This window comes from Archangium sp. (assembly GCF_036277355.1).
GTDB lineage: Bacteria > Myxococcota > Myxococcia > Myxococcales > Myxococcaceae > Archangium.
In genome coordinates, this window is the sequence record NZ_DASUNC010000099.1 from 1 (window position 1) to 57018 (window position 57018).

General features: G+C 70.5%; 45 protein-coding genes (1 of these 45 only partly in view). 23 read left to right on the top strand and 22 right to left on the bottom strand.

Annotated elements, in window-relative coordinates; all coding sequences use genetic code 11:
* Positions 1-191: 191 nt before the first annotated feature.
* Positions 192-1193 (bottom strand): asparaginase, encoded by a 1002-nt coding sequence (locus VFZ09_RS25285; protein ID WP_329730219.1) that lies wholly within the window; start codon positions 1191-1193, stop codon positions 192-194.
* A 165-nt stretch (positions 1194-1358) separates the two neighbouring features.
* Between VFZ09_RS25285 and VFZ09_RS25290 the strand changes: the two genes are divergently transcribed.
* The 7 genes from VFZ09_RS25290 to VFZ09_RS25320 all read left to right on the top strand — a co-directional run bounded on the left by VFZ09_RS25290 (position 1359) and on the right by VFZ09_RS25320 (position 9880).
* Complete coding sequence (locus VFZ09_RS25290; protein WP_329730220.1) at positions 1359-1664, top strand: hypothetical protein; 306 nt, start codon at positions 1359-1361, stop codon at positions 1662-1664.
* Between the two features lie 22 nt (positions 1665-1686).
* Positions 1687-2928: an endonuclease/exonuclease/phosphatase family protein gene (locus VFZ09_RS25295; protein ID WP_329730221.1), complete on the top strand. Its 1242-nt coding sequence runs from the start codon at positions 1687-1689 to the stop codon at positions 2926-2928.
* Between the two features lie 50 nt (positions 2929-2978).
* Positions 2979-3713, top strand: coding sequence for a 16S rRNA (uracil(1498)-N(3))-methyltransferase (locus VFZ09_RS25300; RefSeq protein ID WP_329730222.1), 735 nt, complete (start codon positions 2979-2981; stop codon positions 3711-3713).
* 125 nt (positions 3714-3838) lie between these two features.
* Positions 3839-4105, top strand: a complete 267-nt coding sequence (locus VFZ09_RS25305; protein WP_329730223.1) for a hypothetical protein — start codon at positions 3839-3841, stop codon at positions 4103-4105.
* 113 nt (positions 4106-4218) lie between these two features.
* Positions 4219-5523, top strand: a complete 1305-nt coding sequence (locus tag VFZ09_RS25310) for an RDD family protein (protein WP_329730224.1) — start codon at positions 4219-4221, stop codon at positions 5521-5523.
* A gap of 68 nt (positions 5524-5591) precedes the next feature.
* Entirely contained in the window at positions 5592-8312 is a 2721-nt protein-coding gene (locus VFZ09_RS25315) for a FrgA protein (protein WP_329730225.1), read from the top strand.
* Between the two features lie 29 nt (positions 8313-8341).
* Positions 8342-9880, top strand: a complete 1539-nt coding sequence (locus tag VFZ09_RS25320; RefSeq protein WP_329730226.1) for a sensor histidine kinase — start codon at positions 8342-8344, stop codon at positions 9878-9880.
* 136 nt (positions 9881-10016) lie between these two features.
* Here the strand turns inward: VFZ09_RS25320 and VFZ09_RS25325 are convergent, their stop codons facing one another.
* Entirely contained in the window at positions 10017-10568 is a 552-nt protein-coding gene (locus tag VFZ09_RS25325) for a hypothetical protein (protein ID WP_329730227.1), read from the bottom strand.
* Positions 10569-10756: 188 nt separating this feature from the next.
* On the opposite strand from VFZ09_RS25325, the gene VFZ09_RS25330 reads away from it, so the two are divergent.
* On the top strand, positions 10757-13957 hold the full coding sequence (locus tag VFZ09_RS25330) for a protein kinase domain-containing protein (protein ID WP_329730228.1): 3201 nt from the start codon (positions 10757-10759) through the stop codon (positions 13955-13957).
* Here the strand turns inward: VFZ09_RS25330 and VFZ09_RS25335 are convergent.
* Positions 13943-15199 carry an ADYC domain-containing protein gene (locus tag VFZ09_RS25335; protein ID WP_329730229.1) on the bottom strand — a complete coding sequence of 419 codons (1257 nt, stop codon included), beginning with the start codon at positions 15197-15199 and terminating at the stop codon, positions 13943-13945. The two genes, VFZ09_RS25330 and VFZ09_RS25335, sit on opposite strands and share 15 nt — an antisense overlap.
* Positions 15200-15506: 307 nt before the next feature.
* Between VFZ09_RS25335 and VFZ09_RS25340 the strand changes: the two genes are divergently transcribed.
* Complete coding sequence (locus VFZ09_RS25340; protein ID WP_329730230.1) at positions 15507-16850, top strand: sigma 54-interacting transcriptional regulator; 1344 nt, start codon at positions 15507-15509, stop codon at positions 16848-16850.
* A 107-nt stretch (positions 16851-16957) separates the two neighbouring features.
* Here the strand turns inward: VFZ09_RS25340 and VFZ09_RS25345 are convergent, their stop codons facing one another.
* Entirely contained in the window at positions 16958-17650 is a 693-nt protein-coding gene (locus VFZ09_RS25345) for a TetR/AcrR family transcriptional regulator (RefSeq protein ID WP_329730231.1), read from the bottom strand.
* 83 nt (positions 17651-17733) lie between these two features.
* Between VFZ09_RS25345 and VFZ09_RS25350 the strand changes: the two genes are divergently transcribed.
* Positions 17734-18183 (top strand): VOC family protein, encoded by a 450-nt coding sequence (locus tag VFZ09_RS25350; protein WP_329730232.1) that lies wholly within the window; start codon positions 17734-17736, stop codon positions 18181-18183.
* 43 nt (positions 18184-18226) lie between these two features.
* Here VFZ09_RS25350 and VFZ09_RS25355 read toward each other — a convergent pair whose 3' ends face one another.
* Both VFZ09_RS25355 and VFZ09_RS25360 read right to left on the bottom strand, forming a co-directional pair.
* Positions 18227-19672 carry a heavy metal sensor histidine kinase gene (locus VFZ09_RS25355; RefSeq protein ID WP_329730233.1) on the bottom strand — a complete coding sequence of 482 codons (1446 nt, stop codon included), beginning with the start codon at positions 19670-19672 and terminating at the stop codon, positions 18227-18229.
* A complete protein-coding gene (locus VFZ09_RS25360) occupies positions 19669-20349 on the bottom strand; it encodes a heavy metal response regulator transcription factor (RefSeq protein ID WP_329730234.1) in 681 nt (226 codons plus the stop codon). Before VFZ09_RS25360 ends, VFZ09_RS25355 begins: the two co-directional genes overlap by 4 nt.
* Before the next feature lie 116 nt (positions 20350-20465).
* Here VFZ09_RS25360 and VFZ09_RS25365 point away from each other — a divergent pair, with 116 nt between their 5' ends.
* The 4 genes from VFZ09_RS25365 to VFZ09_RS25380 all read left to right on the top strand — a co-directional run bounded on the left by VFZ09_RS25365 (position 20466) and on the right by VFZ09_RS25380 (position 24451).
* Positions 20466-20945 carry a heme-binding protein gene (locus VFZ09_RS25365; protein ID WP_329730235.1) on the top strand — a complete coding sequence of 160 codons (480 nt, stop codon included), beginning with the start codon at positions 20466-20468 and terminating at the stop codon, positions 20943-20945.
* Between the two features lie 42 nt (positions 20946-20987).
* On the top strand, positions 20988-21425 hold the full coding sequence (gene uraH, locus VFZ09_RS25370; RefSeq protein WP_329730236.1) for a hydroxyisourate hydrolase: 438 nt from the start codon (positions 20988-20990) through the stop codon (positions 21423-21425).
* Between the two features lie 253 nt (positions 21426-21678).
* Positions 21679-23208: a transporter substrate-binding domain-containing protein gene (locus VFZ09_RS25375; protein WP_329730237.1), complete on the top strand. Its 1530-nt coding sequence runs from the start codon at positions 21679-21681 to the stop codon at positions 23206-23208.
* A 16-nt stretch (positions 23209-23224) separates the two neighbouring features.
* Positions 23225-24451, top strand: coding sequence for a cytochrome P450 (locus VFZ09_RS25380; protein ID WP_329730238.1), 1227 nt, complete (start codon positions 23225-23227; stop codon positions 24449-24451).
* Position 24452: 1 nt separating this feature from the next.
* On the opposite strand, the gene VFZ09_RS25385 is transcribed toward VFZ09_RS25380, so the two are convergent.
* On the bottom strand, positions 24453-25187 hold the full coding sequence (locus tag VFZ09_RS25385) for a hypothetical protein (protein WP_329730239.1): 735 nt from the start codon (positions 25185-25187) through the stop codon (positions 24453-24455).
* Positions 25188-25630: 443 nt separating this feature from the next.
* On the opposite strand from VFZ09_RS25385, the gene VFZ09_RS25390 reads away from it, so the two are divergent.
* On the top strand, positions 25631-27139 hold the full coding sequence (locus VFZ09_RS25390) for a hypothetical protein (RefSeq protein ID WP_329730240.1): 1509 nt from the start codon (positions 25631-25633) through the stop codon (positions 27137-27139).
* A 111-nt stretch (positions 27140-27250) separates the two neighbouring features.
* Positions 27251-28666 (top strand): sigma-54 dependent transcriptional regulator, encoded by a 1416-nt coding sequence (locus VFZ09_RS25395; RefSeq protein WP_329730241.1) that lies wholly within the window; start codon positions 27251-27253, stop codon positions 28664-28666.
* A gap of 91 nt (positions 28667-28757) precedes the next feature.
* On the opposite strand, the gene VFZ09_RS25400 is transcribed toward VFZ09_RS25395, so the two are convergent.
* Positions 28758-29801: an AbrB family transcriptional regulator gene (locus VFZ09_RS25400; RefSeq protein WP_329730242.1), complete on the bottom strand. Its 1044-nt coding sequence runs from the start codon at positions 29799-29801 to the stop codon at positions 28758-28760.
* A 74-nt stretch (positions 29802-29875) separates the two neighbouring features.
* Between VFZ09_RS25400 and rsgA the strand changes: the two genes are divergently transcribed.
* Positions 29876-30874 carry a ribosome small subunit-dependent GTPase A gene (gene rsgA, locus VFZ09_RS25405; protein ID WP_329730243.1) on the top strand — a complete coding sequence of 333 codons (999 nt, stop codon included), beginning with the start codon at positions 29876-29878 and terminating at the stop codon, positions 30872-30874.
* 22 nt (positions 30875-30896) lie between these two features.
* Here the strand turns inward: rsgA and VFZ09_RS25410 are convergent, their stop codons facing one another.
* The 7 genes from VFZ09_RS25410 to VFZ09_RS25440 all read right to left on the bottom strand — a co-directional run bounded on the left by VFZ09_RS25410 (position 30897) and on the right by VFZ09_RS25440 (position 40377).
* A complete protein-coding gene (locus VFZ09_RS25410; protein ID WP_329730244.1) occupies positions 30897-31256 on the bottom strand; it encodes a hypothetical protein in 360 nt (119 codons plus the stop codon).
* Positions 31257-31761: 505 nt separating this feature from the next.
* Positions 31762-32544 (bottom strand): hypothetical protein, encoded by a 783-nt coding sequence (locus VFZ09_RS25415; protein WP_329730245.1) that lies wholly within the window; start codon positions 32542-32544, stop codon positions 31762-31764.
* Complete coding sequence (locus VFZ09_RS25420) at positions 32541-36335, bottom strand: hypothetical protein (protein WP_329730246.1); 3795 nt, start codon at positions 36333-36335, stop codon at positions 32541-32543. The genes VFZ09_RS25415 and VFZ09_RS25420 overlap by 4 nt, the downstream gene beginning before the upstream one ends.
* Before the next feature lie 123 nt (positions 36336-36458).
* Positions 36459-37862 carry a wax ester/triacylglycerol synthase family O-acyltransferase gene (locus tag VFZ09_RS25425; RefSeq protein ID WP_329730247.1) on the bottom strand — a complete coding sequence of 468 codons (1404 nt, stop codon included), beginning with the start codon at positions 37860-37862 and terminating at the stop codon, positions 36459-36461.
* Positions 37863-37868: 6 nt separating this feature from the next.
* A complete protein-coding gene (locus VFZ09_RS25430; protein WP_329730248.1) occupies positions 37869-38552 on the bottom strand; it encodes a hypothetical protein in 684 nt (227 codons plus the stop codon).
* Positions 38553-38697: 145 nt separating this feature from the next.
* Entirely contained in the window at positions 38698-39690 is a 993-nt protein-coding gene (locus VFZ09_RS25435) for a methyltransferase domain-containing protein (protein ID WP_329730249.1), read from the bottom strand.
* Between the two features lie 195 nt (positions 39691-39885).
* On the bottom strand, positions 39886-40377 hold the full coding sequence (locus VFZ09_RS25440) for a hypothetical protein (RefSeq protein ID WP_329730250.1): 492 nt from the start codon (positions 40375-40377) through the stop codon (positions 39886-39888).
* Between the two features lie 300 nt (positions 40378-40677).
* Here VFZ09_RS25440 and VFZ09_RS25445 point away from each other — a divergent pair, with 300 nt between their 5' ends.
* Entirely contained in the window at positions 40678-41343 is a 666-nt protein-coding gene (locus tag VFZ09_RS25445; RefSeq protein WP_329730251.1) for a hypothetical protein, read from the top strand.
* Between the two features lie 10 nt (positions 41344-41353).
* Here the strand turns inward: VFZ09_RS25445 and VFZ09_RS25450 are convergent, their stop codons facing one another.
* Entirely contained in the window at positions 41354-41908 is a 555-nt protein-coding gene (locus VFZ09_RS25450) for a VUT family protein (protein ID WP_329730252.1), read from the bottom strand.
* Positions 41909-41997: 89 nt separating this feature from the next.
* Entirely contained in the window at positions 41998-44130 is a 2133-nt protein-coding gene (locus VFZ09_RS25455; protein WP_329730253.1) for a M3 family metallopeptidase, read from the bottom strand.
* 182 nt (positions 44131-44312) lie between these two features.
* On the opposite strand from VFZ09_RS25455, the gene VFZ09_RS25460 reads away from it, so the two are divergent.
* Entirely contained in the window at positions 44313-45722 is a 1410-nt protein-coding gene (locus VFZ09_RS25460; protein ID WP_329730254.1) for a hypothetical protein, read from the top strand.
* 1 nt (position 45723) lies between these two features.
* Here the strand turns inward: VFZ09_RS25460 and VFZ09_RS25465 are convergent, their stop codons facing one another.
* A complete protein-coding gene (locus VFZ09_RS25465; protein ID WP_329730255.1) occupies positions 45724-46095 on the bottom strand; it encodes a DUF2019 domain-containing protein in 372 nt (123 codons plus the stop codon).
* Complete coding sequence (locus VFZ09_RS25470; protein WP_329730256.1) at positions 46092-47420, bottom strand: hypothetical protein; 1329 nt, start codon at positions 47418-47420, stop codon at positions 46092-46094. The genes VFZ09_RS25465 and VFZ09_RS25470 overlap by 4 nt, the downstream gene beginning before the upstream one ends.
* Positions 47421-47630: 210 nt before the next feature.
* Here VFZ09_RS25470 and VFZ09_RS25475 point away from each other — a divergent pair, with 210 nt between their 5' ends.
* The 4 genes from VFZ09_RS25475 (at position 47631) to VFZ09_RS25490 (ending at position 52013) form a co-directional block, all read left to right on the top strand.
* A complete protein-coding gene (locus VFZ09_RS25475; RefSeq protein WP_329730257.1) occupies positions 47631-49193 on the top strand; it encodes an acyl-CoA carboxylase subunit beta in 1563 nt (520 codons plus the stop codon).
* A 111-nt stretch (positions 49194-49304) separates the two neighbouring features.
* Complete coding sequence (locus VFZ09_RS25480; protein WP_329730258.1) at positions 49305-49928, top strand: hypothetical protein; 624 nt, start codon at positions 49305-49307, stop codon at positions 49926-49928.
* 39 nt (positions 49929-49967) lie between these two features.
* Positions 49968-51482 carry an acetyl-CoA carboxylase biotin carboxylase subunit gene (gene accC, locus VFZ09_RS25485; protein ID WP_329730259.1) on the top strand — a complete coding sequence of 505 codons (1515 nt, stop codon included), beginning with the start codon at positions 49968-49970 and terminating at the stop codon, positions 51480-51482.
* 21 nt (positions 51483-51503) lie between these two features.
* On the top strand, positions 51504-52013 hold the full coding sequence (locus tag VFZ09_RS25490; protein ID WP_329730260.1) for a biotin/lipoyl-containing protein: 510 nt from the start codon (positions 51504-51506) through the stop codon (positions 52011-52013).
* A 40-nt stretch (positions 52014-52053) separates the two neighbouring features.
* Here VFZ09_RS25490 and meaB read toward each other — a convergent pair whose 3' ends face one another.
* The 3 genes in view from meaB to VFZ09_RS25505 are tightly spaced (each overlapping or abutting the next) and all read right to left on the bottom strand, a layout consistent with a single transcriptional unit that may run on beyond the window.
* On the bottom strand, positions 52054-53037 hold the full coding sequence (gene meaB, locus VFZ09_RS25495) for a methylmalonyl Co-A mutase-associated GTPase MeaB (RefSeq protein ID WP_329730261.1): 984 nt from the start codon (positions 53035-53037) through the stop codon (positions 52054-52056).
* Positions 53034-55223, bottom strand: coding sequence for a methylmalonyl-CoA mutase (gene scpA / locus VFZ09_RS25500; RefSeq protein ID WP_329730262.1), 2190 nt, complete (start codon positions 55221-55223; stop codon positions 53034-53036). The genes meaB and scpA overlap by 4 nt, the downstream gene beginning before the upstream one ends.
* On the bottom strand, positions 55223-57018 hold the 3' portion of the coding sequence (locus VFZ09_RS25505) for a methylmalonyl-CoA mutase family protein (protein ID WP_329730263.1). The gene runs 112 nt beyond the window's last position; only the last 1796 of its 1908 coding nucleotides appear in the window; its start codon lies beyond the right edge, outside the window — the gene reads right to left on this strand; the stop codon is at positions 55223-55225. Before VFZ09_RS25505 ends, scpA begins: the two co-directional genes overlap by 1 nt.

The following is a 57018-nucleotide window of genomic DNA, read 5'->3' on the forward strand; positions in this document are numbered from 1 at the left end:
CCGTGCCTTGTGGCCCAGGCCGGAGCCTGCCAGCTCCCTCTCCAGTACTCCCTCCAGCTGCTGTCCACTCTCCATCATGGCCCAACAGCCTACTTCTCCCGTCCTATCCCCTGCCCTATTTTTTGGGTAAGTATGAGCCCAGAGGGAGAGGGAGGAGTGGAGGCGCATTCAGTGGGAGGCAGTCGTCTCCCTCATGAGAAGCGCAGCCGCCCCACCGCGCGCAAGCTGCCCGTCACCACTCCCCGAGTGTTGCGCTGCAGCGGCTCCACGTGGTGCCCCAGTTCCTCCATCGGCACCGACACGCGCCGCTCGTACCGCTCGAAGAGCTGACGCAGCACCTCCAGCAACGCTGGCGGCGAGCACCGCATGTCCCCGTCCTCCACCTTCAGCGAGATGCCCAGCCCCAGCGCCGGCACCGCCGCGCTGTAGATGCCCTCCGCCCCCACCTTCGCCAGCACCCCCCCGCGCCCCGCCGCCATCAGCTCCGTGCACAGCCGCCCCGTGCCCGCCACCAGCTCCGGGTGCGCCCACATGGCCTCGCGCAGCCGCTTCGCCGCCTCCAGCTCCGCCACGCCGAAGCGCGCGTACGCCGCCGCCATGGCCCTCAGCGGCAGCCCGAAACACACCGCCGTGCACCCATCCACCGCCTGCAGCAGCGAGCCCGCCGGCAGCCCCGTCCAGTGCGCCACCTCCTCGAGAATGCGCGCCTGCACCGGGTGCCCCGCGCGCTCGTACCCCTCCGTGGGCCAGCCGTGGTGCTTCGCCAACGCCAGCATCCCCGCGTGCTTCCCCGAGCAGTTGCTCCACCTCGGCGTGATGACCGTCCCCGTGCGCAGCGCCTCGTCCGCCACCGCCTGCGACAACGGCGGATGCGGCCCGCATGCCAGCTGCGACTCCTCACAGCCCGCGGCCCTCAACATGCCCGCGCATACCTCGCGGTGCAACGGCTCGCTCGAGTGCGAGGCACACGCCAGCGCCAGCTCCCTCGGGCCGAAGCCGAAGCGGTCCGCCGCCCCGTCCCGCACCAGCGGCAACGCCTGGAAGGCCTTCGCCGCCGAACGCCACAGGGAGACCCGCTCGGGGTTGCCCGCCGACGCCACCAGCTCGCCCCGCGCGTCCACCACCGCCACGGACACATGGTGCACGGACTCGACGTAGCCGGAGCGCGTCGATTCGATCTGAAGAGAGGACATGTCGCCCCGCGCATAGCAGGTGTCCCGCCTCTTTGCCTCGCTCCCGATGGCTCGCTCCCCCGCCTCCCCTCCCCCAGGGGCGAAGGGATGGGTTGGCGGGTGCCACCGGCCGCCCGACATTGAGGGAAGGCACACCCCCTCATGAGCCCACCTCAGGAGCCCATCATGGCAGGCAAGTTCAGCAAGACCACGACACCCGGCAGGGGCTACACGGACGCCGTCACCCAGTCCCGGCCCCCCACCGACTCCTCCGGACGCGGCGTCCCCGACGAGCGGCGCGCCTTCTCGGAGCAGCGCGAGGGCCTCTTCGCGGGCAACGCGGATGACGACACCGTCACGGGCCGCAAGGCCGGTGACGGAGCCGACCCCACCCACACGCCTCCCGGTCTGTCCGCCGAGGGAGCGGGCGGCCCCGAGGATGCTGGCACGGAGAGCGACGAAGCACCCAGTGGCCGCGTGCAGGGCGGGTAGTCCACCAACACATAGAGAACTCATGCCAGGACAGGCCCTCTCGCGATTACTGGACCGCCTCCCCTTCGGGAGGAATGTCATCGACGGCGTCCCCGCCGCACCACCCCAGCACCTGCCGCACCGGGAGCCCACCCAGGTCCACCAGGGCTTCGAGTCGCTGCCGGCCGCCGATGGGCCGCGGCTACTCGGCAACGGGACCACGCTGCTGGTGCACCATCCCCGGCCGCGCCCGCCCCGGGACCACGTGCTCCGCGTGATGACGTACAACATCCTCCTGGGCGGCGAGCGCCGGGCCCTGCTCGAGGCCTACTTCGCCTCGATGGAGGAGCTCGGCCGGATGCCGGACGTCATCGCGCTCCAGGAGGCCAGTCAGCCCACCGCCATGGAGCTCGCGCGCGACTACGGCTTCCACCTCGTCTACCAGGGCCGCGACGTGGCCGGGCCCGTCATCAACGGCAAGGCCATCCTCAGCCGCCACCCCATCCTCGAGGCCGCGCACTACACCTATGCCTTCCCCGAGGACGCCCGCGCCGCCGCCATCGCCCGCCAGGGCTTCGTCGGCGAGCTGGACGAGGACCGCGGCGCCCTCTTCGCCCTCATCGACGTGCCCGGCACCCACGTGGCCCTCTACAACGTGCACCACACGCTGGGCGACAGCGGCATCAACGCCGGCCAGCTCTGGCAGCTCCAGGCCACCCTGCACGCCCGCGATGGCATCCCCTCCATCGCCCTCGGCGACTTCAACGCCAACATCAACGTCAAGCACCACTACTCGCTCCTGCCTGGCCCCATCCGCAAGCACGAGCCCACCGAGACCGTGAAGGACTACGAGTCGCGCTACGGCAACGTGCACCCCAGCGTGGGCGACTGGGGCGTGGGCAACATCGGCGACGTGCGCGTGCGCCGCGCCCTCCACGCCCTCGAGCACGAGCTGCCCGACCCGCTCCGCCGCGCCCGCGAGCTGCGCGTGCGCCTGCCGGATGGTTCCTTCATCAAGCCCGACGAGGCCCGCGCGAAGCTCGTCGCCGGCTGCTGCGCGAAGAACTCCGAGCAGTGGCTGCGCCTCCAGGACGTGGCCGACATGTCCACCCTCAACTCGCTCCCCAATGGCCAGGGCGTGGTGCCCGCCACCGGCAAGCGCTTCGACACCTTCTTCGCCTCCCGCCAGCTCGAGCCCCTCCTGCTCGAGGTGGACCACTCCACCGACGCGTCCGACCACCTGCCCTCCGTCGCCGACTTCCAGCTGCGCGGCCTCCGCCACTGAGCCGGCCCTGGTAGAAAGGGAGGCCCACCCTCCCGGAGGACAGCCCACCCGTGGTCCGACTCTTCGTCCCGCTCCCCGAGCCCGCTCCCCCCGAGGTGACGCTCTCGGGCGAGCGGCGCCACTACCTCGTCCACGTCCTGCGGCTCGCCGAGGGCTCCTCGCTCGAGGTCTTCGACGGCGCGGGCCGGGCCTTCGAGGCGCGCGTGGCCTCGCTGGACGCGGAAGCGGTGCGCCTGGTGCTCGGCGAGGCCCGGCTCACCCCTCCGCCCCGCCCGCTCCACATCCTCCAGGGGCTCCCCAAGGGCGACAAGCTGGAGTGGGTGCTGCAGAAGGGCACCGAGCTGGGCGCCACCGCCTTCCACCCCGTGGCCACCGCCCGCAGCGTGGTGAAGCTCGAGCCCAAACGCGCCGAGGAGCGCACCACCCGCTGGACCAGAATCGTCGAGGAGGCCGCCCGCCAGTGCCGGCGCAACGACGTGCCCGTCGTCCATGTCCCCTGCCCCCTCGTGGACGCGGCACGCTCGCTCGCCCCCGGCACCACCCTGCTCGTGCTCGACGAGGAGGAGTCCGCCGTGCCGCTCGGCGAGGCCTTCCGCTCCTGCGCGCCCGGCGCGCCCGTGGCCCTCGTGGTGGGCCCCGAGGGCGGCCTGGCCCGCGAGGAGGTCTCCGCGCTCCGGGCCCTCGGCGCCCGGCCCGTCACGCTCGGCCGCCGCATCCTGCGCACCGAGACGGCCGCCCTCGCCGCGCTCGCCGTCATGGGCTTCCTGGACGGAGAGCTCGGTTAGCACTCGGCCAGGAGCCGGGAGGACGGGCCCCCGCCGCCCGGCGTCTGCCCACCGCGTGACGCCGTCCCTATGTTTGCTCCGCAACGGCGCCCTCATCCCGAGGGGCCACAGAGGGAGCGGCTTCCATGGCCATCTACGCCTACGCGCTCATCGGAATCATCGTGGGCATCCTCGCGCGGATCGCCCTGCCCCCCACACGCACCGTAGGGTTCGTGGGCAGCGCACTGCTCGGCGGAGTGGGCGGCATCATCGGCGCCCTCCTCAGCTCCATCTTCGCGCCCGTGAGCATCACCCGCGGCATCCACCCCGTGGGCGTCGTGGTGGCCATCCTCTTCTCGGCCCTGGTGTCCATCGGGGTCATCGTCGGCACCCGGAACCGGAACTTCGCCTGAGCGGACGTCCAACGGTGTCCAGGCAGGGAACCCCGGCTTCCGGCGGTTTTCTTGCTCCCGGCTCCAGGACGGCGTTTCATGGTGCTACAGCCTTCTCCATCCGGGAGGAACCGTTGTCCAAGTGCCTGAAGTGCGGAGCTCCGCTGCCGCCTGTAGGGGACTGCCCCACCTGCGCCGCCGCGTCCCAGCCCGCGGCCCGGGCCGTCCCGAGTTTTCTGGACAAGGAGATCCAGATCGACCGCCGCCGCCCGGATCGTGACGCGCCGGCGATACCCGGCCCCGCCGCGCCTCCCGCCACCCCGCCCGGGATGACCGCCCGCGCGCCGACGCCCCCCGGCATGAACCCGGCGGCCCCGCGTCCCCAGGCTCCGGCCCCCCAGGCCGCGCCTCGCGCTCCGGGTCTGCCCGTCATGCCTCCGCGCGCGCAGGCTCCGGCTCCCGCCATGGCCGCGGCCCCCGCGCCCCGGCCCCAGGCTCCCGCCGCTCCGGTGCCCCAAGCCCAGGCCGCCGCGCCCCGTCCTCCGGCTCCCGCCCAGGCCGCCGCGCCTCGTCCCATGGCGCCTCCGGCTCCCGCCGTTCCGGTGGCCCAGGCCGCCGCGCCCCGTCCTCCGGCGGCGCCCCCGCAGGCCCCCTCCTTCCACCTGCCCGGCGTCGCGGCCCCGGCCCCCGCCCCGCGCGCGAACACCCCGGCCTTCGGTGTGGCCCAGGCGTCCGCCCCGGGTCTCCCCGTGATGCCTCCGCGTCCGCAGCAGGCCACCCCGGCTCCGCAGAACATGCCCGTGGCGAAGGCGGCCGCTCCGCTGGACCTCTCCCTCGAGGAGGACTCCTTCCCCGTCGACATGGAGGAGTCCGAGCCCGCCGCCCCGCCGCCGCCCGTGGCCGCCGCTCCCGTCCGGAGCCCGGCGCCTCCCGCTCCCAAGCTGGCGGGCCCGGTGTCCAAGGAGACGGAGATCCACGCCCGCCCGGCCTCGCTCTGGCGCCGGTTGCTGGCCCTGGGCATCGACACCGGCGCCATCGCCGGAGTGGCCGCGCTCTACCTCATGCTCGCCTCCTCCGTGGCCGGCGTGCAGGCGCCCCAGACGAGCCTCTCGGGGCTCGACGCCATCGTCGTGCAGATCCGCGCCCTCCAGTCCGTGCTGCTGCCCGGCGCCGCCCTCCTCCTGGTGCTGTCGCTCGTCTACTGCGCCGTGTCCGCCTTCCTCTGGAATGGCCGCACGCTGGGCCGTCGGCTGCTCGGGCTGAGGCTCGTGGACACCCACGGCCTGGCCCCCGCGCCCGGCCGCGCCATCGTCCGCGCCATGCTCGCCACACTGTCCTTCGGGCTCTTCCTGGCGGGCTTCTGGATGGCCCTCTTCGACCGCCGCGGCCAGACGCTCCACGACAAGCTCACCTCCACGTACGTCGTCCAGCCGAGCTAGTGCACCCCCGAGCCGATGCAGGGATTCGTTGTGCCTGCCGGCCGCGGCCGTAAGATGCCGCGTCCCCCATGCCTTCCCATCTTGCCCACACCCTGATCGCGCAAGGCCTCCTCCCCCAGGACAAGGCCGAGGAAGCCTTGCGTCATCAGACGGCGCAAGGTGGCTCCATCGACACCGCGCTGATGGAGCGCCGGCTCCTCCCCGAGCCCCAGGTGCTGCACGCGCTCGGCGAGGCCTCCGGGCTGCGCCCCGTCAACCTGGCCGACTTCGAGCCCAACGCGGACGTCGCCTCCTTCATCCCTCCGAAGATCGCCGAACGCCTGTGCGTGGTGCCGCTGTCGCTCGATGGCACCACCCTGCACGTGGCCTGCGGCTATCCGGTCCCCAAGAAGGAGCTGGAGGAGGTGGGCTTCCTCCTCGGCAGACCCCTGGAGCTGTGGGTGGCCACCGAGGTGCGCGTCCGCGAGTGGATCTCCGTCATCTACCGGCAGCCCCTCTCCCCGCGCTACACCGCCCTGCTCACCGCGCTCGACCCCGAGCGCATGGGCGCGGCGGCTCCTCCGGCGCCCCAGCCCGTTCAGCCCGCGCAGCCCGCCGCCGTCGCGGCTCCGGCCCCCGCTCCGGCACCGAAGCCCGCCCCCGCGCCCGCTCCGCCCCCCAAGCCCCCGGACGACGCGGCCCTCACGTTGGAGATGGTGGAACGTCTGGCGCGCTCCGTCGCCGCCGAGCCCTTCCCGATCGCTCCTCCGCAAATGCAGCCGCAGCAGCCGCCACAGCCGCAGCAGCGGCCCAGCGGCGCGCCTCCTGCCCCGGCTCCGGCCGCCGCCGCTCAGCCCGCGCGCCCGGCGGCTCCCCCCGCGCCTCCCGCCTCCGCACCGCCCGGCCCCGCCACGACGAACCCGGCCGCCATCCGCGAGCCGCTGCGCCTGAACATGCCCGAGCCCGCGCGTCCCGCGGCTCCGCCTCCGCAGGCCCAGCCCGCTCCCGCCGCGCGCCCCGCCGCCGCGCCTCCGCAGGCCCAGCCCGCTCCCGCCGCGCGTCCCGCGGCTCCGCCTCCACAGGCCCAGCCCGCTCCCGCCGCCGCGCGTCCCGCGGCGCAGCCTCCGCCCCAGGCCCCGCCCGTTGCCGCGCCTCCCGCGCCGCAGCCCGCCGCTCCCGTGGCGGTCCAGCCGCGCCCGCAGCTCGAGCCGCGTGCTCCCGCGCCCGCCGCGCCGCAGTCCGCCCGCGACGACGTGCCCGAGTGGACGCTCGCCCAGGCCCGCGCCGCCCTCAAGGAGTCCACGCGCGACCGCGATCGCCTCATCGACACCGCCCTGCGCTTCGGCCGCCGCACCTTCGACTACGTGGCCGCCTTCGCCGTGCTGCGCGGCGCGGCCGTGGGCTGGGACGCGCGCGGTGACGGACTCGCCAGCGAGCAGCTCTCCCTGGTGTCCATCCCGCTCGACGCCTCCAGCGTCTTCCGCACCGTGGCCATCACCCGCGGCAGCTACGCGGGCCCCATGCCGCCGGACAGCCTGACGAAGCACTACCTGGAGCTGTTCGGCCGCCAGCCTCCGCGCACCCTCTTCCTCTACCCGGTGGAAGTGCGCGGCCGGCTCGTGGCCGTCCTCTACGGTGACTGCGGCCAGAAGCCCATCAGCCAGCGCCGCCTGTCCGACTTCATCCTCTTCTGCCAGGACCTGCCCGCCGCCTTCCAGGAGCTCATCCTCTTCCGCAAGCAGCGCCTGGGCGAGCTGCGCAACGCGCTGGACTTCGACGTGGACGTGGACGTGCAGCCCGCCGCCAGCACGCCCACGGCCCCGAGCGCTCCGGCACCCGCCATGGCCGCGGGCCTGGGGTGGAGCCCCTTCGTCAACCGCACCGCCAACGCGCTGGGCCGCGCCGCCTCCATGGCGCCGCTCGTCATGTCCCAGGAGGAGCGCCCGCCTCCGGACTTCGGCCCGCTGCTCAAGCGCCTCACCGGCCCGGACGCCAACCAGCGCGCGAGCGCCATGGCCGAGCTGGCGCGCTCGCCCGAGGCCAGCGCCAAGGTGCTCGCCACGCACTTCCCCGGCCCCACCGCGTGGAGCCGCCTGCCCGTGGTGGAGCTGCCCGAGGCCGATGAGCTCGGCCCCATCCCCGGTGCCCTGTCCCGGCTCGGCCGGCCCGCGGCCCAGGCGCTGGCGCCGCTGTTGGACTCGAGCGACGCGGACACGCGCTACTTCGCGCTCCTCACCGCCGGCAGCCTCCCATACGTGGAGCTGGTGGACGGCGTGCTGCGCGGCCTCTTCGACTACGAGCCGGACATCTCCAGCGCCGCGCGCGTGGCCGCCGCCGCCCTCAAGCACCTGCCCCGCCTGGACGCCGCCCGCAAGGAGCTGCGCCAGGAGCTCACCAGCCGGGACGCGCTGCGGCGCTCGCTGGCGGCGCGCGCCCTGGGCACGCTGCACGACCGCGAGTCCATCGAAGGCCTCATCCACCTCACCGGCAGCGACGACGAGATGTGCGCCCAGGCCGCCGCCGAGGCGCTGCGCGAGGTGACGCGTGTCACGCTCGGCCTGGACACGCGCGCGTGGACGGCGTGGTGGGCGGAGAACCGCGGCCGCCGCCGCGCCGACTGGCTCGTGGCCTCGCTGCGCCACCCGGAGCTGGACGTGCGCCTGGCCGCCATCGAGGAGCTCAGCCGGGGCCTCAATGACACGCTGGGCTACTACGCCGATGCGCCCGACGCCGAGCGCGAGGCGGCCGTGCGCCGGTGGGAGGCCGCGGTGGCGGACCCCGCCCGGGCGCGCCGGTTGTCCCTGCTGTAGTTCGCGAGTGACGTGACGGAGAGGACCCGATGACACAGGCGTGGATCAGCCTCGGGGCCTGCGCGGGGCTGCTGGCGCTGGCGGGCCTGGCCCTGGTGCGCGTGGGGCGCAGTGTGCTGGCACTGCCGCTGTCGGTGCTGTGCATCGCCCTGTCCACGTGGAACTTCGCGGACTTCGCGCTGGCGCACTCGGGCGGACCGGGCTGGCGCTTCATCGCCACGGCGGCGGCGCTGATGAGCGCTCCGTCCGCGCTGCACTTCATCCTCTCCTTCGTGGGCGAGCGGCGCCGGCTGGCGGCGGCGATGTTCTCCGCGTACGCCGTCTTCGGGGTGCTGGCGGCCACGGCCGTGGCGGGCCTGGGCTCGACGCGCGTGGCCGAGGCGGTGGGCTCGCGGGGCTTCGTCCTGACGGTGCTGGCCTTCACGGCGCCACTGCTGCTCGGGGGCTTCACCCTGCTCACCCAGCACCTGCGCCGCGAGGTGCGCGCCACCGAGCGCACCCGGGCGAGCCTGATGCTCGCGGGGCTGGCGCTGCTGGTGACGCTGCTGGGCACGGACCTGGTGGCGGTGCTGGGCCAGGAGGTGCCGCGCCTGGGCAACCTGGGCACGCTGCTGGGCCTGCCGGCCATCGCGGTGGTGGCCCTGCGCCTGCGCCTCTTCGGACAGGAGTTGTCCAACGTCCACGCGATGTACGCGCTGCTGCTGGCGCTCGTGGGCGTGCTGGCCTACCTCGCCATCTTCCAGCTCTTCGCCGCGCAGTACGGCGCGCTGGTGGTGGGGACGGCGGCCGTGACCCTGACCCTGCTGGCCATCATGCGCCGGGGCGTCATCGCCTTCGTGGCCCAGCGCGAGCGGCTGGAGCAGATGGCCACCCTGGGCCGCTTCTCCGCGCAGATGGCGCATGACCTGAAGAACCCCATCGCCGCGCTCAAGGGGGCCGCGCAGTACCTGAAGGTGGAGCACTCGCGGGGGCAGCCCTGGGACGACAAGGGCGAGTTCCTGGACCTGCTGCTGGAGCAGGTGGAGCGGCTGGACCGGGTGGTGAGCACCTACCAGCGCCTGGGCCGGGTGGAGCCACTGAAGCAGCCGCTGGACCTGAACCAGCTGGCGGCGAGCGTGCTGTCCCTGCAGACCTTCACCGGACGCCCCGAGGTGGAGATCCACCGCGAGTTGGCGGCGGACCTGCCGCGCTGCACGGGGGACTGGGACCTGCTGGCCAACGCGGTGGAGAACCTGGTGCGCAACGCCTTCGAGGCCATGCCACGCGGGGGCACGCTGACGCTGCGGACGAAGCTCGACGGAACGGGCGTGGCGCTCGGCGTGGAGGACACGGGCGAGGGCATGAACGCGCGCACGCGGGAGCGGGCCTTCGATGACTTCTACACCACCAAGGCCACGGGGAGCGGGCTGGGGCTGGCCTTCGTACGGCGGGTGGTGGAGGCCCACGGCGGCGAGGTGACGCTGACGAGCCACGAGGGACGCGGCACCACCGTGACGCTGCGCCTGCCGGTCTCCGACTCGCCCGCTGGAGAGCCCGTGCCGGGAGAAGCGGAACCCTGGCCGGGTTAGTCCCCCTGTGCCGGCAGCAGGAGAGCCGCCGGAGCAACGAAGTGCCCCCCATCCGCCTTGGCGCTGAACCGGAGGACCCGGGGGACCCGACCTCCCGGGCCTCACGACATGCCCGCGAGGAGCTCGGGGCGCCGGGCTACGGCGCCAGACACTGCGGCGCCTGCCCGAAGAACTCCTCCGGACCGGCGAGCATGACGGCGGTAACATTCGTCAGGCTCATGAGCTGGAGCGCCAGGGCCACCGGCTCCTTGGACTGAGCCACCGGCGTCTCCTGGCCGGGCAGATAAGCGGCGAACAAGTCCGGCGCGAGGGCCGCGACCGTGCCCAACGGCGCCTGGTCCATGACCGGAATCACGCCCCATACGCCGAAGGGCTCTGCGTGCGGCCACTTGTTCTCGAGGCAGAACCTGAAGCACGCGGAGTCCGCCCATCTCCTCGCATCCTCCCACGACAGATCGGAGTAGGCGATCACTTCCGTGGAGGCACCTCCACACATGCACTGCAGCCTGGCCTCATACTGCTTCTTCGCCCAGACAGGAGGCTCCTTGCCTGCTGGGTTATAGACGGCGATGGTCCCCGCCCCACCAATGTTGGCGGCCTTCGCGACCGGGGTTCCCACCCAGCTCACGAGCAATCCCAGGGTCATGAAAAGACGCGCCACCCAGGTCCACTGACTCCGCTGATGCATGGTCCGCTCCCACAATAAGAGTCAAGAGAACTACACTCCCATTGTGACATGAAAGCCGCGCCGTTGGGCCGGGGGAGGAGGAGAACGACCGCGCGCCGTCGGCGCACACGTTGCTGTTGTTCTGGCTGTCGATGACCATCGCGTAGGCCCGCCCCTCCAGCAGATGCGGGCCACAGGCGGGGCCGCCCATGTCGAATCCCGGTAAGGAAGAGCGGACGCTCGAACCGACGCTCGCGCCAGAACCCACCGCTCCACCCGCTCTGGACGGCACGCTCCCGGGCGAGGAGTTCCCGGTCCCTCACTGGGACCGTTACGAGTTCCTCGCGCCACTGGGCAGCGGAGGCATGGGCGAGGTCTACAAGGCGAGGGATCGGCGCCTGGGCCGCGTCGTCGCGCTCAAGTTCATCCGGGGGGCGGACCCCGACAAGGTGATGCGCTTCCTCCAGGAGGCCCGCGCCCAGGCGCGCATCGACCATCCCCACGTGTGCAAGGTGTACGAGGTCGGCGACGTGGCCGGGAAGGCCTATATCGCCATGCAGCTCATCGGGGGCGAGCGGCTCGACAAGGCGGCCCAGGGCATGTCCCTGCCCGAGAAGGTGCAGGTGATGAAGGAGGCCGCCGAGGCCATCCACGAGGCGCACCGGCTCGGCGTCATCCACCGGGACCTCAAGCCCTCCAACATCATGGTCGAGCGCGGCGAGGACGGGCGCTGCTTCCCCGTCGTGATGGACTTCGGCCTCGCGTACGACATCGGCCAGGGGCACGGCCTCACGCAGACGGGCGCGCTCATGGGCACGCCCTCGTACATGGCACCCGAGCAGGCCCGCGGCGACGTGCGCGGCATCGACCGCCGCTCGGACGTCTACAGCCTGGGCGCGACGCTCTACGAGCTGCTCACCGGCGTGGTGCCCTTCACCGGCGACTCCATCCTGGGCACGCTGCAGAAGGTGCTCCACGAGGAGCCCCCCGCCCCGCGCACGCACGTGCCCCAGCTCCCGGGCGACCTGGAGACCATCGCCCTCAAGTGCCTCAACAAGGAGCCCGAGCAGCGCTACGCCTCGGCCCGCGCGCTCGCCGAGGACCTCGGACGCTACATCGATGGCGAGCCCATCCTCGGGCAGCGGCCGAGCCTCGTGTACCGGCTGCGGCGGCGGGCGCGGAAGCACCGGGCCCTGGTGGCCGTCTCGGCGGTGTCCCTGGCGAGCATCCTCGTCCTCTCCGCCTTCGGTGCGCGCTCGTGGCTGGAGGCCCGCACCACCCGGCAACGCTCCGAGGAGCGCGCACGGCTGGCCGGGCAGCTCGGGCAGCAGGTGAAGGAGATCGAATGGTTCCTGCGCGCGGCCTACACGCTGCCCCTGCACGACACCAGCCGCGAGCAGCAGCTCGTGCGCGAGCGCATGGAGCGCATCCGCTCACAGCCCCATGAGCTGGGCGGCCTCGGCGAGGGGCTCGTGCACTACGCGCTGGGGCGCGGCTACCTGGCCATGCACGAGCTGGAGCTCGCCCACGAGGAGCTGACGCGTGCGCAGGAGAAGGGCGTGGACTCCCCCGAGCTGCACTACGCAAGAGGCCGCGTGCTCGGCGAGCTGTACCACCAGGCCCTGGAGGACGCGCGCAACAGCGGCGGCAAGGAGTGGGTGGCCCAACGGCAGCGCAGCCTGGAGAAGCAATACCTGGAGCCCGCGCTCCAGTCGCTCGAGCGCAGCAGGGACCTGGACCTGGAGTCGCCCCGCTACCTGGAGGGGCTCATCGCCTTCTACCGCCGGGACTACGACGCGGCGGCGCGGCTCGCGGCCCAGGCGGCGGCGGAGACGCCCTGGGTGTACGAGGCCCGGAAGCTCGCCGGAGACGTGGCCTACACCCGGGCCATGGAGCACCTGGAGAAGGGCGAGTACGACCCGGCGCGCACCGGACTCGAGGAGTCGGGCCACCTGTATGAGCAGGCCATCGAGTCCGGCCGGAGCGATGCGCGCAACTACGAGGCACTCGCGGAGGTGTGGCTGCAGCAGTCGGTGATCGACTCGCGGCGGGGACTCTCGCGCAAGGCCTCGCTGGAGCGAGCGCTGGAGGCGGGTGACAAGGGCCTCCACGCCTCTCCGCTGCGCGCCTCGGGGTACACGAAGAAGGCCCAGGTGCTGATGCAGTGGTACCGGCTGATGAACTTCGAGAAGGGCGGGCTGGACCCCGAGCCCATCCTCACCGAGTGGACCGCCACCGCCGCGCGCGCCGTGAAGCTGGACCCTCGGGACGTGTACGCCTACGACATGCTGGGCTACAGCCACTTCATGCGCGCGCTCCGGCTGGCGCGGGAGGGCGCGGCGCCGGATGCCTCGTGGGACGCGGCCATCTCCTGGCTCGGCAAGGCGCTGGAGCTCCAGCCCGAGTACCCGTGGGGACACAACGACCTCGCGCAGGTCTACCGCTGGAAGGGCAATCACGAACGGGAGCACGGCGCGGATCCACGCGAGTCGTACGCCCGGGCCGAGCACCACTTGAACCAGGCGGCGCACAGCGACCCCGCGTACCTGCTGGCGCACACGAACCTGATCGAGCTGTACAGCGCGAAGGCGGCGTACGAGCTGTCGCGCGGGCTCAACCCCCAGGAGGACGTGGACAAGGCGCTCCAGGCGGGTGAGCGGGCCCTCGCGCTCGACGGCAACTACTACCTGGCGCTGAACGGGGTGGCGCTCACGGAGCTGACGCTCGCGCGCTACCTCGTCGCCAGCGGCGGAGACCCGCGCCCGAGGCTCGAGCGGGCATTCCAGTACCTGGAGCGCTCCGCGGCCATCAACGCCACCTACGGGCGCACCCCGCTCTACCGCGCCATGGGACACCTCGTGGAGGTGGAGCACACGATGCGGGACGGCCGGGAGCCCACGGCGTCGCTCGAGGCGGGGCGGCGGGCCCTCGCCGAGGCCTACAGCCATGACTCCGGTTGGGTCGAGTGCCGGCTGGTGGGCTCGAGGCTGGCGCTCGCGGAGGCGGCGTGGGCGAAGCGGCGGGGACTGACGGAGCTGCCGCTGCTGCAACAAGCGCTCGCGGAGGCCCGGCGCGCCGTGGAGATGTATCCCTATTACGAGACCCACCAGCAGCTGGCGCGCGTCTACTGGCGGCTGGCGGAGGCGCTGCCCGCGAGCAGGTCGCCCGACGCCATCTTCGAGGGCCTGGCGCAGGTGGACCTGGCACTCCGGCTCAACCCGAACCTGGCGCACGCCCAGGCCCTGCGCGGAGGCCTGCTGCTGGCCCGGGCGCGGACGATGCGCGAGGCGGAGCGCCCCGGCACCGTCCGCGAGGCCCGGGCCGCGCTCGCCCGGGCCCTCGAGCTCAACCCGCTGCTGTGGCGGGAGTACGAGGAGCCGCTGCGCGAGGCGGAGTCAGGGCAGCGTTGACGGATCCTCCACGGGGCCGGTGAAGATCTTCCCCTGCAGGGTGAAGTCCTCGGGCGTGCACGGGCCCACACCGTAGGTCTTCAGGTTGTTGGGGTTCTGCCCCAGCCAGGGCTCGGCCGTCGGACGGCGGCGGTTCTTCGTGTTGAGGCACACCGCGCCGAGCGGGCTCCAGAGGGCCTCGACGCGATCGATCGAGTCCTGCGGTCTGGCGAAGCCGTACTGGTCCCGCCTGAAGATCTTCGTGCCCCGCTTCGTGTAGCTGCGCCAGTCCCCCTTGCCGACGAAATAGGCGGCACGCTTCGCCTGCAGACAGGACTGGAAGACGTAGTTGCGAGTCTCGTCCAGTACGCCCGTGGCGGGAGCCCAGGGCGTGTAACCCCAGGCCAGACACGTGACGATGGAGCCCTGCTCGCAGCCCATGGTGGTCACGGTGGCATCGTCCTTGACGTAGCCCGTCCTGCCACTGACGCGCAGCCTGGGGAGGAAGGAGACGACGGTCTCGTCATCCCCCGCGCAGTGCCGTTGCCAGGTGCTGCCCGGGCGGAGCTCGCGGTACTTGAGCGTGTAGCGGTGCACCCCATCCTTCGCGGTCTTTTCCTTCTGGTCGGTGAAGAACCGCATGTCGTAGGAGATGAGCTGGGTCGCATCTCCATGTCCCATCGGCATGGAGCTGAGGCTGAGGATCACCTTGCTCACGTCGTCCCCCGTCAAGGTGTACGCCACATCGTTCAGCCGGTACTTGATGGTGAGCTGGGTCCGGTCTCCCTCGACCGCGAGCAGATACACGGGCGAGGAGTCGGCGGCGAGCCTGGCCGAGACCGGATACTCGATGACGCTGAACGCACCGTTCAGATAGCGGATGGCGAGCATGAGCCCCTTGGGCCTGTGGATGAAGGCTTCCGGGCAGAAGAGCCGCTGGTCGCCGGCCATGAAGCAGTAGTTGCCGCCCTCGGCGGTGTAGAGGCCCTTGGCGTTGCCATTACCGCCCGGGTCACAGTTCCCCGTGGGGCACTCGTCGGTGACAGTGATGCCCGCGAGCAGGGCCTTGTCGATGCCGCAGGTGGGCCCACCGGGGCAGGCCGAGACCGGGCCCGTGCCGGGGTCCGTCGGCCGGATCACCTGCTGGCACGCACCGCATCCGCTCGCCACGGTCACCAGGGCCATGCAGATGAACCATGCCGTCCACCGCCCGCCGGCCTCGCGGGTACCCACTCGCCGTGTCTTCGTCGTCTCCATATCCATGATGAGCTCCCCCTCGTGCGGCGGCAGGGGCGGGCTTCCCCCCGACCGCGAACCCACCCACGCCGCCGCGAACACTGGTTGGCGGGCGGCTTAGCCAAAGGCATGCCAGCACGTCAAAGCATGGGGGGCCGAGCAATCCCGGGCACCTACCGCGCCCGGTGAACTGGAAGACGCGTGGCTGCGCGCGGGTGGCACGGCACGTGGCACAGGTACTGGCACACCGAGCCGTGCCAGACACACCGGCCTATAATGCCCGCGCATGGAACAGGACGGGTCGACCCTCAAGCCGAGCGGAATTTTGAATGACATGAGTCCCGCCGTGCCGCGCGTCCCGGGTCTGATGCGGCTGTTCGCCGCGGGAACGACAATGGCGGTGGCCCTGCCGCTGAAGGGGGGCGAGTTGGAGCTGGGACGGGGCTCTCCGGCGCTGGGCGAGGCGCAGGACCCGCGGATGTCCCGCCGCCATGCGCGAATCCACTTCGACGGGCGGCGCTTCTGGGTCACCGACCTGGGCAGCCAGAATGGCACCTTCGTGGATGGCGAGCCCGTGCCCGCCAACACGCCCCGCGAGGTGCAACGGGTCATCCGCATGGGGGACTCGCTCTTCGTTCCCAGCGCGGATGTGTACCCGCTGGAGCAGCGTGGCGTGGTGAAGCGGGAGGGCTTCATCCGAGGCCCGGCGCTCCAGGCGCTGCTCGACGAAGTTTCTCGCGCGGCCCGGCTCGGCTTCCCGCTGCACATCCACGGCGAGAGCGGCACGGGCAAGGAGGGCGTGGCCCGTGCGTTCCACGAGAACGGGCCGCGCGGCACGGGCCCCTTCGTGGCGGTCAACTGCGCGGCGATTCCCCAGAGCATCGCCGAGCGGCTGCTCTTCGGAGCCAAACGCGGCGCCTACTCGGGAGCAGACGCCGACGCCCCGGGCTACCTCCAGACGGCGGACGGCGGGACGCTCTTCCTCGACGAGGTGGTGGAGCTGGACCTGGCGGTGCAGGCGAAGCTGCTGCGGGCACTGGAGACCAAGGAAGTCCTCTCGCTGGGAGCGGCGAAGCCGAAGGTGGTGGACATCCATATCTGCTCCGCGAGCAACCGGGATCTGCGCGCGCTGGTGGCGGCGGGGAAGCTGCGCGAGGACCTGTACTTCCGCATCGGCCGGCCGGAGGTGGCGCTGCCACCCCTGCGCCAGCGGCCCGAGGAGATTCCCCTCCTGCTCCACCGCGAGGTGCGGCAGGTAGAGCCCCAGCTGACGCTGCACTCGTCCTTCGTGGAGGCGTGCCTGATGCGGCCCTGGCCGGGCAACGTCCGGGAGCTGCTCGTGGAGGCCCGCAGCGCCATCCAGGCGGCGCTCATGCAGGAGGCCCCGCGCGTGGAGGCCCGCCACCTGAGCCCGAGCGCCGGCACCGCGTTCGGCGCCGCGGTGCCGGCCCCTGCCCCACCCTCTCCACCGCCAGAGCACCGGGAGCCACCCAAGGAAGCATCGTCGCGGGCGAAGCCGCTCGACACGGACGAGCGGACGCGCATCGAGGAAGCACTGCGGCAGAACGGAGGCAATGTGGCCGCCACGGCCCGGGCGCTCGGCATGCACCGCACGCAGCTGCGGCGGTTGCTCGAGCGCCACGCCCTCTCCGCTCCCGACGACAACGAGCAGGAGTAGGCGGGTCGCTGTCCCTGCGCACCAGTCCGCGCTCGGCGACGTGCTGGAGGTGCGGCTGGGAGCCGGGGTGCAGCGCCCTGACACCTCGGGGTGCTCGAGAGGTCAGGCTACACACGGCCCGCTCGTTTGCCTCGGGGGCGGCCCGCGCCGGGCGGAGCCGTCCGTTGCGCGGGTGCGGTCTCCGGCGCCACGGCGCGCAGCACGAGGTCCACCACGTCGCCCGCGGTCCGCCCCTGAATCGGCGCGTGCCCGAAGAGCACCCGGTAGTAGAGCGGCGCCGCCAGCAGGTCGAGGACGAGCTCGACGTCGATGTCCCCGCGGATGTCTCCGCGCGCGACCCCGCGGGCCAGCGCGGCCGCCATGGACGCTCGCCGCGTGGCGAAGACCCGCTCCCGAAACGCTTGCGCCAGTGCCGGCTCCACGGCCAGGTCCGCCACGAGCCCGGGCAGCGCCCGCCCCACGGCCCCGGCGAACGCCGCCGTGAGCGTGGACAGCCCGGACACCAGATCCTCCCGCGTGTCTCCCGTGTCCGCCGCCGGCGCCTCCCCCATCGACCGCACGAGCGTGTCCACCACGAGCTGCGGCTTGCCCGCCCAACGGCGGTAGAGGGTGGGCCGCCCCACCCCGGCCCGCTCCGCCACCGCCTCGAGCGACAACGCGCCATAGCCTCCCTCCCGCAGCAGCGCCAACGTCGCCGCGCGCACCTCCTCGTCGATGCGCTCGTCCCGAGGCCGTCCCGGCGCTCGCCGGGGCCCGGGCCCGGCCGCCGCCCCCCGTGCTTTCGTGTTTCGGCGTTCCATGGCCATCCAGTCTACGACCTCCTCCACTTCTCCTTGATTTCGTTACAGCGTGTAACTTAATCAAGGAGCAGGAGGTTTTGACCATGCAGCAATCCCCGATGCACGAGGAGACGGCGCGGCCTTCACCGGGTTGGCCGGTGGCTCAAATCCGTATCGCGCGCCCGACCGACAAGCTCGACGAGGTCGTCCATTTCTACCGGGAAGGGCTCGGCTTGAAGGTGCTCGGCTCGTTCACCGGGCATGCGGGCTATGACGGCGTGATGCTCGGCCTGCCCGGCGCCGGAGTCCATCTGGAGTTCACGCGCCATGCGCAGGGCAGCCCCGGACAGGCGCCGTCGCGCGACAACCTGCTCGTGCTCTACATCCCCGAGCGCGAGGCCGCCGCGCGAATCATCGCGCGCCTGGCGGCGATGGGCTACCCGGAGGTGGAGCCCGAGAATCCCTACTGGAAGGGACGGAGCACGACGATCGCCGATCCCGACGGCTGGCGCGTCGTGCTCTTCGACGGCGTCTGGGCTCCATCCCCCGAATGAGCCGGGTGAGTGGGCACGCCGAACACAGGCGTGAGCAGACTGTTCACGTCACGGAACCCGCGGGTGCGGTGCCGGCGGCTGCTGGCACCGGGCCGGGCAGCGTCAGCCTGAACCCGATGCGCCCCGCGGTCTGCCACACCTCGGCCTCCCCACCGTGCCGGACCATGATGGCGCGCACGATGGACAGGCCCAGGCCGTTGCCTTCGCCCGAGCGAGCCGGATCGGCGCGGTAGAAGCGGTCGAACAGGCGGGGCAGGCTCTCGGGCGGCACCGGCTCGCCTTCGTTGACCACCTCCAGCACCGCGCCCGCTGCATTGGCGCCGGCTGCGGCCCTCAGCTCGACCACGCTGCCCGGCCGGGCATGGCGCACGGCGTTGGACAGCAGGTTGGCCAGGGCGCGGCGCAGCAGCTGGGGTTCGGCCCACACCGGGGCGTCGCCGTGGCACACGATGCGAACGCCGCGTTCCTCGGCGAGGTCGGTGAAGTAATCGGCCTGCCGGGCCAATTCCTCCGTCCCCGACAGGTGCTGGCACCGCAAGGGCTCGTTCTGCGCCTGGTGTTCGCCGCGGGCCAGGAACAGCAGGCTATCGACCATGCGGTTGAGCCGCTCGAGCTCCAGCAGTTGCGACTCCAGCAACCGCGCGTGTTCGGCCTCGGTGCGCGGGCGGCTGAGCATGACCTGGCTCTGTCCGGTCAGCGTGGCCAGGGGGGTGCGCAGCTCGTGGGCCAGGTCGGCCGCGAACTGGTTGAGCCGGGCATAGCCGCTCTCCAGGCGGGCCAGCATGGCATTGAGGCCATGCACCAGCGCGTGCAGTTCGGCCGGGGTGTCCGAGGCATCGAGCCGCAGGGCCAGGCTCTGCGGTCCGATGACAGCGGTCTGGGCCTGCAGGCGGCGCAAGGGCGCCATCCCGCGCCAGATGAGCCACAGCACCAGCACCGCCGCCAGGCCACCGGCGCCCAGGCTGGCGGCCACGATGTGTCGCCGGTAACCGGCCAGCAGGGCTTCGCGCTCCGGGTACAGGCGGGCCAGCCGGATCTCGACCGTGGCGTCGCCCAGCCGGGCCCAGGCGTTCACCGCTGCCGCCGGCGCGCCAGCGGGTGACGACCAGTGCCGGATGTCGGCCACGGTCGCCTCGCGCTGTACCGCCACCGGCGGCAGCTGGGGCAGGGCCAGCCCCACCGGGTTGATGGCCAGCAGCAGGCCACCGCCGTCGGCCGGGGCGGCATGGATCTCGATGAGGGCATTGCTCTCACCGCTCATGGTGTCGCGCAGGTACTCGGTCTGGCTGCGCAGCATGGCCTGCGTGCCGCTGTGGCCCAGCAGCTGGCGCAGCTGCCGCAGCTTGCCCAGCAGTTGCACGTCGTCGCGCTGGCGCAGCTGCTGCTCGAACGAGCGGTACAGGTAGGCGCCGAGCACGGCGCTGGCCACCGCCGCGATCAGGGCGCACCACAGGCCCAGCCGCACACCCAGGGACAGGGGCCGCTTCATTCGCGCAGCTCGCAGATGTAGCCCATGCCGCGCACCGCATGGATCAGCCGGCCGGGCACCGGGTCGTCGATGCGCAGCCGCAGGCGCCGCACGGCCACATCCACCACGTTGGTGTCGCTGTCGAAGTTCATGTCCCAGACCTGGGAGGCGATCTCGGGGCGCGACAGCACCTGGCCCTGGCGGCGCATGAGCAGGTGCAGCAGGTTGAACTCGCGGGCACTGAGGTGAATGCGCCGCCCTGCCCGCGTGACGGTGCGCGCCGGCACGTTCATGCGCAGGTCGTCCACCTCCAGCAGTTCCTCCTCGCGCAGCGGACCGCGCCGCAGCAGGGTACGGATGCGGGCCAGCAATTCGGCAAAGGCGAACGGCTTGACCAGGTAGTCGTCGGCGCCGAGCTCCAGGCCGCGCACCCGATCGGCCAGCGCGTCGCGGGCGCTGAGAAACAGCACCGGCGTCTGGCGGCCCGAGGCGGTCTCGCGCAGGCGCCGCAGCACGTTCCAGCCGTCCATGCCGGGCAGCATGACGTCGAGCACGATCAGCGCGTAGGCCTGCTCGGTGGCCAGGTGCAGACCGGTGTGGCCATCGCGCGCCACGTCCACCACGAAGCCGGCCTCGCCCAGGCCCTGCTTGAGGTAGTCGCCCGCACGGGGCTCGTCTTCCACCACCAGGATGCGCAATGGTTTCTCCTTGCTCCGAGGACGCCCAACATGCCGCAAACGCGCCCGGTGGTGGATGACAAAGCTGTCATCGACCGGTCAGCGTCCGGGCAGCGCCCGCTTTCTACAGTGAGCGCATGAACACACGACACCTCTCCCTCCTGGGCCAGACGGCACTGCTGGCCCTGCTGGCCGGCAGCGCACACAGCGCGAGTCCGGCCCTGGATCTGCCCACGGCCGAACGCCTGGCCAGCACCGCCCGCGCCCGCTGCGCGGCCCTCGGCAAGGACATTGCCGTGGCGGTGGTGGACGCCGGCGGGCAAGCCCTGCTGCAAAGCCGCGGCGCCAGCGTGGGACCGCACAACCTGGAAGCGGCCCGGCGCAAGGCCTTCACCTCGCTGTCCACCCGCCAGCCCACGCTGCAGCTGGGCCGCCAGGCCCGCAGCCAGCCAGACACCGCCGGCCTGCAGTACCTGCCCGAATTGCTGCTGCTCGGCGGCGGCCAGCCGCTGCGGCAGGACGACAGGGTGATCGGCGCCATCGGCGTGGCCGGCGGCGGCGGTCCGGAAAACGACGACGCCTGCGCCCTGGCCGCGGCGCGAAGCCTTCAACCCTGAGCCTCTTCGCGGCTCGCCATTTCTTCAACCTGGAGTCACACCATGCGTCTGCATCTTGCTGCCCCTCTTGTGATGTCTGCCTCTCTGCTGGCCACCGCACCGGCGGTGCTCGCCGCTGGCAACGCACCGGCCACCAATCCCCTGAGCGTGCATGTGCTCGATCTGCGGACCGGCCAGCCCAGTCCTGGCGTACGGGTGGAACTGGAGCAGCGCCTGCCCTCGGGCTGGCAGCCGCTGGGCAGCGCCGTCACCGACGAGCAGGGGCGCATCCGTGCCCTGGTGCCCGATGCAAAGCTCGCCAGCTGGGGCGCCGGCGAATACCGCGTGATCTTCCGCACCGGGGAGTTCTATGCGCGCCAGAACCAGACCACCTTCTTCCCCGAAATCCCGGTGGTCTTCCGGGTGGACAGCGCCCGCCAGCACTACCACGTGCCGTTGCTGCTCAGCCCCTTCGGCTTCTCGACCTACCGCGGCAACTGAGGCCTTCAGGCGGCCGGGTTCTCCACCAGCAGGGCGATGCCTTGGCCGCCGCCCACGCAGGCCGAGGCCACGCTGGCCTTGCCCGAGAGGCGCAACTGGCGCGGGCGGTGGCCTTCCAAACAGGGGGAGAGGCTCCGCCAAGGCCCGGAGTCTCAGCGGCCTCCACTGTGCGGCCCTCGACGCGAGGAAGGGCTTCATGAAGCCGCGCCCATTGCGGTAGCGTTCCCCCCACTCATCCAGAGGGGGGGAGTCCATGAAGAATCATCTGCGCGGGTGGCTCGCGCTGGGAGCGATGGCCGCCTGTGTCTCCACGAGCGCGGGCTGCCGCCGCGGCGAACCGGCGCCAGCACCCGAGAAGCCCGTCACCGTCGCACCACCCACACCACCCAAACCGCTGCGCGTGGCGCTGACCGGTTCCTATGTGCCGCTGCACTTCCCGCGCGCGGGACAGATGGAGGGCTTCGAGGCGGACCTCGCACAGTTGATCGGCCAGCGGCTCGGGCGGCCGGTGGAGTTCGTCAACCCGCGCACCATGTCCCTGGACAGCGTGAGCGCCCTCGCCCAGGGCAAGGTGGACCTGGGGCTCAACTCCATCTCTCCCACCGAGAGCCGGCGGCAGCAGGTCGACTTCACGCAACCCTACGTGATGATCTCCTACCGCTTCGCCGGGGCGGAGTCCTGCGATGAGCTGGTGCCGGATGACGCCGCGGCGCTCGCCGGGATGACGGGGCGGGTGGCGGTCCCCAAAGGCCCCGCGCTCGAGGCCGCGCAACGCGTCCTGCCCCAGGCGACGCTCATTCCCACGGCCTCGCCCAAGCTGGCGGTGGCGGCGGTCCAGGCGGACGAGGCCGACTGCGCCCTCGATGAGGACGTGGGCCTCCTGCAGGCCCTCCAGGGCACCTCCCTGCGCATCGTCGGGGTCGAGGTGGATCAATCCCCGCTGGCCATTGCCGTCCCCAAGGGACAGGCCGCCACCTACGACGCGATGTTGCGCGACCTCCAGCCCCAGCTCGCCGAGCTGATGTTCAAATGGCAGCCGGGCCAGATGAAGGCGCCCATCCCCGGACTGGCGGAGTCCGAGAATCTCGGCGTGCTGTGCAACGTCCAGGCTCAAGAGGTGGAGCTGCGCGCGGCCCCCGAGTGGTCCGCGCCGGTCCGCGAATCCTGGCCCTGCGGGACGGTGGTGGAAGTCCTGCGGGAGAGCGAGAGCCGCACGCCGGCCCGACAGGACGACGGCGAGCTCTTTGGCGGCCTGTGGTACCAGGTGCGAATCGCCGCCCATGGCAAGCGCGGGTGGGCCTACAGCCACGATCTCTTCAAATGGCTCCGCGCGGACGATGCGGACTTCCCGACGACCACGGAGATCGACCGGGCGCTGATGGGCCGCAAGGTGGCGGGCCGGTATGTCTTCGGGCTCGCGGTCGACCAGTACTCGCCGAGCAGCGAGGACGATGGCCCCGAGATGGATGAGGACCTCGCCCTGCCCTTCCTCTACATGAAGGGCGCTCCGTTCGTCGCGCCGCTCCACCTTCCCGCCCGCCACGACACCCAGTGGGCCCACCTCCCCGATTCCGCCCGGTGGATGTACCTGGTGCTCAACTCCGCGGGGGGCTCGAGCAGTCCCAAGTCCATCTCCTCCAGTCCCATGGGGTTGGTCAGCTACAAGATCCACATGAAGGTGGGCATCGGCTACCAGGAGGGTGGAGCCAGGGCGACGCTCACCGGGGAATTCGCCGAGAACACGCCCCAGGTGAGCCTGACTTCCATTTCCAGAGACGAGTGAACACGAGGTCCCCGCCATGGATGACATCTCCACCCACTTCAACCCGATGGCTCCCGATCAGATCCGCGATCCGTATCCGCTCTATGCGCGGATGCGGCGGGAGCGGCCCGTCTTCCACAGTCCCATGTTCGACCTGTGGGTCGTCAGCCGTTACGCGGACATCGCCGAGGTGGAGCGGGACACCGCGCGCTTCTCCTCGGTGGGAGCGCTCGATGCCAGGGCCGAGCCGCACCCCGAGGTGCGCGCCGTGCTCGCGCAGGCGTATCCCCGGTTCCTCTCCCTCGTGCAGAGCGATCCCCCGGACCACGCCCGCGTCCGTGCCGTGTTCGGCAGGGCCTTGAGCGCCCAGCGCATCGCGGCGATGGAGCCCACCATCCGAGCAACGGCGGACGCGCTCATCGACGGCTTCATCCGCGACGGCAAGACGGACCTCATCCAACGGTTCGCCTACGCGCTGCCGGGCTTCATCATCTGTGACCTGCTCGGGGTGCCGCGCTCCGACATGGAGCAGCTCAAGCGCTGGTCCGATGACAAGACGCTGCTGATGTCGGCGACCGCGCCCCTCGAGCAGCAGGTCCAGAGCGCGCACGGCTTCATCGCGATGGAGCGCTACTTCCGGGAGCGGATCCACGAGCGGCGGAGCCAGCCGCGCGAGGATCTGCTGACGCTGCTCGTGCCGCAGTCGTTGGGCGGCACCGCGCCGCTGAGCGAGCAGGAGGCGGTGTGCAACGCCATGGACCTGTTCGCCGCCGGCCACGAGACGACGACCGGACTCATCGGCAACGGCCTGTGGCTGCTGCTCAATGCTCCGGAGCAATGGAAGGCCGTGCGGGAGGACCCCGGCCTCCTGCCCAACGCCCTGGAGGAGGTGCTGCGCATGGAGTCCCCCATCCGCGGCTTCTTCCGGACGGTGATGGCCGACACCGAGCTGAGTGGAGTCACCCTCCCGAAGGGCTCTCGGGCGTTCATCCTGTACGCGTCCGGCAACCGCGACGAGACCCAGTTCACCGAGCCGGACCGCTTCGACATCCGCCGCACCGAGGCGAGGAAGCACCTGGCGTTCGGCAAGGGCATCCACTTCTGCGTGGGTGCCCCGCTGGCGAAGCTGGAAGGGCGGATCGCCTTCGAGCAGTTGCTGCGGCGGCTGCACGGCCTGCGGCTGCGGACGGACGAAGCCCCGGTGTTCCGGCCCTACTTCATGCTGCGCGGCTTCGAGCACCTGCCCATCGCCTGGGACGTCTGACTCACCCAGCCCGGCAGATATAGGTGGCGCTGGAGCTGACGGCCGACTCGGTTCCCGCGCTGTCGCTCACCTTGAACTGCTGCCGGACCTGCTTGGTGGGCATCCCCGCCACGGGCTCCTCGCAGATGAGCTTCCTCGTCCAAAAGCTGCTCTGTTGCCAGCCCGAGGGAACTCCGTCGGTCTCCAGCTGCCAGTAGGGAGTCAGGGTGCCGTCTCCACCGCTGGCACTGCCAACGCACTGCGTGAACGGCGAGGGCGTGCCGCAGGAGACGGACGCAATGGGGACGCAGGCCTCGCTGACGGAGTAGGAGAACGACCTCGCGCCGTCGGCGCACACGGTGCTGTTGTTCTGGCTGTCGATGACCATCGCGTAGGCACGCACTTCCAGGAGATGCGTGCCACAGGCGATGTCCCCCGCGCTGAAGTACCAGGTCCCGGAGGTGCCGGTACGCGTCTCATAGCTGCGCAGGCGCCCATCGACGTAGTACTCCATCCGCACCGCGTTGGCGGAAGAGGACACGGTCCAATTTCCGCTCGCGGCCATCACCCCCTCGTACGTGCTCGCGCCCTGGAGGCTCAGCGAGGTGACGCTCAACCCGGCACAGAGCGCCCCCTCCATGCGCGCCACGTGCTCGGCGTCCGCTGGCGGCCCGGCCTCCAGGGGACCTCCACAGCCCACCAGCAGCCACAAACCAGAGCAACCAAGGGAAAGAGTTCGGCGAAGCGTCTCGGACATGATCAGCCTTCCATGAAAGGAGTTGGGTTGAAGCGTCAGCATTGGAAAGGAGGGAGATGCACTCACGGAGAGCACATGCCGCCGTCCTGACAGGCGCCGGTGGGATCGCAGCACGAGCCATCCGAGCACGTGCCATTGGGACACCCGCACCAGGCGCACATACAGCCACCGGTGGCGGCACCACCGCACTTCCCCTCACAGCTATCCCTGGGGCACAGCTCGGGCAGGAGCAGCCCGGACAGCAGAAGGCGGAGAGGGGAGTGCATCAAATCCCTGGGCACCGGTGTTCCTCCACGTCAGAATCAGCAAAACGGTAAAAATGCGTTATAGCCATAAAACGAGGAAAATGAAATAGAGCACGCGACACCTCGTGCGCCCGACGTGCCCGGGGGCAGCAGGCTCTGGAGACAACTCGGCTTTTCAAGGTAAAGGATGAATTTCCAATGAGGCTTGATTCGGTTCGCATGCGGGTCCTGGGCTGGGTACTCGGGCCGTTGCTGATGGCGGCGTGTGGCGGCAACTCCGGCATTGGATTGAGCGCGGAGGAGGAAACGCTCGGCACCGTCCAGGCGGCGCTCTGCGATGACTCGAGCGTCACCCACCTGACCCTTTCGGGCATCAGCACGTACCAGGGCGATACGGCGGGCAGTGGAAGCTGGCAGGTGACCTACCCCGCCAACGCGGTGCGGCTGGAGTACTACATTGATGGGGTCTTGCAGTCTTCCGAGGAGCGCCCCGGAACAACCGGCACCTGGTACTTCAGCAAGGGAGGCGTTGCCTGCGGTTGGCGCACCTTCCAGGTGAAGACCTATCCCATGGTCATCGACAGTGGTGGCAACCGCACCACGTGCTGGAGCAACCCCTCCCAATCAATCACCCAGCCCGTCATCGAGCCCTGCCCCACCACCGAGGCGGGCTACAAACACACGGTGGCGCTGAAGCGGGACGGCACCGTCTGGGCCTGGGGCGAGAACATCCACGGCCAGCTGGGGGATGGAACGACCACCCAGCGCCTGACGCCGGCGCAGGTGACCGGCATCGGCGAGGTGGTTGGCATTGCCGCTGGCTTCAATCACACGGTGGCGGTGAAACGGGATGGCACCGTCTGGTCCTGGGGTGAGAATGCCTACGGTCAGCACGGAGATGGCACGACGGCCAACAGGCTGACGCCGGTGCAGGTCGCGGGGCTCAGCAACGTGAAGGCCGTGGCCGCTGGCTTCGGTTACACCGTGGCGCTGAAGCATGACGGCACCGTCTGGTCCCTGGGCTACAACGAGAGTGGCCAGCTCGGAGACGGCTCGCTCAGCCACAGCTCGGTGCCGGTGCAGGCGGAAGGCCTTGGCAACATCAGGGCCATCGACGTCCGGATCGCCCACACGCTGGCGCTGAGGCAGGACGGTACCGTCTGGGCCTGGGGCGAGAACGGCGACGGCCAGCTCGGGGATGGAACGACCCTCCACCGCTCGACGCCGGTGCAGGCGGCCTCTATCAACAACGTCGTCTCCATGGCCGCCGGCGCCTGGTTCACGGTGGTGCTGAAGCAGGACGGTACGGTCTGGGCATGGGGCCGCAACTGGCAGGGTCAGCTCGGGGATGGAACGACCAGTACCCGCTTGAGGCCCGTTCAGGCCGTGGGCCTGAGCAATGTCATCGCCGTCAGCGCCGGCAGCCCTCACACGGTGGCGCTGAAGCAGGATGGGACCGTCTGGACCTGGGGCCAGAACACCTATGGCCAGCTCGGGGACGGCACGCAGACCGACCGTTGGTCGCCGGTCCAGGTGGCCGGGCTCAATGGTGTGACCGCCATCGACGCGGGGGCCTGGCACACGCTCGCGGTGAAGCAGGATGGAACAGCCCGGGCCTGGGGTTCCAATTTCTATACCCAGCTTGGGGATGGAACGCAGACCGACCGCCTGACGCCGGTCCAGGTGGTGGGCCTTTCCCTGTTGTGACGCCGAGTCCCCTCACGCCGGGTACGACCCGGTGTGTCGGCGCTGACGCAACAGGACGGGCGCGGTAGCATCCGCCCCGGTGCGCCCCCCCGTCCCAGGAGAAGAAGCGCCGTGGCCGAGCCGCTGAAGGGAAACGTATTGCTGGTGGACGACGATCCCGCCGTGGCCAAGGTGCTCGGTGCGCTGCTGGGCCAGGCGGGACTCACCGTGCATACGGCGTCCAATGGCCAGGAGGCGCTCACCCTGCTGGGCCGCAAGCCCATCGACGTGGTGGTGAGCGACGTGCGCATGCCCGGCATGAGCGGCATGGAGCTGCTGGCCGAGGTGGGGCGCTCCTGGCCGGACGTCCCCGTCATCCTCCTCACCGCGCACGGCACCGTGCCGCTGGCCGTGGAGGCCATGAAGGCCGGCGCGGCGGACTTCGCCCTCAAGCCCTTCGACCGGGAGGAAATCCTCTTCAGCATCCGCAAGGCGCTGCTGCATGCCCAGCAGCAGGAGGGGGCGCGCCCGATGGCCAGGGAGGCCAGCGCCTTCATCGGTGGCAGCACCGCCATGGCCGAGGTGCAGGCCATGTTGACGCGGGCCGCCTCGGGCACGGCCACGGTGCTGCTGCGCGGCGAGTCCGGCACCGGCAAGGAGCTGGCGGCCAAGGCGGTGCACGACGCCAGCCCCCGGCGCGGCGGGCCCTTCGTGAAGCTGCACTGCGCGGCCCTGCCGGACACGCTGCTGGAGAGCGAGCTGTTCGGCTACGAGAAGGGCGCCTTCACCGGCGCGGCCACCCGCAAGCCCGGCCGCGTGGAGCTGGCCAACGGCGGCACCCTCTTCCTGGATGAGATTGGCGACATCACCCCGCAGGTGCAGGTGAAGCTGCTGCGGCTGCTGCAGGAGCGCGAGTTCGAGCGGCTCGGCGGCACGCAGACGCTGAAGGTGGACGTGCGCTTCGTGGCGGCCACGCACCGCAACCTCGAGGAGATGGTGCGCAAGGGCGAGTTCCGCGAGGACCTCTTCTACCGGCTCAACGTGGTGCCGGTGTGGCTGCCCCCGCTGCGCGCCCGGCCCGAGGACATCGAGCCGCTCGTGCGCCACTTCCTCGACGTGCACGCGAAGGCCAACGGCCGGCCGCCCTTCACGCTGACGCCGGACGGGCTCGAGGCCCTGCGCGCCCAGCCGTGGCCCGGCAACGTGCGCCAGCTGCAGAACTTCATCGAGCGCCTGGTGGTGCTCTCCGATGGCCCCATCCTCACCGGGGACGAGGTGCGGCGCGAGGTGGCACGGCAGCCGGGCATCGTCCCCGTGGCTCCGGCCCCCACGCCCACGAGCCCCCTCCCGATCGCCCCGGCCATGCCCGCGCCGGGTGGCACCGGGAACGAGGGACGCACCCTGGAGTCACAGCGCAAGGAGATGGAGCGGCAGGCGCTGGTGGACGCGCTCAACCGGGCCGGGGACAACCGCACGCTGGCGGCGCGCCTGCTCGGCATCAGCCGGCGCACCCTCTACAACAAGCTCGAGGAGCACGGGCTGGTGTAAGGGTTTCCCACCGCCGGAACGTCATCCCCATCCACCGGTGCAACGCCGTCCTGTTCCAGGGTGGGCACGACGAGCCGTAGCGCGCCGGGGCCTACCGGCGCGCGGCCAGCCGGCGCATGAAGACGGGGGCGACGAGGAAGATGAGCAGGAGCCGCCCCACCTGCACGGCGACCACCAGGGACAGGGTGGCGTGGGTCCCCAGGGCGATGGCGAGCACCGAGTCGGCCCCCCCGGGCGAGGTGGCGAAGTAGGTGGTGAGCAGATCCACCCCGCCCACGGAGGACCAGAGCCAGGCGAGCAGCAGGCACCCGCCCACCATGGCCAGCGCGGCCCCGAGGGCGCCGAGGGCCACGCGCTTGAGCTCGTGCACGGCCGCCGCATCGAAGTGGCTGCCCACGCGCGCCCCGAGCGCCCACAGCGACACGAGCAGCACGCCCGGAGGCCACGCGCCCACCGGAATGCCCAGGAGCGTGAAGGGAATGCCCAGCAGGAGCGGCCCGAGGAAGCCTCCCGCGGGCAGCTTCAGCCACGTCCCCGCCGCTCCGCCGACGATGGCGACGAAGGCCGTGGTGCCCCACGCCACCAGGGGAGCGGGAGCGCCGGGCAGCGCCGCGACGGTGGCCACCTGCGAGTCCGGCACACTGCCCGACCACCGGCCCACCGCCGCCGCCACGACGATGACCACGCCCAGGCGCAGGTACTGGAAGAGCGTCACCAGGCGCGAGTCGGCGCCGAGCTCCTCGCTCAGGGCCACCATGGCCGAGGCGCCTCCCGGCATCAGCCCGAGGGTGGCGGTGCGGACATCCACGCCGCCGAGCCGGGCGAAGGCGAGCGCCACGGCCTGGCCGATGGCCACCACGCCCACCACGTTGACGAGCGCGACGAGCCAGTTCTCCGCGAGCGCGCTCCACGCGGAGGGCTTGAAGGAGGAGCAGAGGGCGGCGCCCAGCACGGCCTGAGAGGCCAGCAGCAGCGGCCGGGGCACGGGGACGTGGACGGACAGGGAGAGCGCGGCCACGAGCGACACCAGCATGCCACCGAGGAGCGCCCCGGCGGGTACATGGGACCACTCGCCCAGGGCGGCGCCCAGCAGCGTCGCCACCGTCACCGCCCACACGCGCGAGTCCTTCGCCATGAGGACGTCTCCCTACCCCAACCCCACCGGGATGGGCATAGTCTGGGCGGCGCATGAGTATGGATGAGCATGTCTTGGAGAAGCTCGGCTGGGGGCCCCCCTTCCAGGAGGCCTGGCGCTCCCGCGCGGGTGAAGGCGAGGAGCCGGCGCGCATCGGCGCCGACTACGGCGTGGAGTACGTGCTCTTCTCGGCGCGCGGGGACATGCGGGCCACCATCCCGGGGCGGCTGCGCATGTCCATCCGCAAGGGACAGTCCGTGCGCCCGGTCGTGGGCGACTGGGTCTCCTTCGAGCCGCGCAGCCAGGAAGGCACCACCGTCATCCAGGCGGTGCTGCCCCGGCGCACCCAGCTCGCCCGCAAGGCGGCCGGCCGGGCGGAGGAAGAGCAGGTGGTGGCCGCCAACGTGGACGTGGTCTTCCTCGTCTCCGCGCTGACGCGGGACCTGAACCCGCGGCGGCTCGAGCGCTACCTGGCGGTGGCCTGGGACAGCGGGGCCCAGCCCGTGCTGGTGCTCACCAAGTCGGACCTGTGCGAGGACGTGGTGGCGGCCCGCGAGCGCATCGCCGCCCTGGCTCCGGACGTTCCGCTGCACACCCTCAGCAGCCTCACCGGCGAGGGGATCGACGCGCTCTGGAAGTACATCGGCGGCAACCGGACGGTGGCGCTCATCGGCTCGTCCGGCGTGGGCAAGTCCACCCTCATCAACCGGCTGGTGGGCGCCGCGCGCATGGAGGTGGGCGCGGTGCGCGAGGACGACAAGGGCCGCCACACCACCACCCACCGCGAGCTGTTCGTCCTGCCGCAGGGTGGCCTCGTCATCGACACGCCGGGCATGCGCGAGCTCGGGCTGATGGAGAACGAGGAAGGCCTGCGCACCGCCTTCACGGACATCGAGGAGTTGGCGGCCGGGTGCCGCTTCAGCAACTGCCGCCACGAGAAGGAGCCGGGGTGCGCCGTCCGCGAGGCGCTCCGGAGCGGACAGCTCGCCCCGGAGCGCCTGGAGAACTTCCGCAAGCTCGTCCAGGAGGCCACGCGCCCCTTCAACGACTCCCAGAGGAAGCGCGGCCGGTGAGTGTCACCGCTCCGGGTGGTGCTCATCCATCGCCCGGTCCTCGAGGGCGCTGGGCATATGACGCCTGGGAGTGGAGCACCTCGGTGGCCAGACTCAGGGCAGCCCGGGCCTGCACCACCAGCAGCGAGGCCAGCACCACGAGCACCACGAGGAGGAAGGGTCCTCGCTGTCTCTCGGGGAGCTGATGAAGACCACTGTGGAAGAACAGCCAGGCGAACAGCAGCGAAAAGCCGAATGAGCCTCCCGCGAGTGCCGTGAGGAAACGTTCGGGGGGTGCGGCTTGGACGACGAGCGCTCCAGCGACGATGAGGGCCACCGCGCTGGTCCTCGTCCTGCGGGATGCGAGAACCTTCACGAGCTGCGTATAGGAATGGGCGGGCATGGAGTTCTCCTTTGCGTCGGCGAGGAAATCGGGACGTGTCCGCGCGCACCCATGCCCGGGCTCCGGCTCGTGGGAAGAGCGAAGCGGGAGAGGTGGCACCTCGGGCGGGAGCCCGACGGACACAACGGCCTGATGGGACGATAGGGTGGGAGGGCTGGCGGCCACTCCGCCGCGGACTCAGCGGCAGCGCGGCGGAGTCGCCAGGCCAGCCCCGAGCATTCCAGGAATCACCACCCCGTTGCCATGGAGCAAGCGGTACCGGACAAGCCACGCGCACAGCTGGGCGCGGGCAGATATCGCGGTCTCCTCTCGCTGCTCGGGATACATGGCTTGGGGCCCCCCTCTGGAAGTGGAGTCATCCGAGAGGACAGACACAGGAGCCGGCCGTTGTGAGCACGGCGGGCCCCTGCCCGCTCTCCCGGAGGCGGACCCGCCCGGGCTCAGTGCAACGGACGGGCGTGGCCGGAGTCCCTCACCGCCTCGGCCAGGGGCGGCCCCGGCACTGTCACTCATGCCGGAACCACTCCGCGGGAATACCGAGCGCCGCGAGGATCCGCTCGGGAGAGCGCTCGCCCTTGACCTCGTTGATGACAGGGAGCGATGTAAACTCATCATGCGGGTGCGCGAATCGCCCGATGCACTCTCCTCCCTGAAGCATGCTGACAACAAGAAAATCCAGACTTGGAGAGGCAATCACCGCATAGGCGATCGCATTTGGAAGCCGCTCCGATAGAGTGACGTCAGCGAAGCCAATATTGCCTGTTCTGCTGGAGATTCGAAGCCCTCGCGGTGTGTCCTCGAATCGGTAGTGTTCCGGAGGAAATGGATCGTTGGCCTCCTGCAACACGCGTGGTGCCTCTTGCGCCCGGACGCCTTCCACCAATGCGACATGCCGCAACGGCTTTCTCGCGGCCCGGTCCGATGTCTTCTCGCTTCCTGGCAGCGGGCAGCCGAGGGACTTCGCCAAACCTTCTGGGCCCACCTCCAGAACCTCGAGTGCACCGTTTCGCCATGCCGTGACGGCCCACGGGTCGTTGGCACGCTCAATCGAGTACACGGGCTCATCACATTCAAGCGACAGTTCCTCGGCGATTTGCATCTCGGCGCCCACGTAGCTGGCCTCCGTGCTCACGATGGCCTGGTAACGGCCACTGCCCGCGATGACCTCGAAGGGCTGCTCTTTTCCGTCCTCTTCGTCCTCTTCCGTCATCACGATGGCCCGCGCACGGCGCTCCAGCCATGCGGGCTCGCCTGGAGCCAGGACCGCCCAGAGAGGCCACCGGCTCATGGCGCACCTCCAGGCAGCACTTCCGGCAGTTCGAGTGCCGCCCGCAACTGCTTCGTCTTCTCCAGTATTCGAGCTTCCTCCACCTCGATGAACTGTGTGCCCCGTGCGTTCTCCGCGAGGAAGATATTCAGCTTGACTCTGGTTGGACCGCTCAATCTGTCTGTGCTGACGAGGAACGGTTTCCCTCGGGGTGCCTTCGCCGCGTCCGCCAGTTGGTCGAGCAGGCGCTGAAGCTGATCTACCAGCGCCTCCTGCTGTTCGTTGAGTGGGGCGCCCCCCTCTCCGGACAGCCAGGCGTCGAGCGCCTTGCGCCACCGGTTTTCGTTCCATCCCTTTACTTCCACTCCGTGTTGAAGCAGCGAGCCATGCATCGCCGTCAGCTCGTTGTCCATGATGTGCCCGTCTTTCATTTTCACCTGCCGTCCGGTCAACCGGAAACCCGGGAAGAGCTTCCGTGCATTGCGCTCTGTCAGCATCTCCACCGCGATGCCGCGGAGTCGCTCGCGTGCCCGCCGTTGCAGCATTGAATTCCCCGGTTCCGCCGCCGCCCGCTGGAAGTCTTTCCACGGCGTCATCTTGTCCCTGGCCATGAAGTTGAGGTCCTCCAGGGTCAGCCCCGTGGAGCGCAGCCAGCCCAGGTCCACGCGGTCCCCACAGGCTTTTCTCGCCAGCTCAGCCACGGCCTCGGCTTCCAGTTCCGGGTGACTGACGAGCCACCCGGCCTCTTCCAGGAAGGCAAGCGGGTCTGCCAGACTCGGTGCTCCTGAGCGCCTCAGCAGCTGCGCCAGCGCCGGCTTCGCCGCACCGCGGGCGGAGGCACGCAGCGATTCCACCGCGGCCAGGTACGCCTGGGCCCTGTCCGCCTGGAGGGCCGCCGCGCGCCTCGCCACGGCGTTGTAGGCGAGCGCCAGCTCCTGGCTCTCCACCGCCAGCAGCTTCAGCGCCTCCAGCGTCTTCTCGGCCTCCTGCACCGCGAGCCCCGCGCCGCGAATGCCACCGAGGGCCCGTGCGGCGGCCATCTCCCCCCGTATGGAGAAGAAGGCCTGCTTGAAGCCCTCGGCTCCGCCAGAGAAGGGAAACCGCAGTCCGTCCGGTATCGCAACGGCCTTTCCCTCGGCGAGCATCCGCTCCAGCGTCTTCGACAGGGCCTGGATGGACTCCACTGACTCGCGCAGTCCAGCCGAGGCCCTCGCGCCAGACTGGCTCAACACCCGCCCGCCCCGGTGCACCAGCTCGCGCAGGATGCCCGACGTGGCGAGCCTGGAGATGTCCCTCCCGGCCAGCCCCAGCATGGCCAGGTCATGCACCGCGAGGAATGCCCGTCCCTCCGGCGTGCGGGACAACTCGTCACGGGAGCTGTCCACCACCGCCAGCGTCGTCACCAGGGACATGCGGCCGATGAACTGGCCCACCGCCGTTCGCTGCGCCGCCGCCATCGTGCCGTCCTGCGCGGCGGTGGCCGTCATCCCCGCCAGCAGCGGCGCCCGGGCCAGGGCGGACACGGCGCCATACACCATGTGCAGCTCACCGATGCGGCCCAGCGCCGCCCAGAAGAGCGACGTGTCCGGCAGGGAGGCGAGCAGGGCCAGCTCCATGGCCGTCATGAGGTGGGTGCGCGGCCGTGGCCCGTGGACTTCCACGCGCACCCATTCCAGCGGGTGCAGGGCTCGGCTGCGTGTGGCCGGCTCCGTAGAGGAGAGGTAGCGCGCCTGGAATTCATGCCGCACCGGCTCGAAGTACAGGGCCATCCGCCTGGAGGTGCCCGCGGCCTCTCCCGGCAGGGCGGGCTCGGCGTCCAGGCTCACGCCCCGCTCCAGGTCCCAGGCCTCCGGCGCCACCAACGTGGTGGACACCAGCCCGGTAGACACGTTCAACAGGTGCGTCGTCTCGCCCTCGCGCCCCAGGTGGAAGGAGGGCAGGGATTCCAGCGAGCCGAGCACGAGGGGAAACGAGGCCAGCGCCTTCTGCGTGAAGGCCCGTCCCAGCAGCACCTTGTCCGACGCGTTGCTGCCCAGCAGCTTGTCCAGCACCGCGCTGGAGGTGAGCTGGCGCGCCAGGGCGGGATACTCGTGGGCCGGCATGGACAGCACCACGCGCCCCAGCAGGTGGACGGCCTCCCCCTCCAGGCCCGAAGTGGGCTCGGGCCCCGCGAGCACGGTGTCGAAGACATTCCGGCGCTCCTCCGCAGTGAGCAGGAAGAGCACGTCATGGTCCAACCCGAAGAGGGGTTGGGGCGCTTCGGGTGTGGCCCTGGCCAGGGCCGTGGTGAGAATCGCCCGCCGCAGGGCCGCCACTTCGCCCGTGCCGCTGCCGGGCCCCGGCTGCCAGTCTCCCGGGCGGATGAGCATGATGCCGGGGTAGTACCAGTAGAAGTGGCCCCGGGGATGCTCGAGAGGCTCGGGAGCACCGGCGGCGAGACGGAAGTCGGCGCTGTACCCACGCCAGCGCCCATCCTCCCCGGGAATGAGGATGCGCGGGCCATTGGAGGCGAGGTTGCGCAGCCGGACCTCCGCGCGCGACAGGGAAGCGTCCTCGGTGAGCAACTCCAGCAGGTACACCTGGACGCTGTCGCCATCCGGGAAGTAGAAACGGCCCACCACGTCCCCCGGGTGGAGGGCGGGCGAGCCATCCGTGACGTGGTAGCCCGTCTTCCAGCGCTGGGAGCGTAGGGCGATGGCCTTGCGCAAGGGCTCGGAGGCTTCGCCCAGGAAGCGCCAGTCCCGGGCCAGGGTGTCCCCCAGGTGAGAACGCAGAGGCTCGTCCCGCCAGGGGGCGAGCACCTCGAGGTAGCGGTCGAAGTAGCTCTGCCCTGTGCTGTCCAGGATGTCCGAGCGCTGGGACCAGCGCAGGGCCCTCTCCACGAGCGCGGCGGCGCTGGCCTTGTCGAGGGAGGGCATCGAGAGCTGAGAGCGGGTCCACGCAGTGTCCGCCATCAGTTGCGCATCCAGGGCCCCGCGCATGGCGTCAAGCACCCCGGGCAGGAGCGCTTGTGGCTGGTGCACGCGAACACAGACACGTGGCCCGCCCCCGGCGTCAGGTGGAGCCATGTGGTGCTCGAAGGCGAAGGCGTCCCCAGCGGACGCATCCCCGAAAAGGCGCGAGGCGAGCTCCTCTCGTGAAGCGTGACCGGGAACCCAGAGCAGCTCGGGCCGCTCAGGGTCCACCTGGACAGGGAGCGCAACCCGTTGGGGCGAGAGAAAGGCCAGCACACCGTCCTCGTCCTCCGGCGCGTCCTCCCACTCGGGCTCGGACGGCTCGTCCTCCAGCCACTCTGGAGGGATGGCCTCCAGGGGCGGGAGGCGCCAGGTGCGCACCAGGGCGGGCTTGCCGGTATGGTACCAGTCCCACTCATAGGTGAGGGAGAGCAACGCTCCGGCGCCCACTCCCTCCGGGACGTCTACCTCCACCTCCTCCCGCCCGGACTCGCGGTTGACGACCCGTGGCAGCGTCTCGGGCGGGTAGTCCGCGAGCAGGTCCACGTGCAGCCGCTGCTCCTCGTCAAAACGAAGCGCCCCCGCGGCAATGACTTCCGCGCCTGCCATCACCACCAGGCGCCCCGCGTCCACCACCCGCAGGGAGAGCACGCCCGCCCGCCATTCCTCCAGACGCGGGCCGGGCGCTGCATCTGGAGGATGCGCTTTGACCGAGAGCAGCACCTTCACCTGGCGCAACTCCTCGCCAGCCGCGCTCATGCTGGCCACCAGGCAGCTCGCCACCAGGAGGGACTGGAAGACTCTGGCCCAACGAGGCCGGGGCAGCGAGCGGGTGACGAGTGCGTAGTCCTTCGCCATGCCGGGTGCCCCTCGAAACGACAACCGCCTGGGAAGATAGCCCGTGGCGTTGACTCTGGAGAATCGGCCATCGTGCTCAACGCGCCGCGAGGCCCGGGGACAGTTGGAACGGGTGCCGCGGTCTCAGTGCAGCGGACGGGCGTGGCCGGAGTCCCTCACCGCCTCGGCCAGGGACTCGAGCTCCGCCTCGAAGTCCTCGATGAGCTCGTGCGGCTCCGGAATCAGCCCCTCATCCGCCGCCACGCCCAGCGTCACGTGGCCCGCGTAGCTGAAGATGCTCAGGCCCACGCCCAGCCGCGCCGCCATCGGCACCCAGAACATCACCCCCGCGAGCCTCGCCCCCGCCAGGTACACCGGCCGCTTCGGTCCCGGCACGTTCGTCAGCACCACCGAGGCCTTCTTCCTCAGCACGTCCACCGCCATCCGCTCCACCGGCGCTGGCGCCAGCCCCGCCGCGGACAGCATGCCGAACACCACCGTCGCCTCCGGCGAGCGCTTCAGCTTGTCCATCCGCCGCTTCAGCTCCCACAACCGGTCCACCGGATCCGCCAGGCCCAGCGGCAGCGGCAGGAACACCACCCCGAAGCGGTTGCCCAGCTCTCGTGGAATGGGCTCTCGCGGCGAGCGCAGATTCACCGGCACCACCGCCCGCACGTCCTCGGGGGGCTGCCCCCGCGCGTCCATGTAGCGGCGCAGCATCCCCGCCACCACCGCCATCACCACGTCGTTCACCGTGCTGCCCGTGCCGTGGCCGATCTCCCTCACCTTCCCCACCGGCACCGGCCGCGACCAGGCCACCTGCTTCACCCGTCCCAGTTCCCCCGTGAAGGGCGAGGGTGGATCATTCATCAGCGTCAGCAGCCGGCTCACCGCCGAGGCGCCCCGCGCGCCCTCCACCGCCAGGTCCATGAGTTGAATGGGCTCGGCCAGCAGCTCCGCGCCCCGCTTCCACGCCGCCCGCGTCGAGCCCACCACCGTCCGCGCGCCGCGCAGCAGCCGGCCCAGCGTCCCCGGGCTCTCCTCCTCCGCACTCTCGAAGTAGCCGGCCCGCCCGCCGCCACCGTCCGCGTGCTCGTCCGTCAGCGACAGCAGCACCCGCGCCAGCGAGATGCCATCCGCGATGCAGTGGTGCACCCGCATCAGCAGCGCGCACCCCTCCTCGTACCCCTGGATGACGTGCAGCTCCCAGAGCGGACGCGAGAAGTCCAGGGGCGTGCTCATGGACTCGCCCACCATCCGCTCCAGCTCGGCCCGGTCTCCGGGAGGCCGCAGCTTCGTGCGCCGCAGGTGCGTCTCCAGGTGGAAGCCCGGGTCGTCCTCCCAGCGCGCCGTCCCCAGCAGCCCTCCCGTCACCACCCGCTGCCGGAAGCGCGGATAGCGCTCCACCAGCCGCTCGCGCACCCCTTGCGTCAGCCGCTCCCAGTCCAGGGGCTCGTCGAACCAGAGCACCGCCGTGATGACCATGAGGCTGGTGGGCTCCTCCATCTGGAGCCACGACGCATCTGCCGGGTGCATCCGCTCGGACATAGACGCCTACTCTGCCTGCTGTTCCTCTGTCTGTCGCCGGAACTGGAACGTCTGCAGCGAGGGCGTCTTCGCGGTGAGGGTGAGCGTGTCCCCCTCCACGTCGTACGTGAACGTGGTCGGCTGGAACTTCCCCTTGGACAGGCCGATGACCCGCGGCTTGCCGCACACCGGCCCCACCGCCTGCCCGGACTTCGTCCGCAGCTCCACCGTGTCGTCCTTCTCGTTCACCTGGAAGGCGCCCCAGGCGCGGACCTCCAGCGCGTTGCCCCGGCCCAGCGTGGCGTCCTCCAGCTTCGTGCGCAGGAGGAAGCACCCTCCGGGCGTCACCACCAGCGAGCGCGCGTAGTCCGGGCGCGGCTTCGCGTCCGTGTTCTCCTGGCCGACGATGCGCTCCTTCTCCTCGGGGCGGATGCTCGCCGCCTCCAGGGACCAGCGGCCCACCACCTCCTTGGGCACCGCCCCCGCGCCGAGCGAGGCGTCCGCGCACGGGTCCGCATTCTCCTTCTCGGGGCTGCGCGGCGCGGGCTCGAAGGTGCGCCCGCACTGCTTGCCACACACGCGCGCCACGCAGTCCGAGTCATCCGGGCCACAGCCCGACTTCGCGGCGCACTGCGCGAGCGCCCCCAGTGCCTTCTCACAGCCCTCGGCCAGGCACCGGTCCACACACGACACATCGATGCACTGCGCCACACACACCCAGTTGGCCGAGCCGCACCGGCCGGCCAGGGTGCGTGCCCCGCCCCCGGATGGCGAGCCTCCGGGGGCCTGTGCACCAGCGGACGAGGTCAACAGCAGGGCGAGGACGACGGAACCGGAGACACGCAGGCGGGTACCCTCACAGGAAGCTCCACCGCCATGTGGTGACGTCCGACAGCTCCGGCAATGACATCTCCAGGTGGATCGTCTCGTAACGGGCAAAGTCCCGGGGATCCGTCCGCAGCAGGAGCACCGGGGTACACGCCTGCCGGCGCTCGGGGAAGGTGTCGAAGGACAGCTCGGAGTCGAAGCGGGCCCGGTAGAAGAGGCACAGGCCGTCCACGCGGCCCTCGTGCACCACGGGGCGCTCCAGGCGCAGGCGGTGGGGCAGCGAGCCCGCCCGCAGCGTCTCCAGGTCCAGCGCGAAGGCCGGCTCCGGGTGGCACAGCAGCCGCTCCACGTCCTGCGGCCGGACGAAGCGGGTGAAGTACGCGGGGCTCAGCGTGTCCCGCAGCACCTGCAGGCAGCTGAAGTCCACGTCCGGCAGGCGCTGGTTCCAGATGAAGGGCAGGCGCGCCTCCTCGCGCAGCTGCACCGGCTCGAAGAAGACCTCGAAGCGGTTGGGGAGGATGCGGCCGCCGTGCACCAGCAGCCTGTCCCTCAGGCCCAGCAGCTTCGGAATGAGCCCCGCGTCGAAGAGCGCGTCCCCGAGCTGCTCGTGCAGCAGCACGTCCACCCGCTCCGGAGGCCGGAAGCGCGAGCTGTCCGCGCGCACGAACTCGATGTCCGCGAGGCCATTGCGCCGGGCCACCCAGCGCGCCGTGTCCAGGTTGCGCGAGGCATCCACCGCGTACAGCTTGCGCGGGCCGCGCTTCGAGGCGAGCAGGGCCCTCAGTCCGGTGCCCGTGCCCACGTCCACCACCACCTGGCCCGGCTTCACGTAGCGCTCGATGGCGCGCTGGTACGCCTCCACGCGCCCGGCGTCCACCAGGCCCGAGTCCCGGGGCGCCGGGCTGGACAGCTCCGGCGCATCCACGAGCATGTTGCGCAACGTCCCCATCAGCGGCAGATGGAGCAGCCTCGACTGCAAATCACCCCAGGCCTGACGCGGCAGGTCTCTCAGGTTCGCCATACTTCCCCCCACGGCGCATGACGCCGGTTTCCGGCCCTTACAGCGGGAAACCCCTGAATACCTGGAAGGTGAGGCGCCGGAAAGGGCCGGCGCCGCTGCTGTCTCATCCGAGTCGGAAGGACTTTTCGCGGATGAACACTCGGCAGCGCGAGGCCGCGCCGCCCGGGAGCGAGGGGACCCTGGAAGCCCAGCGACTCAGAAGCGGCCCAGCACCTTCAGCTTCACCCTCCCCTCGAAGGGCTGGGTGTAGTCGGCGGCGTCATAGCCGCGCATCCGCATGTGCAGCTCGGCCTCGGGCCGGGTGCGGAAGATGGCCCAGGGCTTCTCGGCGATCGTCGCGACCGTGTAGAGCATCATCCGCGGGATGGGGCCGGGAATGGCGCACACCACCTCCGTCGTCCGCGCCGCCAGCTCGCGGTCGAGCTCCTTGAACGCGCTCGCGTAGCCGATGCGCGCGTTCACCATGCCCGTGCCCTCGTGGAAGAAGCAGAAGGTGCCCGGCTGGTTCTTGAGCAGCTGGCGGATCTGATCGCACAGCGCCTTGCCGTTGAGCTCATCGCCGTGCTCGGGATGCTGGATGAGCACCAGGCACGTCGCCAGCGGCGGGGCCCGGAGGCTTTCCAGGGCCGCTCGTGTCATGGACGTGCGGTGGGTGGCATGGAGTCCTGGCTTGGATGGAACGGGCATGACGGTTCGATTCTATCTACAGGAACGACATTCCTCGGAGCGACTCCCACGGCGCGATCGTTCACCTTGATTCATGGCGCGATTCAGACGGAAAGATGTGCCTCCACCGCTCTCTGAATTCCGGCGTGCGCGGGGAGAGCGGGGAGACAGGTGGCAGTTCTCCCCGCTGCCCTGAACCCCGGAGACCCGCCACGTCCGCTGCACACTGCGCTACTCGCCACGAGGATCTTCCTCCCCAAGCCGCCGGGGATGTGCTGCGCTACGCGCGTTTCGGAGACGGGTCTCCGGTGGGGAGGCGCCATGAGCAGGAAGAAGCACAGGGGTGAGGACACCTGGGCGCTCATCCGCGAGAGCCTCGATGACTTCAAGCCCGCGCACCTGGCGGCACGCCTGCGCGAGTACCTCGCGCCCCGCCTCGCCTCCGGCTCCCGCCCCCCGGACGAGCGCACGCGCCGCTCGCTCCTCGAGGGCGTGGACGCGCTGCTCTCCGAGCACGCCGGAGCCTGGTACACCCACGGCTTCCACGGCGAGCTCCCCCGCCAGGGCGCACCGTCCGAGCCCGTCGTGGAAGGCTACATCGAGCGCATCCTCTTCACGCTCGGCGTGGCCCACGAGTGGCTGTGCACGCTCGACACGTACTTCCGCTCCGTGGCGCTGCCGCCGGACGAGGAGGATCGCACGGCCGTGCTGTCGGACGCGGTGCGGCGGGTGCTGGAAATCACCTCCGAGGCGAACGGCGGCGGCGAGGCCTGGCACCGCCAGGCGCACCTGGGCCTGGGCTGGTTGTTGGAGTCACAGGGAATCCGCCGGACCGAGCGCCTAGAGCAGGCCCGGCGCGAGGCCCTGGCGGACTTCACCCGCGCGGCGCCCACCCCCGAGCAGGCCCGGCGGGCGGCGGACACCCTCGCCCGGGTGGCGGTGAAGGAGGCGTCCGCCCGGCGCTACCGGGACGAGGGCGTCTCCTGAGCGCGAGGGCTCACGCGGGCTGGATGCCGAGCCGCTCGTCCCGGCGCCGCAACCAGGAGACGAGGGGCAGCGACAGCAACACCATCCACGCCTTGCCCACCACCTGCCCCGCGAGGAAGTCGAGGCTCCCGAAGGCGAGCTGGAGGAAGAGGAGGCTGTCCACGACGAGGCCCACGAGGCTGCTGGCGAGCACGGCCAGCACGAGGCCGCGCCGCTGCAGGGGCGTGTAGACGGCGAAGTCGGCCAGCTCGGAGATGGCGAAGGCGCCGCTCGAGGCGACGACGAGCGGCGGGGGGGCGAGCACGGCGGAGAGCAGCGCGCCCAGGGCGATGGCCAGCAGCGTCCAGCCCTTGCCGAGGCGGCGCTGCACCAGGTCTCGCAGCACGAAGGCGATGCCGACGACGAGGACACCGCTGGGGGCGAGCAGGCCCGGCCCCACGGGCAGCAGGCAGGGCCCGGTGTCCGGGCACACCACGCCCACATGGCCGATCATCCAGTTGGACAGCGGAATCGAGGCTCCGAAGCCCGCCAGATAGATGAAACCCTCGATTCGACGCCGCTGCATTGCCGCCTCCACCGGGGCGGGCGCCATAGCACGTTTCCCGGAGGCTGTCAGAAGGGGGGCATGCCCCCCCTTCGACACCGCGAGGCGCGTTACATCATCGGCGCCGTGGACTCGAGCTCCTGCGTGTTCAGCAGGCCCGTCTGCTTGAGCAGGGGCTGGGTGCTGGGAGCGCGGCCGCGGAACTCCTGGAAGACCTCCAGCGGGTGGCGGCTGCCGCCGAGCGCGAGCACGGTGTCGCGGAAGCGCCGGCCGGTGCGGGACAGCGCCTGCGCGTCGGACAGCCCGGCCTCCTCGAAGGCGGAGAAGGCATCCGCGGAGAGGACCTCGGCCCACTTGTAGCTGTAGTAGCCTGCGGCGTAACCGCCCGCGAAGATGTGGGTGAAGGAGCAGAGGAAGCGGTCCTCGGGGAGGGGCGGCAGGACGGTGTACTCCTTCGCCACGCGCTTCTGCACGTCGAGGAAGCCGGCCTGTCCGTCATCGCCGGGCTGGTAGCGGTGGTGCAGCTCCAGGTCGAGCGTGGCGAAGTACACCTGGCGCAGGGACATGGAGGCGGCGCGGTAGATGCGGCCGGCGCGAATCTTGTCCTGCAGGGGCTTGGGCAGCGTCTCGCCGGTGTCCACGTGGCGGGCGAGCCGGGAGAGCGTCTCCTCGTGGAAGCACCAGTTCTCCATGAACTGGCTGGGCAGCTCCACGGCGTCCCACTCCACGTTGTTGATGCCGGCGGCCTCGGGGTAGTCCACGCGGGTGAGCATGTGCTGCAGGCCGTGGCCGAACTCGTGGAAGAGCGTCTCCACCTCCTGGAAGGTGAGGAGCGCGGGCTTGTTGCCCACCGGCGGCGTGGCGTTGCAGACGAGGTAGGCCACCGGCAGCTGCAGGTTCCCGTCCGGCTTGCGCTTGCGATCGAGCGCGCCATTCATCCACGCCCCGCCGCGCTTGGTGGCCGGGCGGCTGTAGGGGTCCAGGTAGAAGGCGGCGATGTCCTTGCCGGACTCGTCGGCGACGCGGAAGAACTGGACGCTCGGGTCCCACACGGGGACCTCGCCGTTGGCGGCGCGCACGGAGACGCCGAAGAGGCGCTTCGCGGTGTCGAACAGGCCGTCCAGCACGCGGGGGAGCGCGAAGTACGGCCGGAGCTCCTCGTCGGTATAGGCGTAGCGCTCCTCGCGCTGGCGCTCGGCCCAGAAGGGCACGTCCCACAGCTTCAGCTCGAGCGAGGCATTGCCCGTCTTGCGGCGGGCGTACTCGGTGAGCTCGGAGTGCTCGGCGCGGGCGCGCGAGCGGGCGGCGTCGCGCAGCTCACCGAGCAGCTTCTCGACGGCCTGCACGCCCGGCGCCATCTTGGCCGCGAGGCTCACCTCGGCGAAGGAGGAGTAGCCGAGCAGGCGGGCCTTCTCCTTGCGCAGGGAGAGGATGCGCTCGATGAGGGGGCCGTTGTCCGAGTCGCCGGAGGAGGCGCGGGTGACGAAGGCGCGGTAGAGCTTCTCGCGCAGGTCCGGGCGGCGCGAGTGCTCCATGAAGGGCACGTAGCTGGGGGCATCCAGGGTGATGCGCCAGGGGCCCTTCTCGGGGGTGGGCTCGGGGGCGCCGTCGGGCAGTCCCTGCTTCGCCATGTGGGCGGCCATGGCGAGCGCGCTGGGAGGCAGCCCCTCCACCTCCTCGGGCTTCGCGAGCGTCATGGACCAGGCCTTGTTGGCGTCGATGACGTTGTTGGTGAAGCGGGTGGACAGCTCGGCCAGCTCGCGCTCGATGTCCTGGAAGCGCTCACGGGCCTCGCCCTCGAGGCCCACGCCGGACAGCTCGGCGTCGCGGATGGAGGCGTCGACGACGCGGTGCTGGGCGGAGTCGAGCTTCTTCCACGCCGGCCCCTCGCGCAGGGCCTTGAGCGCCCGGTAGAGGGGCACGCTCTGGCCGATGCGCATGAAGGTCTCGACGACATCGCCCTCGACGGCGGAGTGGGCCTGGCGCAGCTCCGGGCTGTTCTGCACGCTCATGAGGTGGTTCACGGCGCCCCACGCGAGCCCGAGCGGCTCGGTGAGGGTGGACAGGCGCCCCACCGTGCCCTCCCACGTGGGCTGGACGTCGCGCTCGAGCGCATCGAGGTCGGCGTTCAGGCGCGCCAGCAGCTCGCGGATGGCCGGCTCGACATGCTCCGGGCGGATGCGGTCGAACTTCGGAAGGCCTTCGTTCTGAAGCAGCGGATTGTCGGCAAGGGTCGCGGTCATGACCCGCTGACGTTAGGGCAGGCGCTGGCGATTGGCAGCAACGGCGAGCGGGATGCCGGGCGGGCAGTCAGGGAGTGCACGTCCCCTGCCCTCTCGGGGCCCGAGGGGCGGTTGGAGGGGAACGGACAGGGCCGGGGACTTCACCTTGACAGGGCACGGGGGGCGCTGCACTCACGCCGGATATGCTCTCCCTCTTGCTCGCGGCCTCGCTGGCCGCCGCCCCCGCGCCCCGCGCCGCCAGCGCCTCGGGGACCATTGTCCATATTCCACGGTTGGACGCGCTCCAGGGTGTCACCACCTTCCTGGACCGGGCGGGACAGTCCGCCGCCTTGTTGCGGCCCATCGTCTGGTACGCCGAGCTCCACCCCTGGCTCTCGCTGGACCCCAGCCAGCCGGAGACCCTCGCCGGCCTGGGCATCGACCCCGCGGGCCCCGTGACCGTGTCCCTGCGTGGCAATGGCCGCATCTCCTGCACGCGGCTGAAGGACCCGAAGCTCTTCCAGCAGAAGGCCGCCGGGGTGCTGGTCTCCGGGAGCGGCAAGACGGAGGTGAAGCCCGCGACGTCGGGGGGAGTCACCACGGTGAGCATTCCGCGCGAGTCCGGTGGACATGCGGGCTACGCCCTCAAGGGCCAGGAAGCGTGCGCCTTCGCGACCACGGGTGGGGGCTTCGTCGATGACGGGCAGGGACCGGTGATGGTGAAGGAGGTGTCGCGGCTGGTGGGCAAGGCCCCCAAGCCTGACGCGCGGCTGGGGCAGCTTCCTGGAAGCGTCTACGTGATGCTGCCCGGACGCGGCATGGTGGTGGGCATGGACGGCAGCGCCACCGAACTCAGGCTGGAGGGGACGGCCACCCAGCTTCCGCTGCCGCCCTTCCAGACGACTGGGACGAGCCCCTACGGGACGATGAAGCCGGAGGGGATGTTCTTCTCGCGGTCGCGGGTGGCGCCAGAAGGGGTGAGCCAGGCGGTGGGCAGTGTGCGCGCACTCGTGCAGCAGGCGTGCCCCGCGTGTCCTCCGGCCGAGGTGTCCTCGGTAGCGCGGGCGGTGTCCGAGCGACTCACCGGCAACGTGCTGGTGGTGGTGGACAGCGTGAGGTCTCGACCCAACCTGCGCACGCCCGAGGGCCGCTTCTTCGCCCCTCGCCAGGCGGTCGCCGCCGAAGTGACGGAGGCCGCGGCGATGAAGGCCGCGCTCGCCCCGGTGGCGAAGTTCCCAGGCGCGAAGGCACTGGAGGACGGGTATGCGCTGGACGTGAAGGGAGGAACCCTGTTCGTGCGGTTGAAGGGCAAGCAGCTCGTGATGGGCAATGACGAGGCGGTGGTCCAATCGCTCCTGGGGGCGGTGCCACAAACAGGCGCGAAGCTGCCGCACGCGGTGGACTTCACCGTGGACCCGAAGCGGCTGGCGAGCGGGTTGAACCAGGTGTCACTGATGGACGTCGTCTCCGACCAGCAGCTCGCGGGCCTCTTCACGGTGGGACTGGAACTGGGACCACTGCTGGCCCGGAGCGAGCGCATCTCGGGCTGGCTCGACAGCACCGGCGGGGCCCACCGGTTCTCCACCCTCTGGACGCTGCCAGGAGCGCCATGACTCAGGCTGGTTTGAAAGTACCTGCCTTCCATTGTTCGAGCGCCACCCCCGCGGTGAACCCCACGAAGCTCTTGGGGATCTTCGCAAGCTCGGTAAGCACGCGCTCACCTTCATCTGGAGCAAACGCCAGCGCGAAAGAAGCAACCCAATACCGGGTTCCCGGCTCAGGAGCGTCAATCAACTTCAGCAATTGGCGCTGTGCTTCAATACCTCGCTCCCGAAACTCCTTACGTATTGCCACCAAGAGTTCGTACTTGCGATTGGCATCCTTGGGCCTACCTGCCTCGATGTCACGCCCATGCTCAGCAGAGATGAGCCCGTACTCTTCGACCAGACGTTCTGTCGAAAGCTCCTTCCACTGTGTTTTTTTCATGGGATGCCTCCGAACTGCCTCAAGACCATCAACCCAAACGCTCGATGCTTCTCATATGATTGGGTACGCAGCCACTCACGCACCACCATATCGCCAGAAATTTCTTGCCTGGATGAGTAGAATGCACTGATTCGTTCGTGCAGCTTTGCATCCACTGCGATCACGTTCTCGGTGTTGTGAATAGCCTCGGCGCCAAACCGCTCGACATTGCACTGCTCGACGATGTGGTGCCACTGCTTCCCCTCACCCGCTTTACCCATATAGGCCTTGAAGTCCTTGTAAGATTTGAAGGCCCGATGCCCATTGGGAAGAAGCCTGCCCTGCGTCCGGCTCGACTCGCCACCGGACATGGCCATGGCATTGATCGGCAACACGACCCGGATGGTGCTCTCGGCCACAGAGACGATGACCTTCTCCGTCTCGGCCGCCGCAGCGAGCACACGCACACCACCCTGCTGCGCCCCACGGATTGAGGCCTGTGCGAACCCCGGCAGATTGGGCGCCCTGGCCATCAGCGCGGCCGTTTCACCCACCGCCGCCGTGCCCACCATGACCAGGATGCGCACGCTGTTGGGCCCGATGCGCCGACCGAACCGCTCGCCCGCTTCGCGCAACTCCGCGAAGGTGGTGGCTCGCGCGGACTCCTCCGAGAGCGCCATCCACCCCTCGATGAGCCCCCACATCTCCGTCCCCAGATAGCTCCACAGGAGGACGGCGAAAGCCGTGGCAACCCCTTTGCTGAGCGGCTCGGGTGCCACCAGCAGCGCCATATAGGCCGTGATGGAGATGCTCGCCATGGCCGCCACACGCGTGGGGTCGAGCAGGGTCCGCAACTCCGCGTTCACGCCCTCCAGCGCCGGCTCCACGGCCAGCGCCAGCGCGATGCGGCGCTTGTCGTCATCTCGCAGGCACGAACCGTCCTCGAGGAGGGAGAGACAGTCACCCGGAGTGCCACGCCGTTCGCAGAAGCGACCATAAGACCTGGCCAGCTCCGGCTGACACGACTGACCCACCGAGGCTCCGGAAGCCAGCGCATACCTGCGACCCGGCCGCATGGGCACGGACGCGGGTGCCACCCGCAGCGGCATCTCCAGCACCAGCCCCGCCATGGCGGCCGAGAACTCGGCGTCCCCCACCTGCACCGGCGCGAAGTCCGTGGGCAGGGTCGCGAACACCCGCGCCTCCCCCTCCACCGAGGCCTCGCTCATGGGCGGTGCCGCCGTGGCGCAGCCCGCCAGCAGCACACCCAACGCCAGAGCCAGCACGCCCAGACCGGCGTACCGCCAGATACCTCGAAGCACTCGACTGATGACGCGAAGGGTCATTCCACCGTGAATGCTGCGGTACGCCCGAGGCAACGGGAAGAAGCAAGGGGTACGAGCACGCGTCACTTCCAGGCGTCCCAGGCGCCACATACACCGCCCTACACACCTTCGGCCCTCCAGAAGCGAGGCTCATCCCTCACCGTGCAGTGCCTGCCCGAGCCGACGCCGCCGGTCCCCCTCCCGGGCCCAATCGTGCTAGATGCGCGCCCCATGGACGGAACCACGGAAAAGGATCCCCTTCGCGCCCGGCTGCAGGACATGGAGAAGCAGGCCGAGCTGGGCGGTGGCGCTGACCGCATCGCCAAGCAGCACGAGGCCGGCAAGCTCACCGCTCGCGAGCGCATCGACCTGCTGCTCGACCCCGGCTCCTTCACGGAGATGGACAAGTTCGTCACCCACCGCAGCAACGACTTCGGCATGGGTGACAAGAAGATCCTCGGCGACGGCGTCGTCACCGGCTACGGCACCGTCGAGGGCCGCCAGGTCTTCGTCTTCGCCCAGGACTTCACCGTCTTCGGCGGCTCGCTCTCCGGCGCCTATGCCCAGAAGATCTGCAAGATCATGGACATGGCCATGCGCGTGGGCGCTCCCGTCATCGGCCTCAACGACTCGGGCGGCGCTCGCATCCAGGAGGGTGTCGAGAGCCTCGCCGGCTACGCCGACATCTTCCTGCGCAACACCCTCGCCTCCGGCGTGGTGCCTCAAATCTCCCTCATCCTGGGCCCGTGCGCGGGCGGCGCGGTGTACTCGCCCGCCATCACGGACTTCATCATGATGGTGAAGGACACCTCCTACATGTTCATCACCGGCCCGGACGTCATCAAGACGGTGACGCACCAGGAGGTGACCAAGGAGGAGCTGGGCGGCGCGCTGGCGCACAACCAGAAGTCCGGCGTGGCCCACTTCGCCGCGGAGAACGAGCAGACCGCCATCATGATGACGCGCGAGCTGCTCTCCTTCATCCCCTCCAACAACCAGGAGGACCCGCCCGTCCAGCCGTGCGATGACGATCCGTTCCGCGCCGACGAGGGCCTCAAGACGGTCGTCCCCAGCAACCCGAACAAGCCCTACGACATCAAGGAGATCATCCGCGCGGTCGTGGACAACAAGCACTTCTTCGAGGTGCAGGAGCACTTCGCGAAGAACATGGTCATCGGCTTCGCCCGCATGAACGGCAAGTCGGTGGGCATCGTGGCCAACCAGCCGGCGGTGCTCGCGGGCTGCCTGGACATCGACGCGAGCGTGAAGGCCGCGCGCTTCGTCCGCTTCTGCGACTGCTTCAACATCCCCCTCATCACCCTGGTGGACGTGCCCGGCTTCCTGCCCGGTACCGACCAGGAGTGGGGCGGCATCATCACCCACGGCGCCAAGCTGCTCTACGCCTTCGCCGAGGCCACCGTCCCGAAAATCACCCTCATCACCCGCAAGGCCTACGGCGGCGCCTACGACGTGATGGCCTCCAAGCACATCCGCGCGGACATCAACTACGCCTACCCCACGGCCGAGATCGCCGTCATGGGCCCCGAGGGCGCGGTCAACATCATCTTCCGCAACGAGCTGCTCAAGGCCAAGGACGCCAACTCCGAGCGCACCCGGCTGGTGAACGAGTACCGCGAGAAGTTCGCCAACCCCTTCAAGGCGGCCGAGCTCGGCTACATCGACGAGGTCATCCGCCCCGAGGAGACGCGCGCCAAAATCATCCGGGCCCTGGAGATGCTCAAGAACAAGCGCCAGGAGAACCCGCCGCGCAAGCACGGCAACATCCCGCTGTAGGCAGGCAGGCAGGCAGGGCCTTCAGCCCGAGAAACAGTGGAACGCCTCCCCGGGAAATTTTAGGGGGGGCGTTCAGGCTTTGAAGGGACGCACCACATAAGGAGCCCCCTTTTGTCTCAACCCCGCCTCGTTCTCTTCCTCGCCGACATCGAAGGCAACCTCGCCGCCCTGCGCCAGACGCTCACCCGGGCCTGTGAGGCCGCCAACGTCCCTCCGCCGGAGGTCCGCTGGGTCGAGTCCGCCACCTCGCTCGCCGATGCCGGCTGGCGCGTGGCCGAGCTGAAGCTGGTCCCCTCGGGCGGCAAGGCCGTCCCCGAGGACCACCTCGATTCCCTCGTCCGTTCCGTGGCCCGTGACTTCCGCGACCAGGCCGTGGGCCTCTACACCGACAAGGCCGGCAGCTATGGCCGCGCCTCCCTGAGCGAGCCCGGCCGTCCCTCCCGCTCCCTCGAGGGCGAGTACATCGACGTGGTGCGTCAGACCGCCCGCTGGCTGGGCGTCGAGGCGCCCCTGCTCGGCCGCCTGCTCGACGGTGGAGCGACGGCCCGCAACCTGCTCGCCGCCGCGGTGGACTTCGGCAACGACGACCCCCACGCCCCGGCCCCCACGGGCAAGCCGCGCCGCCAGGAGCAGCCGCCTCCTCCGCCCGAGCCGGACGAGGATGACCGTTTCGTCGACGCCAAGCTGGCCGAGGCGCGCCGGCTGATGGAGCAGTACCTCAGCCACCGCAAGTAGTGGCTGGGCATGCGCTCCCCTGTGCTAAAGGGAGCGCCCATGGCCAAGATCCGCAAAATCCTCGTCGCCAATCGGGGCGAGATCGCCGTCCGGGTGATGCGCACCTGCAAGGAGCTCGGCATCGCCACGGTGGCGGTCTACTCCGAGGCGGACCGCTCCGCCCTGCACGTCCGTACCGCCGACCAGGCCTTCCTGGTGGGCCCGCCGCCCTCGCGCGAGAGCTACCTCGTGCAGGAGCGGATTCTGGAGGCCGCCAAGAAGGCCGGCGCGGACGCCATCCACCCCGGCTACGGCTTCCTCTCGGAGAACGCGTCCTTCGTGCGCGCGTGCGAGAAGGCCGGCATCATCTTCATCGGCCCGCCCGCCAGCGCCATGGACGCCATGGGCGAGAAGACGCGCGCCCGCCAGAACATGATCAAGGCCGGCGTGCCCGTCGTCCCCGGCACCGCCGAGCCCATCCCCACCGTCGAGGAGGCCCGCGCCTACGCCGAGAAGATCGGCGTGCCGGTGATGCTCAAGGCGGCCGGTGGTGGCGGCGGCAAGGGCATGCGCAAGGTGGAGCGGATGGAGGACTTCGAGTCCTCGTGGCGCGCCGCCAAGAGCGAGGCGATGAACGCCTTCGGCAACGACGCCGTCTACATCGAGAAGTACCTCGAGAAGCCGCACCACGTGGAGATCCAGGTGTTCGCCGACCAGTACGGCAACACCATCCACCTCAACGAGCGCGAGTGCTCGGCGCAGCGGCGCCACCAGAAGGTGGTGGAGGAGACGCCCAGCCCCATCCTGACGCCGGAGCTGCGGGCGAAGATGGGCGAGGTGGCGGTGAAGGCCGCCAAGGCGGTGGGCTACGTGGGCGCGGGCACGGTGGAGTTCCTCGTGGACGTGCACCGCAACTTCTACTTCCTGGAGATGAACACCCGCCTCCAGGTGGAGCACCCGGTGACGGAGTGGGTGACGGGACTGGACCTGGTGGCCTGGCAGATCAAGGTCGCCGAGGGCGAGAAGCTCCCGTACACCGAGGCGCCGAAGCCCAACGGGCACTCCATCGAGGTGCGCGTGTACGCGGAGGACCCGGCGCGCAACTTCATGCCGAGCCCGGGCCGCATCAACTACCTGCGCGTGCCGGGAGGCCCGTACCTGCGCGACGACTCGGGCGTGTTCCCCGGGTACACGGTGCCCAACACGTATGACCCGATGATCTCCAAGCTGTCCGTGTGGGCTCCCACGCGGCGCGAGGCCATCGAGCGGGCGAAGCGCGCGCTGACCGAGTACGTGGTGAAGGGAATCACCACGAACGTGCGCTACCTGAAGGCGATCGTCTCGCACCCGGAGTTCGTCGAGGGCGACTACGACACGAGCTTCCTGACGCGCGAGCACGAGACGCTGCTGGGCAAGGGCGAGGATCCGCAGCTGACGGAGGCCGCGCTGCTGGCGAGCGTGGTGTACGCGTACCAGAGAGATCAGAAGAAGGCGAAGACGCTGACCCAGGCGCCGTCCGAGGGCGGCAAGGGCGGCATCTCGGCGTGGCGGCTGGCGAGCCGCCGCGGGCGCTAACTCCACGGGGAACCGATTCCAATGCGTTACTTCGCGAAGCTGCAGGGACAGAAGGAAGCGGTGCCGGTGGACATCGAGCCGGCCGGAGAGAATCGCTTCAAGCTCACGCACAACGGCAAGACGTTCGTGGTGGACGCGCTGACGCTGGACCACGGCGCGGTGTCCATGCTGGTGGATGGAACCTCCTACAGCGTCGAGTTCGACGAGCAGGGCGACGAGGTGCAGGTATCGGTGCGTGGGCAGGTGACGCGCATCGACGTGGCGGACGAGCGGCGGCTGCGGCTGCGCGCGGCCACGGGGGGCTTCTCGGTGGAGGGCAAGCAGGTCATCTCCGCCCCCATGCCCGGCAAGGTGGTGAAGGTGCTCGTGAAGCAGGGCGACGAGGTGAAGGAAGGTCAGGGCCTGGTCGTCATCGAGGCCATGAAGATGGAGAACGAGCTGAAGAGCCCCAAGGCCGGCAAGGTGGTGGAGCTGCCAGCCAAGGAAGGCACCGCGGTGGAGATCAACGCGAAGCTCGTGGTGGTCGAGTAGGACCCTATTTCCCCTCTCCCTCCGGGAGAGGGGGCAGTGATCAGCTCCGGGGACCCGAGAGAAAGGTCCCCAGGATGCGCCGTGCGGCCAGCGTGGGAGTCGCACGGCCCTCCCGTACGTCGTGCTCCAACGTAGGCCCGAGCTCGGCCACACCCGGATGCGCATGCAGGGCGGCGCGCAGTCCGTCCTCGATCATCGACCACATCCACTGGACCTGCTGCACCCTCCGGCGCTTCTCCAGCTCGCCCGAGGCCCGCTGGGTCTCCAGGCGCTTCTCGACCGACGACCACACGCGCTCGATGTTCGTGTTCTCCAGCGCGCTGCAGGTCGTCACCTCGGGCTCCGCTCCCGGGCGCATCAGGTGCAGCGCCGCACGATACTCGGACCGCGCCCGCTCCGCGCGGATCGCGTTGTCTCCGTCCGCCTTGTTGATCGCGATCATGTCCGCGATCTCGAGGATGCCGCGCTTGATGCCCTGCAGCTCGTCCCCGGCTCCCGCCAGCATGAGCACCAGGTAGAAGTCCACCATGTCGGCCACCACCGTCTCCGACTGGCCGACCCCCACCGTCTCCACCAGCACCACATCGAAGCCCGCGGCCTCGCACAGCAGCAGCGTCTCGCGCGTCTTCCGGGCCACGCCTCCCAGGGTTCCGCTGGAGGGACTGGGCCGGATGTACGCGAGGCTCTCGCGCGACAGCCGCGCCATCCGCGTCTTGTCGCCCAGGATGCTCCCGCCCGAGACCGTGCTCGAAGGGTCAATCGCGAGCACCGCCACCCTCTTGCCCAGCCCCACCAGGTGCATCCCGAGCGCGTCGATGAACGTGCTCTTCCCCACTCCCGGCACGCCGCTGATGCCCACGCGCAGCGCCCCACCCGTGTAGGGCAGCAGCCGCGTGAGCACCTCCTGCGCGAGGGCCTCGTGCTTGGGGTGCTCGCTCTCGATGAGCGTGATGGCGCGGGCGAGCATGGCCCGCTCGTTCGCGCGGACGCCCTCGACGTACGCCTCGACCGGCAGAGGCTTCAAGCATCCCCCAGCGCGGCGTCGAGCTTGTCCAGCAGCTCGATGGCCGCCTTCGCGATGACCGTGCCCGGGCCGAAGATCGCCGCGGCACCGGCCTCTCGCAGGGCCTCGTAGTCCTGGGTGGGAATCACGCCGCCCACCACCACCATGATGTCCTCGCGGCCCAGCTCCCGGAGCGCCTTCTTCAGCTGGGGAACCAGCGTCAGGTGACCCGCGGCGAGCGAGCTCGCACCCACCATGTGCACGTCGTTCTCGACGGCCTGGCGGGCGGACTCCTCGGGCGTCTGGAAGAGCGGACCGATGTCCACGTCGAAGCCGAGATCCGCGAACGCGGTCGCGATGACCTTCTGCCCGCGGTCGTGGCCGTCCTGGCCCATCTTCGCGATGAGGATGCGCGGACGCCGTCCGTGCTTCGCCAGGAAGTCATCCGCCTTCTCGCGCGCCTGGGTGATGCCCTGCGCGTCCTTGCCCGCTTCGCTGGAATACACCCCTGAGATGCTTCGCACGGTGGCCTCGTAGCGCCCGAAGACCTTCTCCAGCGCCTCGCTGATCTCCCCCACGGTGGCCTTGGCGCGCGCCGCGTCGATCGCCAGCGCGAGCAGGTTGCCCTCGTTGCGCTGGGCGGCCTGCGTGAGCGCCTCGAGCTTCTGCTTCACGTCGCTCGGGTTGCGCTCGGCGCGCAGATCGCGCAGCCGCGCGATCTGCGCCTCGCGCACCGCGGTGTTGTCCACCTTGAGGATCTCCAGGGACTCCTCGCGCTCGAGCGGGTACTTGTTCACGCCGATGATGGCCTGACGGCCCGAGTCGATGCGCGCCTGCGTCCGCGCGGCGGCCTCCTCGATGCGCAGCTTGGGCAGACCCTTCTCGATGGCCTTGGTCATGCCTCCGAGTGCCTCGACCTCCTGGATGTGCGCCCACGCCTTCTGGGCGAGCTCATGGGTGAGCCGCTCGACGTAGTAGCTGCCGCCCCACGGGTCGATCACCCGCGTGGTGCCGCTCTCCATCTGGAGATAGAGCTGCGTGTTGCGGGCGATGCGCGCGCTGAAGTCCGTGGGCAGCGCGATGGCCTCGTCGAGCGAGTTGGTGTGGAGGCTCTGCGTGTGGCCCTGGGTGGCCGCCATGGCCTCGATGCACGTGCGGACCACGTTGTTGAACACGTCCTGTGCGGTGAGGCTCCAGCCCGAGGTCTGGCTATGCGTACGCAGCGCCATGCTCTTGGTGCTCTTCGGGTTGAAGCCCTTGATGAGCCTGGCCCAGAGCATCCGGGCCGCGCGCATCTTCGCCACCTCCATGAAGAAGTTCATGCCGATGGCCCAGAAGAACGACAGGCGCGGCGCGAAGTCATCCACGCCCAGCCCGGCCGCGAGTCCCGTGCGCACGTACTCCACTCCGTCGGCGAGCGTGTACGCGAGCTCCAGGTCCTGCGTCGCCCCGGCCTCCTGCATGTGGTAGCCGCTGATGCTGATGCTGTTGAAGCGCGGCATCTTCTCCGCCGTGAAGCGGAAGATGTCCCCGATGATGCGCATCGAGGGCCCGGGCGGGTAGATGTACGTGTTGCGGACCATGAACTCCTTGAGGATGTCGTTCTGGATGGTTCCGCTGAGCTGCTCGGGACGCACGCCCTGCTCCTCGGCCGCGACCACGTAGAGCGCGAGGATGGGCAGCACCGCGCCGTTCATCGTCATCGACACGCTCATCTGATCGAGCGGGATGCGATCGAACAGGATGCGCATGTCCTTGATGGAGTCGATGGCCACGCCCGCCATGCCCACGTCACCCGTCACGCGCGGGTGGTCACTGTCGTAACCCCGGTGCGTGGCGAGATCGAAGGCGATGGAGAGGCCCTTCTGACCGGCCGCGAGGTTGCGGCGGTAGAAGGCGTTGGAGGCCTCGGCCGTGGAGAAGCCGGCGTACTGCCGGACGGTCCACGGCTGCTGCACGTACATCGTCGAGTACGGGCCCCGGACGAAGGGCGGCAGGCCCGGCATCGTCCCGAGGTGCTCGACGCCCTGGAGATCCTCGGCGGAGAACACGGGCTTGACGGGAATGCCCTCGGGGGTGAGCCAGGGGTCGGCGCGCTGGGTGCTCTCGTGAGCGCGCTGCCGCAGCGAGTCGCGCGTGGACGCGGGCGAGAGCGTCTCGGGGGCGTCGAAGTCGATCTCCGCGAAGTTCGGCACGTTGCTGCGCATCAGGACACTCCGAGCTGCTTGTGCAGCGAAGACAAGGTCTCGAACAGGTCGCCACCCGCGAAGATGAACAGGTCGACCCCCGCCGCCCGGAACGCCGCCTCGTGCTCACCGGGGCGGCCCGCGACGGCCACGATTCGTCCGCCCTGCTGCTTCAGGGCCGCGGTCAGCGCGGGCACCCACTCCGGGTACATCGCATCCGGACCGGAGAGCACCACCAACCGGGCCCCGGCAGCCGCGATGAGCGAAGCGGCCTGCGCCACATCGGTGAAGCCATGGTGCTGCACCGGCTCGATGCCTCCCGCGGCCAGCGCATTGGCGATCCACGTCGCACGGGCCGTGTGCTCCGCCACCGTGCCGAGATTGGCCATGAACGCCCGGGGACGATGCCCATGCGCCGCGAGGTAGCGGTCACTGGCATCGCGCAGCGACTCGAAGGCATCCGCCAGACGCACCGGACGCAGCGGCGTCATCCGCAGCTCGACGGGCCCAGCCGAAGCGGGGCTCGCGGCCTCGGACGCACGGGGCGTCCTGCTCACGGACTGCTCGTCGAGGTTCGGGAACTCGCTCACGCCCACGATGGGCAGGCGGCGCGTACGGATGGCCTTGTTGCGGGCCGCGACCGTCTCCGCGAGCACCCGGGCAATGTCACCCTGCACGAGCGCGGCCGTCATGCCGCCGAGCGCCTCGATGCGCCGCAGCTCGGTCCAGGCGGCGCGGGCCATGTCGCGGGTGAGCTGCTCGATGTAGTAGCTGCCGCCCGCGGGATCCGCGACGCGGTTCAGGCTCGACTCATCGCGCAGGATGAGCTGCGTGTTGCGGGCGACGCGGCGGGAGAACTCGTCGGGCAGCCCGATCGCCTCGTCGAAGGGCGACGTGGTGATGCTGTCCGCTCCACCGACGACGGCCGCGAAGGACTCGGAGGTGGACCGCAGCATGTTCACCCAGGGGTCCCGCCGAGACTTGGTGGCGGCCGCCGTGCGCGCGTGGAGCACCATGGCCTGTGCCTCCGGAGAGCCACCCGAGGCCGCGACGGCCTTGGCCCACAGCAGCCGCGCCGCACGCAGCTTGGCGATCTCCGGGAAGAACTGGCTGCCCACCGAGAACGAGAACTGGAGGGAGCGGGCCGCGTCCTCGGGCGAGACGCCGGCACGCTCGAGCCCCCGCAGGTACTCCACGCCGGTGGCAATGGCCCAGGCCAGCTCGTGCACGGACGTGGCGCCCGCGTCGGCGTAGGCCCGCGTCGAGACGAGCAGCGCGCGCAGCCCCGGAGAGCCCTTGCGCGTGGACGTGACGAGCGAAGCCGCTTCGGTGAAGACCGCCTGGAGCCCGTTCCGCAGCGCGCCCGTGCGAGCCAGGACACCAAGCGGGTCCACCCCGAGGCAACCCTGGAGGCTCTCGCGCGGGGTCCGGGTGCGCTCGGCCACGTCGAGCAGGAGCGCCGCCGCGGACAGTGGGTTCTCCTCGGGCTCGAGGTGGACGGGTGTCCTGGAGAGCGCGACGGAGGCGAGCAGGCGCTCCAGGTCCGCGGCATTCCGCACGCGGATGCCCTGGGTCTCGCCGAGGCAAAGCCACACGCCCAGGACGCCCCGGTCGAGATCAACGCGGATGGCCTCGGCGGCGGTGGCCACGTCGGGCTCGCTGTACTCCTGGCAGACGAGCCAGCCGCCCTCGGTCAGGCCGAGAGCCTGCGTCCCACGAACGAAGGGAGCGACGCCCGGCGGCTCGGGCGGAGCGGCCGGGCCCGCGTCCTCCCGCGTGTACAGCGGCTGGAGCGAGAGGCCCCCTTCGAGCGCGG

What these genes read in the sequence shown, in the direction of transcription:
- VFZ09_RS25290 (WP_329730220.1), top strand. Translation starts at nt 1,359, where the DNA reads ATGGCAGGCAAGTTCAGCAAGACCACGACACCCGGCAGGGGCTACACG.
- VFZ09_RS25445 (WP_329730251.1), top strand. Translation starts at nt 40,678, where the DNA reads ATGAGCAGGAAGAAGCACAGGGGTGAGGACACCTGGGCGCTCATCCGC.
- VFZ09_RS25490 (WP_329730260.1), top strand. Translation starts at nt 51,504, where the DNA reads ATGCGTTACTTCGCGAAGCTGCAGGGACAGAAGGAAGCGGTGCCGGTG.
- VFZ09_RS25295 (WP_329730221.1), top strand. Translation starts at nt 1,687, where the DNA reads ATGCCAGGACAGGCCCTCTCGCGATTACTGGACCGCCTCCCCTTCGGG.
- VFZ09_RS25365 (WP_329730235.1), top strand. Translation starts at nt 20,466, where the DNA reads ATGAACACACGACACCTCTCCCTCCTGGGCCAGACGGCACTGCTGGCC.
- VFZ09_RS25435 (WP_329730249.1), bottom strand. Translation starts at nt 39,690, where the DNA reads ATGGCGAACCTGAGAGACCTGCCGCGTCAGGCCTGGGGTGATTTGCAG.
- VFZ09_RS25460 (WP_329730254.1), top strand. Translation starts at nt 44,313, where the DNA reads ATGCTCTCCCTCTTGCTCGCGGCCTCGCTGGCCGCCGCCCCCGCGCCC.
- VFZ09_RS25415 (WP_329730245.1), bottom strand. Translation starts at nt 32,544, where the DNA reads ATGAGCCGGTGGCCTCTCTGGGCGGTCCTGGCTCCAGGCGAGCCCGCA.
- VFZ09_RS25285 (WP_329730219.1), bottom strand. Translation starts at nt 1,193, where the DNA reads ATGTCCTCTCTTCAGATCGAATCGACGCGCTCCGGCTACGTCGAGTCC.
- VFZ09_RS25400 (WP_329730242.1), bottom strand. Translation starts at nt 29,801, where the DNA reads ATGGCGAAGGACTCGCGCGTGTGGGCGGTGACGGTGGCGACGCTGCTG.
- VFZ09_RS25355 (WP_329730233.1), bottom strand. Translation starts at nt 19,672, where the DNA reads ATGAAGCGGCCCCTGTCCCTGGGTGTGCGGCTGGGCCTGTGGTGCGCC.
- VFZ09_RS25335 (WP_329730229.1), bottom strand. Translation starts at nt 15,199, where the DNA reads ATGGATATGGAGACGACGAAGACACGGCGAGTGGGTACCCGCGAGGCC.
- VFZ09_RS25390 (WP_329730240.1), top strand. Translation starts at nt 25,631, where the DNA reads ATGAGGCTTGATTCGGTTCGCATGCGGGTCCTGGGCTGGGTACTCGGG.
- VFZ09_RS25410 (WP_329730244.1), bottom strand. Translation starts at nt 31,256, where the DNA reads ATGCCCGCCCATTCCTATACGCAGCTCGTGAAGGTTCTCGCATCCCGC.
- VFZ09_RS25375 (WP_329730237.1), top strand. Translation starts at nt 21,679, where the DNA reads ATGAAGAATCATCTGCGCGGGTGGCTCGCGCTGGGAGCGATGGCCGCC.
- VFZ09_RS25350 (WP_329730232.1), top strand. Translation starts at nt 17,734, where the DNA reads ATGCAGCAATCCCCGATGCACGAGGAGACGGCGCGGCCTTCACCGGGT.
- VFZ09_RS25455 (WP_329730253.1), bottom strand. Translation starts at nt 44,130, where the DNA reads ATGACCGCGACCCTTGCCGACAATCCGCTGCTTCAGAACGAAGGCCTT.
- VFZ09_RS25420 (WP_329730246.1), bottom strand. Translation starts at nt 36,335, where the DNA reads ATGGCGAAGGACTACGCACTCGTCACCCGCTCGCTGCCCCGGCCTCGT.
- VFZ09_RS25340 (WP_329730230.1), top strand. Translation starts at nt 15,507, where the DNA reads ATGAGTCCCGCCGTGCCGCGCGTCCCGGGTCTGATGCGGCTGTTCGCC.
- VFZ09_RS25320 (WP_329730226.1), top strand. Translation starts at nt 8,342, where the DNA reads ATGACACAGGCGTGGATCAGCCTCGGGGCCTGCGCGGGGCTGCTGGCG.
- VFZ09_RS25385 (WP_329730239.1), bottom strand. Translation starts at nt 25,187, where the DNA reads ATGTCCGAGACGCTTCGCCGAACTCTTTCCCTTGGTTGCTCTGGTTTG.
- VFZ09_RS25380 (WP_329730238.1), top strand. Translation starts at nt 23,225, where the DNA reads ATGGATGACATCTCCACCCACTTCAACCCGATGGCTCCCGATCAGATC.
- VFZ09_RS25475 (WP_329730257.1), top strand. Translation starts at nt 47,631, where the DNA reads ATGGACGGAACCACGGAAAAGGATCCCCTTCGCGCCCGGCTGCAGGAC.
- VFZ09_RS25465 (WP_329730255.1), bottom strand. Translation starts at nt 46,095, where the DNA reads ATGAAAAAAACACAGTGGAAGGAGCTTTCGACAGAACGTCTGGTCGAA.
- VFZ09_RS25470 (WP_329730256.1), bottom strand. Translation starts at nt 47,420, where the DNA reads ATGACCCTTCGCGTCATCAGTCGAGTGCTTCGAGGTATCTGGCGGTAC.
- VFZ09_RS25425 (WP_329730247.1), bottom strand. Translation starts at nt 37,862, where the DNA reads ATGTCCGAGCGGATGCACCCGGCAGATGCGTCGTGGCTCCAGATGGAG.
- VFZ09_RS25330 (WP_329730228.1), top strand. Translation starts at nt 10,757, where the DNA reads ATGTCGAATCCCGGTAAGGAAGAGCGGACGCTCGAACCGACGCTCGCG.
- VFZ09_RS25315 (WP_329730225.1), top strand. Translation starts at nt 5,592, where the DNA reads ATGCCTTCCCATCTTGCCCACACCCTGATCGCGCAAGGCCTCCTCCCC.
- scpA (WP_329730262.1), bottom strand. Translation starts at nt 55,223, where the DNA reads ATGCGCAGCAACGTGCCGAACTTCGCGGAGATCGACTTCGACGCCCCC.
- VFZ09_RS25440 (WP_329730250.1), bottom strand. Translation starts at nt 40,377, where the DNA reads ATGCCCGTTCCATCCAAGCCAGGACTCCATGCCACCCACCGCACGTCC.
- accC (WP_329730259.1), top strand. Translation starts at nt 49,968, where the DNA reads ATGGCCAAGATCCGCAAAATCCTCGTCGCCAATCGGGGCGAGATCGCC.
- VFZ09_RS25305 (WP_329730223.1), top strand. Translation starts at nt 3,839, where the DNA reads ATGGCCATCTACGCCTACGCGCTCATCGGAATCATCGTGGGCATCCTC.
- VFZ09_RS25325 (WP_329730227.1), bottom strand. Translation starts at nt 10,568, where the DNA reads ATGCATCAGCGGAGTCAGTGGACCTGGGTGGCGCGTCTTTTCATGACC.
- VFZ09_RS25345 (WP_329730231.1), bottom strand. Translation starts at nt 17,650, where the DNA reads ATGGAACGCCGAAACACGAAAGCACGGGGGGCGGCGGCCGGGCCCGGG.
- uraH (WP_329730236.1), top strand. Translation starts at nt 20,988, where the DNA reads ATGCGTCTGCATCTTGCTGCCCCTCTTGTGATGTCTGCCTCTCTGCTG.
- VFZ09_RS25450 (WP_329730252.1), bottom strand. Translation starts at nt 41,908, where the DNA reads ATGCAGCGGCGTCGAATCGAGGGTTTCATCTATCTGGCGGGCTTCGGA.